This is a genomic window from Brevibacillus brevis, from assembly GCF_900637055.1.
In the GTDB taxonomy this organism is placed as follows: domain Bacteria; phylum Bacillota; class Bacilli; order Brevibacillales; family Brevibacillaceae; genus Brevibacillus; species Brevibacillus brevis.
In genome coordinates this window covers 4858757-4915100 of record NZ_LR134338.1, presented here as the reverse complement: position 1 = coordinate 4915100, position 56344 = coordinate 4858757, and the positions used below count along the sequence as shown (strand labels likewise).

The 56344-nt window shown below is 48.8% G+C and carries 60 protein-coding genes and 1 pseudogene (2 of these 61 cut by a window edge); 48 read left to right on the top strand and 13 right to left on the bottom strand.

The window, feature by feature from the left end; all coding sequences use genetic code 11:
* The 17 genes from cobS to EL268_RS23515 form a co-directional block, all read left to right on the top strand.
* Positions 1-699, top strand: the 3' portion of a protein-coding gene (gene cobS / locus EL268_RS23595) for an adenosylcobinamide-GDP ribazoletransferase (RefSeq protein WP_106655684.1). Its footprint begins 42 nt before the window's first position; 699 of the gene's 741 nt are visible here — the last part of the coding sequence; its start codon lies off the left edge, out of view; its stop codon occupies positions 697-699.
* Positions 696-1328, top strand: a complete 633-nt coding sequence (locus tag EL268_RS23590; protein ID WP_106655683.1) for a histidine phosphatase family protein — start codon at positions 696-698, stop codon at positions 1326-1328. The genes cobS and EL268_RS23590 overlap by 4 nt, the downstream gene beginning before the upstream one ends.
* Positions 1325-2275, top strand: a complete 951-nt coding sequence (gene cbiB, locus EL268_RS23585; RefSeq protein ID WP_106655682.1) for an adenosylcobinamide-phosphate synthase CbiB — start codon at positions 1325-1327, stop codon at positions 2273-2275. Before EL268_RS23590 ends, cbiB begins: the two co-directional genes overlap by 4 nt.
* Positions 2276-2303: 28 nt before the next feature.
* The gene (gene cobJ / locus EL268_RS23580; RefSeq protein WP_106655681.1) at positions 2304-4064 is read left to right on the top strand and encodes a precorrin-3B C(17)-methyltransferase; all 1761 of its coding nucleotides are present in this window, start codon (positions 2304-2306) and stop codon (positions 4062-4064) included.
* Positions 4065-4100: 36 nt separating this feature from the next.
* A complete protein-coding gene (locus EL268_RS23575; protein ID WP_106655680.1) occupies positions 4101-5060 on the top strand; it encodes a sirohydrochlorin chelatase in 960 nt (319 codons plus the stop codon).
* Positions 5061-5072: 12 nt separating this feature from the next.
* Positions 5073-5840: a precorrin-6A reductase gene (gene cobK, locus EL268_RS23570; RefSeq protein ID WP_106655679.1), complete on the top strand. Its 768-nt coding sequence runs from the start codon at positions 5073-5075 to the stop codon at positions 5838-5840.
* A gap of 148 nt (positions 5841-5988) precedes the next feature.
* A complete protein-coding gene (locus EL268_RS23565; RefSeq protein WP_106655678.1) occupies positions 5989-6639 on the top strand; it encodes a precorrin-8X methylmutase in 651 nt (216 codons plus the stop codon).
* Positions 6640-6643: 4 nt separating this feature from the next.
* On the top strand, positions 6644-7780 hold the full coding sequence (locus EL268_RS23560) for a cobalt-precorrin-5B (C(1))-methyltransferase (RefSeq protein ID WP_106655677.1): 1137 nt from the start codon (positions 6644-6646) through the stop codon (positions 7778-7780).
* A complete protein-coding gene (gene cbiE / locus EL268_RS23555) occupies positions 7743-8948 on the top strand; it encodes a precorrin-6y C5,15-methyltransferase (decarboxylating) subunit CbiE (RefSeq protein ID WP_106655676.1) in 1206 nt (401 codons plus the stop codon). Before EL268_RS23560 ends, cbiE begins: the two co-directional genes overlap by 38 nt.
* A 21-nt stretch (positions 8949-8969) precedes the next feature.
* Entirely contained in the window at positions 8970-9680 is a 711-nt protein-coding gene (cobI, locus tag EL268_RS23550) for a precorrin-2 C(20)-methyltransferase (RefSeq protein WP_007715903.1), read from the top strand.
* Positions 9680-10459, top strand: coding sequence for a precorrin-4 C(11)-methyltransferase (gene cobM / locus EL268_RS23545; protein WP_106655675.1), 780 nt, complete (start codon positions 9680-9682; stop codon positions 10457-10459). Before cobI ends, cobM begins: the two co-directional genes overlap by 1 nt.
* On the top strand, positions 10459-11604 hold the full coding sequence (locus EL268_RS23540; RefSeq protein WP_088906246.1) for a cobalt-precorrin 5A hydrolase: 1146 nt from the start codon (positions 10459-10461) through the stop codon (positions 11602-11604). Before cobM ends, EL268_RS23540 begins: the two co-directional genes overlap by 1 nt.
* On the top strand, positions 11601-12977 hold the full coding sequence (locus EL268_RS23535; RefSeq protein WP_106655674.1) for a cobyrinic acid a,c-diamide synthase CobB: 1377 nt from the start codon (positions 11601-11603) through the stop codon (positions 12975-12977). Before EL268_RS23540 ends, EL268_RS23535 begins: the two co-directional genes overlap by 4 nt.
* Positions 12970-14511, top strand: a complete 1542-nt coding sequence (locus EL268_RS23530) for a cobyric acid synthase (RefSeq protein ID WP_106655673.1) — start codon at positions 12970-12972, stop codon at positions 14509-14511. The genes EL268_RS23535 and EL268_RS23530 overlap by 8 nt, the downstream gene beginning before the upstream one ends.
* Positions 14486-15526 carry a nicotinate-nucleotide--dimethylbenzimidazole phosphoribosyltransferase gene (cobT, locus tag EL268_RS23525; protein WP_106655672.1) on the top strand — a complete coding sequence of 347 codons (1041 nt, stop codon included), beginning with the start codon at positions 14486-14488 and terminating at the stop codon, positions 15524-15526. Before EL268_RS23530 ends, cobT begins: the two co-directional genes overlap by 26 nt.
* On the top strand, positions 15523-16308 hold the full coding sequence (cobA, locus tag EL268_RS23520; protein ID WP_106655671.1) for a uroporphyrinogen-III C-methyltransferase: 786 nt from the start codon (positions 15523-15525) through the stop codon (positions 16306-16308). The genes cobT and cobA overlap by 4 nt, the downstream gene beginning before the upstream one ends.
* A 23-nt stretch (positions 16309-16331) precedes the next feature.
* Entirely contained in the window at positions 16332-16967 is a 636-nt protein-coding gene (locus EL268_RS23515) for a precorrin-2 dehydrogenase/sirohydrochlorin ferrochelatase family protein (RefSeq protein WP_106655670.1), read from the top strand.
* Between the two features lie 56 nt (positions 16968-17023).
* Here EL268_RS23515 and EL268_RS23510 read toward each other — a convergent pair whose 3' ends face one another.
* Positions 17024-17803 (bottom strand): GNAT family N-acetyltransferase, encoded by a 780-nt coding sequence (locus EL268_RS23510; protein WP_106655669.1) that lies wholly within the window; start codon positions 17801-17803, stop codon positions 17024-17026.
* An 89-nt stretch (positions 17804-17892) separates the two neighbouring features.
* Here EL268_RS23510 and EL268_RS23505 point away from each other — a divergent pair, with 89 nt between their 5' ends.
* Together EL268_RS23505 and EL268_RS23500 are read left to right on the top strand one after the other, a co-directional pair.
* On the top strand, positions 17893-18588 hold the full coding sequence (locus EL268_RS23505; RefSeq protein WP_106655668.1) for a hypothetical protein: 696 nt from the start codon (positions 17893-17895) through the stop codon (positions 18586-18588).
* Entirely contained in the window at positions 18572-19132 is a 561-nt protein-coding gene (locus tag EL268_RS23500) for a peroxiredoxin family protein (RefSeq protein WP_106655667.1), read from the top strand. Before EL268_RS23505 ends, EL268_RS23500 begins: the two co-directional genes overlap by 17 nt.
* 48 nt (positions 19133-19180) lie before the next feature.
* Here the strand turns inward: EL268_RS23500 and EL268_RS23495 are convergent, their stop codons facing one another.
* Entirely contained in the window at positions 19181-20413 is a 1233-nt protein-coding gene (locus EL268_RS23495) for a cation:proton antiporter (protein ID WP_106655666.1), read from the bottom strand.
* Between the two features lie 2 nt (positions 20414-20415).
* Positions 20416-20913: a cation:proton antiporter regulatory subunit gene (locus tag EL268_RS23490; RefSeq protein ID WP_069846275.1), complete on the bottom strand. Its 498-nt coding sequence runs from the start codon at positions 20911-20913 to the stop codon at positions 20416-20418.
* A gap of 326 nt (positions 20914-21239) precedes the next feature.
* Here EL268_RS23490 and EL268_RS23485 point away from each other — a divergent pair, with 326 nt between their 5' ends.
* A complete protein-coding gene (locus EL268_RS23485) occupies positions 21240-21494 on the top strand; it encodes a hypothetical protein (protein ID WP_088906257.1) in 255 nt (84 codons plus the stop codon).
* 48 nt (positions 21495-21542) lie between these two features.
* Here the strand turns inward: EL268_RS23485 and EL268_RS23480 are convergent, their stop codons facing one another.
* The gene (locus EL268_RS23480) at positions 21543-22835 is read right to left on the bottom strand and encodes a dicarboxylate/amino acid:cation symporter (protein ID WP_106655665.1); all 1293 of its coding nucleotides are present in this window, start codon (positions 22833-22835) and stop codon (positions 21543-21545) included.
* 248 nt (positions 22836-23083) lie between these two features.
* Here EL268_RS23480 and EL268_RS23475 point away from each other — a divergent pair, with 248 nt between their 5' ends.
* From EL268_RS23475 to EL268_RS23465, 3 genes are all read left to right on the top strand, one after another.
* Positions 23084-23830, top strand: a complete 747-nt coding sequence (locus EL268_RS23475) for a stalk domain-containing protein (protein WP_106655664.1) — start codon at positions 23084-23086, stop codon at positions 23828-23830.
* A 212-nt stretch (positions 23831-24042) separates the two neighbouring features.
* Positions 24043-24729, top strand: coding sequence for a response regulator transcription factor (locus EL268_RS23470; RefSeq protein WP_106655663.1), 687 nt, complete (start codon positions 24043-24045; stop codon positions 24727-24729).
* A complete protein-coding gene (locus EL268_RS23465) occupies positions 24698-26152 on the top strand; it encodes a HAMP domain-containing sensor histidine kinase (RefSeq protein ID WP_106655662.1) in 1455 nt (484 codons plus the stop codon). Before EL268_RS23470 ends, EL268_RS23465 begins: the two co-directional genes overlap by 32 nt.
* Before the next feature lie 5 nt (positions 26153-26157).
* Here the strand turns inward: EL268_RS23465 and EL268_RS23460 are convergent, their stop codons facing one another.
* The gene (locus tag EL268_RS23460; RefSeq protein WP_106655661.1) at positions 26158-27207 is read right to left on the bottom strand and encodes a DctP family TRAP transporter solute-binding subunit; all 1050 of its coding nucleotides are present in this window, start codon (positions 27205-27207) and stop codon (positions 26158-26160) included.
* An 88-nt stretch (positions 27208-27295) separates the two neighbouring features.
* Here EL268_RS23460 and EL268_RS23455 point away from each other — a divergent pair, with 88 nt between their 5' ends.
* The 4 genes from EL268_RS23455 to EL268_RS23440 are packed head-to-tail and all read left to right on the top strand — an operon-like array spanning position 27296 to position 31690.
* Positions 27296-28609: a sensor histidine kinase gene (locus EL268_RS23455; protein ID WP_232030027.1), complete on the top strand. Its 1314-nt coding sequence runs from the start codon at positions 27296-27298 to the stop codon at positions 28607-28609.
* Complete coding sequence (locus EL268_RS23450) at positions 28596-29357, top strand: response regulator (RefSeq protein WP_106655660.1); 762 nt, start codon at positions 28596-28598, stop codon at positions 29355-29357. Before EL268_RS23455 ends, EL268_RS23450 begins: the two co-directional genes overlap by 14 nt.
* Positions 29344-30711: a sigma-54 interaction domain-containing protein gene (locus EL268_RS23445; RefSeq protein ID WP_106655659.1), complete on the top strand. Its 1368-nt coding sequence runs from the start codon at positions 29344-29346 to the stop codon at positions 30709-30711. Before EL268_RS23450 ends, EL268_RS23445 begins: the two co-directional genes overlap by 14 nt.
* A 49-nt stretch (positions 30712-30760) precedes the next feature.
* Positions 30761-31690: a S66 peptidase family protein gene (locus EL268_RS23440; protein WP_106655658.1), complete on the top strand. Its 930-nt coding sequence runs from the start codon at positions 30761-30763 to the stop codon at positions 31688-31690.
* Positions 31691-31940: 250 nt separating this feature from the next.
* Here EL268_RS23440 and EL268_RS32925 read toward each other — a convergent pair whose 3' ends face one another.
* Together EL268_RS32925 and EL268_RS23435 are read right to left on the bottom strand one after the other, a co-directional pair.
* Positions 31941-32093, bottom strand: a complete 153-nt coding sequence (locus EL268_RS32925) for a hypothetical protein (RefSeq protein WP_164724509.1) — start codon at positions 32091-32093, stop codon at positions 31941-31943.
* Between the two features lie 74 nt (positions 32094-32167).
* Positions 32168-34156, bottom strand: a complete 1989-nt coding sequence (locus EL268_RS23435) for a serine hydrolase domain-containing protein (RefSeq protein ID WP_106655657.1) — start codon at positions 34154-34156, stop codon at positions 32168-32170.
* Between the two features lie 278 nt (positions 34157-34434).
* On the opposite strand from EL268_RS23435, the gene EL268_RS23430 reads away from it, so the two are divergent.
* The 6 genes from EL268_RS23430 (at position 34435) to EL268_RS33510 (ending at position 39588) form a co-directional block, all read left to right on the top strand.
* Positions 34435-35022 carry a sensor domain-containing protein gene (locus EL268_RS23430; protein ID WP_106655656.1) on the top strand — a complete coding sequence of 196 codons (588 nt, stop codon included), beginning with the start codon at positions 34435-34437 and terminating at the stop codon, positions 35020-35022.
* A 4-nt stretch (positions 35023-35026) separates the two neighbouring features.
* Complete coding sequence (locus tag EL268_RS23425) at positions 35027-36835, top strand: helix-turn-helix transcriptional regulator (protein WP_106655655.1); 1809 nt, start codon at positions 35027-35029, stop codon at positions 36833-36835.
* Positions 36836-37034: 199 nt separating this feature from the next.
* A complete protein-coding gene (locus EL268_RS23420; protein ID WP_106655653.1) occupies positions 37035-37658 on the top strand; it encodes a hypothetical protein in 624 nt (207 codons plus the stop codon).
* 430 nt (positions 37659-38088) lie between these two features.
* Complete coding sequence (locus EL268_RS23415) at positions 38089-38673, top strand: hypothetical protein (RefSeq protein ID WP_106655652.1); 585 nt, start codon at positions 38089-38091, stop codon at positions 38671-38673.
* 18 nt (positions 38674-38691) lie between these two features.
* The gene (locus tag EL268_RS33515) at positions 38692-39078 is read left to right on the top strand and encodes a hypothetical protein (protein ID WP_232030025.1); all 387 of its coding nucleotides are present in this window, start codon (positions 38692-38694) and stop codon (positions 39076-39078) included.
* Between the two features lie 30 nt (positions 39079-39108).
* Positions 39109-39588 carry a nucleotidyl transferase AbiEii/AbiGii toxin family protein gene (locus EL268_RS33510; protein ID WP_331251426.1) on the top strand — a complete coding sequence of 160 codons (480 nt, stop codon included), beginning with the start codon at positions 39109-39111 and terminating at the stop codon, positions 39586-39588.
* Positions 39589-39846: 258 nt separating this feature from the next.
* Here EL268_RS33510 and EL268_RS34005 read toward each other — a convergent pair.
* Positions 39847-40071: pseudogene (locus EL268_RS34005) on the bottom strand (DUF1259 domain-containing protein); the annotation flags it as partial.
* Positions 40072-40220: 149 nt separating this feature from the next.
* Here EL268_RS34005 and EL268_RS23400 point away from each other — a divergent pair.
* The 9 genes from EL268_RS23400 to EL268_RS23360 all read left to right on the top strand — a co-directional run bounded on the left by EL268_RS23400 (position 40221) and on the right by EL268_RS23360 (position 45190).
* Positions 40221-40499, top strand: a complete 279-nt coding sequence (locus EL268_RS23400) for a hypothetical protein (RefSeq protein WP_106655651.1) — start codon at positions 40221-40223, stop codon at positions 40497-40499.
* A 5-nt stretch (positions 40500-40504) separates the two neighbouring features.
* Entirely contained in the window at positions 40505-40921 is a 417-nt protein-coding gene (locus EL268_RS23395) for a hypothetical protein (protein ID WP_106655650.1), read from the top strand.
* A 478-nt stretch (positions 40922-41399) separates the two neighbouring features.
* Positions 41400-41684, top strand: coding sequence for a hypothetical protein (locus EL268_RS23390; RefSeq protein ID WP_126435467.1), 285 nt, complete (start codon positions 41400-41402; stop codon positions 41682-41684).
* Between the two features lie 6 nt (positions 41685-41690).
* Positions 41691-42146 (top strand): pentapeptide repeat-containing protein, encoded by a 456-nt coding sequence (locus tag EL268_RS23385; RefSeq protein WP_115984463.1) that lies wholly within the window; start codon positions 41691-41693, stop codon positions 42144-42146.
* Positions 42064-42291 carry a pentapeptide repeat-containing protein gene (locus EL268_RS34000; protein ID WP_115984460.1) on the top strand — a complete coding sequence of 76 codons (228 nt, stop codon included), beginning with the start codon at positions 42064-42066 and terminating at the stop codon, positions 42289-42291. The genes EL268_RS23385 and EL268_RS34000 overlap by 83 nt, the downstream gene beginning before the upstream one ends.
* Positions 42292-42306: 15 nt before the next feature.
* Positions 42307-42690 carry a hypothetical protein gene (locus EL268_RS23375; protein WP_232030022.1) on the top strand — a complete coding sequence of 128 codons (384 nt, stop codon included), beginning with the start codon at positions 42307-42309 and terminating at the stop codon, positions 42688-42690.
* Positions 42691-43133: 443 nt separating this feature from the next.
* Positions 43134-43586 carry a Dps family protein gene (locus tag EL268_RS23370; RefSeq protein ID WP_007726053.1) on the top strand — a complete coding sequence of 151 codons (453 nt, stop codon included), beginning with the start codon at positions 43134-43136 and terminating at the stop codon, positions 43584-43586.
* A 191-nt stretch (positions 43587-43777) separates the two neighbouring features.
* Positions 43778-44716, top strand: coding sequence for a type I pantothenate kinase (gene coaA, locus EL268_RS23365; RefSeq protein WP_232030020.1), 939 nt, complete (start codon positions 43778-43780; stop codon positions 44714-44716).
* 21 nt (positions 44717-44737) lie between these two features.
* Positions 44738-45190, top strand: a complete 453-nt coding sequence (locus EL268_RS23360; protein ID WP_106655644.1) for a 2-thiouracil desulfurase family protein — start codon at positions 44738-44740, stop codon at positions 45188-45190.
* Positions 45191-45221: 31 nt separating this feature from the next.
* Here the strand turns inward: EL268_RS23360 and EL268_RS23355 are convergent, their stop codons facing one another.
* The 3 genes from EL268_RS23355 to EL268_RS23345 form a co-directional block, all read right to left on the bottom strand.
* Complete coding sequence (locus EL268_RS23355; protein WP_126435465.1) at positions 45222-45752, bottom strand: hypothetical protein; 531 nt, start codon at positions 45750-45752, stop codon at positions 45222-45224.
* A gap of 92 nt (positions 45753-45844) precedes the next feature.
* Positions 45845-47368, bottom strand: coding sequence for a glycine betaine uptake BCCT transporter (locus EL268_RS23350; RefSeq protein ID WP_106655642.1), 1524 nt, complete (start codon positions 47366-47368; stop codon positions 45845-45847).
* Positions 47369-47461: 93 nt separating this feature from the next.
* The gene (locus EL268_RS23345; RefSeq protein WP_106655641.1) at positions 47462-48334 is read right to left on the bottom strand and encodes a LysR family transcriptional regulator; all 873 of its coding nucleotides are present in this window, start codon (positions 48332-48334) and stop codon (positions 47462-47464) included.
* Positions 48335-48502: 168 nt separating this feature from the next.
* Here EL268_RS23345 and EL268_RS23340 point away from each other — a divergent pair, with 168 nt between their 5' ends.
* On the top strand, positions 48503-49783 hold the full coding sequence (locus EL268_RS23340) for an NCS2 family permease (protein WP_373863420.1): 1281 nt from the start codon (positions 48503-48505) through the stop codon (positions 49781-49783).
* A gap of 110 nt (positions 49784-49893) precedes the next feature.
* Complete coding sequence (locus tag EL268_RS23335; RefSeq protein ID WP_106655639.1) at positions 49894-50301, top strand: VOC family protein; 408 nt, start codon at positions 49894-49896, stop codon at positions 50299-50301.
* Between the two features lie 39 nt (positions 50302-50340).
* On the opposite strand, the gene EL268_RS23330 is transcribed toward EL268_RS23335, so the two are convergent.
* Both EL268_RS23330 and EL268_RS23325 read right to left on the bottom strand, forming a co-directional pair.
* Positions 50341-51420 carry a hypothetical protein gene (locus EL268_RS23330; protein ID WP_232030018.1) on the bottom strand — a complete coding sequence of 360 codons (1080 nt, stop codon included), beginning with the start codon at positions 51418-51420 and terminating at the stop codon, positions 50341-50343.
* Between the two features lie 162 nt (positions 51421-51582).
* Positions 51583-52539: a GntR family transcriptional regulator gene (locus EL268_RS23325; protein ID WP_106655638.1), complete on the bottom strand. Its 957-nt coding sequence runs from the start codon at positions 52537-52539 to the stop codon at positions 51583-51585.
* Positions 52540-52677: 138 nt separating this feature from the next.
* Here EL268_RS23325 and EL268_RS23320 point away from each other — a divergent pair, with 138 nt between their 5' ends.
* From EL268_RS23320 to EL268_RS23305, 4 genes are all read left to right on the top strand, one after another.
* Positions 52678-53205 carry an HPP family protein gene (locus EL268_RS23320; protein ID WP_106655637.1) on the top strand — a complete coding sequence of 176 codons (528 nt, stop codon included), beginning with the start codon at positions 52678-52680 and terminating at the stop codon, positions 53203-53205.
* Between the two features lie 140 nt (positions 53206-53345).
* Positions 53346-53948, top strand: coding sequence for a Crp/Fnr family transcriptional regulator (locus EL268_RS23315; RefSeq protein ID WP_106655636.1), 603 nt, complete (start codon positions 53346-53348; stop codon positions 53946-53948).
* Between the two features lie 75 nt (positions 53949-54023).
* Entirely contained in the window at positions 54024-54704 is a 681-nt protein-coding gene (locus tag EL268_RS23310) for a queuosine precursor transporter (RefSeq protein ID WP_106655635.1), read from the top strand.
* A 172-nt stretch (positions 54705-54876) separates the two neighbouring features.
* Positions 54877-56344, top strand: partial view of a chitobiase/beta-hexosaminidase C-terminal domain-containing protein gene (locus tag EL268_RS23305; protein WP_106655634.1) — the start only. 4022 nt of this gene lie beyond the right edge of the window; 1468 of the gene's 5490 nt are visible here — the first part of the coding sequence; the start codon lies at positions 54877-54879; its stop codon lies beyond the right edge, outside the window.

The window sequence follows — 56344 nt, the reverse complement described above, 5'->3', positions numbered from 1 at the left end:
CCGGTTCCATGGCTTCGTCCTTCAGAGGAGGCGTGGAGAAAAAGCGTCAACTGGTATCCCGCAGTTGGTTTGGTCATCGGTTTATTGCTATGGGGTGTGCATCAGGCAGGACTGGTGCTGTTTAGTCCATGGATCGCCGCTATTTTGACGCTGGTCGCATGGGTCTACGTGACCGGTGGTCTTCATATGGATGGGTGGATGGACCTCGCGGACGGTCTTGGCAGCAGCAGACCGAGAGAGCAAATCCTTGCGATTATGAAGGACAGCCGTGTAGGTGCGATGGGCGTTCTTGCTGCGATTATGCTGTTGCTGATCAAGGCGGGTGCAGTCGCAGAGCTCGCACAACCGGGATGGAGCAGCTTTTTGATCGTAGCACCAGTGGCAGCACGGACACATGTGCTTTTGTCGATCAAGCTCTGGCCGTATCTTTCGGCGGACAAAGGGATCGGAAAAGGCATCAGTGCTGGACTTTCCGTTTCCTCTATCATCGTGAGCTACATCATCGTGTTTGCCGCAGGATGGTATTTTGGGGGCTTGCAGGTCATGACAGCTATTTTCCTGTCGATGTTGTTTGCTCTGTTGTTTTCACGCTCGGTTGCAAAAAAACTGGGCGGCTTAAATGGAGACTGCTACGGGGCTGTTATCGAAAGCAGTGAAGCGGTCGTTCTGCTGGTGTTGGTCGGGAGCTGGTGGTTATGAAGCTAGTTTGGATACGTCACGGGGAGACAGACAGCAATCGTGAGCATAGATATTTGGGGCATAGCGACGTTCCATTAAATGAACATGGGTATCTGCATGCGAGTGAGTTGGCAAAGGAATTACCTGTACTCATCGGGCAACCTGCTGCAATCTACGCAAGCGATCTGCTCAGATGCATCCAGACGGCCGAACCGCTCGCAGCTGCTTGGGGGCGATCGGTTATTCCGGAGCCAGCCTTGCGAGAGCTGTCTTTTGGTGAGTGGGAGCTGATGACCTACGACGAGCTGATGCAGACGGACCCTGTGCGAGCAACGAGGTGGTACGATGATCCTTTTCGAAATCGACCGCCACAAGGGGAGAGTCTGGAAGAGCTGGGAATGCGCGTGGATCGTTGGCTACATTCCTTGTTGGAAAGAGCAGGCGAGGAGGAGGCATCCGATACAATCGTCATCGTCACACATGGCGGCGTGATCCGCTGGTTCCAGGCTGCGTGGCTCGAAAACAATCCTGACCGATATTGGCAGGTCGATGGCATTAAGCATGGGGAGGCTCTAGTAGCGGAATGCTTGGATGCGGAAGGGCAGAGTTGGATGCGACAACCCCTGAAGAGTAAGAGAGGGACAACATGACAGAAGTATGGATATTATGCGCGGCCTACTTGATTGATCGGGTGGTGGGAGACCCCCGGAGCCTGCCGCATCCAGTGATCATCATGGGCTGGTGGATTACACGATTGGAGCGGGTCATACGTTCTCTCGTCAAAGAGGAGTCTCATTTGAAGCTGGCAGGAGTCCTGTTCCCGCTCGTGATCGTTTGCGGTAGCTACGCTGTTGTTTGGCTGCTTTTGTGGGGAGTGACGTTCATCCATCCGGTGCTTGCCTGGATATTGGGTGCCTGGTTGATTTCCACGACGATTGCGACAAAAGGCTTGGCTGATGCCGGGATGGAGATTGCCCGTCATCTCGTTGCTGGAGATATGGAAGCGGCAAGACGCTCCTTGTCCATGGTAGTCGGACGCGATACAGAGCGGTTAGATGAACCGGAAGTATGTCGGGGAGCAGTAGAAACCGTGGCGGAAAACATCGTAGATGCGATCGTCTCTCCACTGATTTACGCAGCGATTGGGGGAGCGCCATTGGCAATGGCGTACAGAGCCGCCAACACCCTCGATTCCATGGTTGGCTATAAAAACGAGCAGTATAGGAATCTCGGCTGGGCATCTGCCCGCTTTGACGATGTACTGAATTACATACCGGCCCGTTTGACAGCTTTGTTGCTCGTTGCCGCAAGCTGGCTGCAGCGATTGGATTGGAAGCAGTGCTGGGCAATGATCAGAAGAGATGCGCATTTGCATCCGAGTCCAAACAGCGGTTTGCCGGAAGCCGGAGTCGCTGGCGCATTAGGCGTGCAGCTCGGGGGACTGAATTATTACCAAGGTGTTGCGTCGAATCGGGCGAAAATGGGAGATGCGAAGCGACCATTGCAGGCAAGTGATATTGTCGCGACGATTCGTTTGATGTATCTCGTTTCGCTCTTATGTTTGCTCGTTAGCGTGATGATATCGATTTTATTATAAACAGGTAAGCGAAAAGGGGAGGGGCCTTATGAGCGGCAAGTTGTTTGTGATCGGGTTTGGTCCAGGAAGTTTTGAGCATATCACCAAGCGGGCGCGGGAAGCCCTGCAGGAGTCCGATGTCATTATCGGCTATTCCACCTACGTAGATTTGATCCGCGGACTTTTGACGAATCAGCAAATCGTCAGCACAGGGATGACGGAAGAAGTGACGCGTGCACGGGAAGCCGTTCGTCAAGCGGAAGAGGAAGGCAAAAAGGTAGCGGTCATTTCCAGTGGAGACTCAGGTGTTTACGGGATGGCAGGTCTCGTATATGAGGTGTTGGTGGAAAAAGGCTGGACAGAAGCCACCGGCGTGCCCATCGAAATCGTACCGGGCATCTCGGCGATCAATTCCTGTGGGGCAATCCTCGGTGCGCCTATCATGCACGACGCATGCACGATCAGTCTGAGCGACCACTTGACGCCGTGGGAACTGATTGTCAAACGGATTGACGCAGCAGGGATGGCTGACTTTGTTATCGCGTTGTACAACCCGCGCAGCGGAAGACGTACTCGCCAGATCGTCGAAGCGCAACGCATCCTGTTGCAGTACCGCTCACCAGATACGCCGGTCGGTATCGTGAAAAGTGCTTATCGCGAACGCGAAACGGTTGTCGTGACGACCTTGGCGCAAATGCTGGAGCATGATATCGGCATGTTGACCACCGTGATTATCGGAAATACATCGACGTTTGTATACGACGGCAAAATGATTACACCGCGCGGCTACCAGCGCAAATACACGCTGTCTGCCGATGAGCAGCCACTGAAGCCGCATCAGCGTCTGCGTGTAGAAAACGAGCCTTGGTCGCTGGAGGCATCCGAGGAAAGCAGCCTTGCGTCAGCTCCGGAAGCACCAGCAACACCGAAAGCAGAAAGACCAATCGCCGTTACCGAGGACAAAGTAACTGCTGCAGAACCAGTAAATCGTGCAGCAACAACCACGGCAGTATTGGAAGCGCCGCCTGTAACAGAAGAAGCGGCACCAAAAGCTCCTTTCGCATGGGCCATGGAGGCGTTGACGGCTATCAATGCGGCGAAAGGCATTGAGACCAAGCCAGCTGCAGGGCAGGTCCATCGTCCAGTATCTACCTTTACACCAGAGATGATTTTCGAATGCGCGGTAAGTCCGGGTGTTGCCAACAAAAAAATCACCCCGCAGCAAATGATGGCGATTGCCGAAGTGGCTGGCGAAAAAGGCGAGATCGAATACACCCCACACCACCAAATGATTTTGCGCGTGCCAACTGCCAACCCTGAGAGCATTACTAGCCGCTTGCGAGAACTTGGATTGATTCTCAGCCCGATCGGAGACGTTTTGCAGGTAAAAGCGTGTGATTTCTGCGACGGCGAGAAAAAAGACAGCATTCCTTATGCTGACGAGCTGCACCAAAAGCTGGGTGGAAAAGAAATGCCGAAGGAGCTGAAGATCGGCTTCAACGGCTGCGGGATGGCTTGCTATGGCGCGGTTCAAGAGGATATCGGGATCGTATTCCGCAAAGGAAAATTCGATTTATTCCTGGGAGCAAAAACGGTGGGACGCAATGCACACTCCGGCATTCCGGTAGCAGAAGGCATCGAAAAAGAAGAGATTGTTCCACTCGTGGAGCGAATCGTGAACCGATTCAAAAAAGACGCGTTTCCAAACGAGCGGTTCCACAAGTTTTTCCAACGAGTAGGTGAGCTGGAGGGCTTCGCATGGTACGAGCCAGCAAAAGCTGAAATTGAGAACGCTGCATGCGGAGATTAATGCAAGAACACCAAATATAAACGAGGGGGACATAAAATGGACGCAGTATTATTTGTAGGTCATGGAAGCAAGGACCCGGAAGGCAATGAAGAGATTCGCCAGTTTGTAGCGACGCTTACACCGGACTTGGATGTACCGATTATCGAGACGTGCTTTCTGGAGTTCGCTCGTCCTGACATGCTGCAAGGCTTGAATACGTGCGTGGCACGGGGTGCAACCCGCGTGGCGGTGATTCCAATCATCCTGTTCTCTGCCGGACATGCCAAAATTCATATTCCAGCTGCTATCGACGAGGCGAAGGAGCTGCACCCACACGTTCAGTTCATCTACGGACGCCCGATCGGCATTCACGACGAAGTCATCAATATCCTGACCGCACGCATGGAAGAGGCAGGCTTTGCCTCCGGGGAAGACCATGATGACCTGGCTGTACTCGTAATCGGACGCGGCAGCAGCGATGCAGATGCCAATAGCGATATTTACAAAATGTCCCGACTGTTCTGGGAGCGCTACAAAGCCAAGTGGGTAGAGACTGCCTTTATGGGTGTGACGTATCCATTGTACGACGAGGGCGTTGAGCGTTGCCTGAAGCTGGGTGCGAAGCGCATCGTTCTCTTGCCGTACTTCTTGTTCACGGGTGTGTTGATTAAACGGATGAGCGACCAGCTGGAGAAGTTCCGTGAGCAATATCCGGAAGCCCAGTTCGAAATGGCCGAGTATTTTGGCTTCCATCCGTTGTTGAAGGAAGTGCTCAAGGATCGTGTGGAGGAAGCGTTGCACGGTGAAGTGAAGCTGAACTGTGATACCTGTCAGTACAGACTGGCAGCGATGGAGCACATCGACCATCATCATCACCACCACGATGACGAGCATGGACATCATCACCACCATGGTCACCACCACCACCATCATCATCACGACCATGACCATGACCACGACCATGATCACGATCATGACCACAAGCATGATCACAAGCACGACCACGTTACCAAGTAGGAGGAAGACAGCATGATTCTGGTACTGGCTGGAACGAGCGACGCGCGCGAGTTGGCTTTGCAAATCAAGGACAAGGGCTACGAACTGTTGACGACGGTCGTCACTGACAATGCTGCGAAAAGTATGGAGGAGGCGGGCGTGCCTGTCCAGGTCGGTCGCCTGACTGCCGAAGATATTCAGCAGCTGATCCAAGAGAGAGCCGTACAATGCGTGGTCGACGCGAGTCATCCCTTCGCAGAGGAAGCCTCCAAAAACGCCATGGCAGGAGCACAGGGCGCAGGAGTCCCCTACATTCGCTACGAGCGGGAGAGCCTCTCCTCACCGGGCAGCGAGAAGCTGATTGTGGTAGAAGACTACGTCCAGGCGGCTGAGCTGGCGGCAGAAAAGCGTGGTGTCATCATGCTGACAACAGGAAGCAAGACGCTGAAAACGTTCACGGATCGGCTGTTGGGCTTGCCAGACACGACGGTAGTAGCACGCATGCTGCCGCGTCTTGACAATATGCAGAAATGCGAAGAGCTCGGTGTCGAGCAAAAAAACATCGTCGCGATGCAAGGTCCTTTTTCCAAGGAGCTGAACAAAGCACTCTACGATCATTATGGTGTCACGCTGATGATTACCAAGGAGAGCGGCAAGGTAGGTGCTTTTGACGAAAAGGTGGAAGCGGCACTGGAAATGGGCATCGAAACAATCGTCATTGGTCGTCCGAAGATCGATTATGGAACGAAGTTTTCCGACTTTACCAGTGTTTTAGAACAACTCAAAGAGGTTGTTCAATAAGTCGTCTTTTGATAACGAAGTGGTTCGTGAAGCATATTTGACATCGAATATGGCGTTCACCGTCAAAGTCCGGTTCTCGCCATCTTCTCGGTGCTGAAAAGCCGACTTTTTGAACGCGCATTTAAATTGTGACTGGAGGAAACTAACCATGGATTTCAAAACAGAATTTAAACCGATGACCGTACAACCGCAAGAGATTGAGGATTTGAGCTTTCAAATCATTACAGATGAGCTGGGCGAGCATTCTTTTACAGAAGAACAATATCCGGTAGTACAACGCGTCATTCACGCATCCGCAGACTTTGATCTTGGACGCAGCCTTGTTTTCCACCCGGACGCAGTAAAATCGGGAATCGAAGCAATCCGCAGCGGCAAAATCGTCGTAGCAGATGTACAGATGGTGCAAGTCGGTATCAGCAAAAACCGCATTGAAAAATTCGGCGGACAAGTGAAGGTGTATATCTCTGACCGTGATGTGATGGAAGAGGCGAAGCGTCTGAATACGACCCGTGCGATCATTTCCATGCGCAAAGCGATCAAGGAAGCGGATGGCGGAATCTTTTGCATCGGAAACGCACCTACGGCACTCCTGGAGCTGATCCGCATGGTGAAGGAAGGCGAAGCAAAGCCAGGTCTGGTGATCGGGATGCCAGTTGGCTTCGTATCTGCGGCTGAATCCAAGGAAGAGCTGGCGAAGCTCGATATCCCATTCATCACGAACATGGGACGCAAAGGCGGAAGCCCAGTAACGGTAGCAGCATTGAATGCCATTTCGATCATGGCGGAACGGTTGGGCTAAGCAGATGGCAGCCAAAGCAGCAACGGACGAAAAAGAGGCAAAGCCCCTCCGCCACGGATATACGACTGGATCATGCGCAACGGCGACGACCAAGGCTGCTTTGATCGCGCTGATTACTCAGGAAGAGCAAAGCCAAGCGACCATTCGCCTGCCAATCGGCGAGGACGTCACCTTTCAGATGGAGAGCTGTGAATTTTCATCGGTGAGGGCGACAGCAGGCACGATCAAGGATGGAGGAGACGATCCTGACGCGACACACGGTGCCCTTATTCTCTCTACCGTGGAATGGTCGGATGAGCCCGGCATTATTTTGGATGGCGGCCTCGGTGTGGGACGGGTGACCAAGCCAGGGTTGCCCGTTCCGATTGGCGAGGCAGCGATCAATCCGGTCCCGCGCAAAATGATCAGGGAAACCGCGCAGGCTGTTCTGGATGAGTACGGGACCCAGCGTGGGATCAAAATCGTCATCTCCGTGCCTGCGGGCGAGGAAATCGCCAAAAAAACATTGAATGGACGACTCGGCATACTCGGCGGCATCTCCATATTGGGGACGCGCGGAATCGTGGTGCCGTTTTCCACTTCTGCCTACAAGGCGAGTGTGGCGCAAGCAGTCAATGTCGCCAAGGAAGCCGGCTGCGATCATATCGTGCTTTCGACGGGCGGAAAGAGTGAATCCTACGGGGTCGCTACTTATCCAGAGCTGTCGGAAGAAGCATTCGTGGAAATGGGCGATTTCGTCGGCTTTTCCCTCAAGCAGTGCAAGAACAAAGGGATGCGCAAAGTGACCTTGGTCGGGATGATGGGCAAGTTTTCCAAAGTGGCGCAGGGCGTCATGATGGTTCATTCCAAAAGCGCACCCGTCGATTTCGGCTTCCTCGCTCAAATGGCGGCAGATGCAGGAGCTTCGCAGGAGCGTATTGACGAAATTTTGGGAGCCAACACCGCTTCGCAGGTAGGCGATATGATGGTGGACACGCCCGCCTTTTTCGAGATCATGTGCGAAAACTGCTGTCGCGCTGCACTGAAGGAAGTGGGTGGCGGCATTGAGGTCGAAACCATCATCATCACAATGAAAGGGTCCCTGTTGGGAAGGGTGACGATCAATGACACAGGCGATGAAAGTAATTGGAATCGGGGATGATGGACAGCAGAGTCTGCTGCCGTTGTACCGGACTTGGATAGAGGAAAGTGAATTGTTGGTTGGAGGAGAGCGACACCTCAGTTTTTTCCCAGAGTATACAGGAGAAAAGCGTGTACTGAAGGGCGGACTGACCGCGATGGTGGAGGAGCTGCGCACAGAGACGCGAAAGACGGTCATTCTGGCGTCAGGCGACCCGCTCTTTTACGGGATCGGCAGCTTGCTTGCCAAAAAGCTGAAAGTAGAGCTTTACCCGCACCTGAGCTCCATCCAGCTCGCTTTTGCCAAAATGGGAGAAGCATGGCAGGATGCGACACTTGCTAGTGTGCACGGACGCAGTATCAAAGGTCTGGCACAGCGGATCGACGGGAAGGAAAAGGTTGCACTGCTGACGGATCGGGAAAACTCTCCAGCAGCGATCGCCCGCTATCTCCTCTCGTTCCAGATGACCGAGTACGATGCGTTCGTGGCGGAGAATCTCGGTAGTGAAGAAGAGCGGACAGGCTGGTATTCCCTTGAGGAAATGGCAGATGGTGTATTCTCTGATCTGAATGTCGTGATTTTGAAAAAACGCCGTCCAAGCCCGGTATGGCCGTTCGGAATCGCAGATGAGGAGTTCTCCCAGCGCAAGCCGGACAAGGGACTCATTACGAAAAAAGAAGTGCGCATTTTAAGCATTGCGCAGCTGCAATTGCATGCCAAAAGCATCGTCTGGGACATCGGCACCTGCACAGGCTCTGTCGCAATCGAAGCGGCACGGATCGCACGTGAGGGTGAAGTGTACGGCGTAGAGAAGAATGCGGACGATCTGGAAAACTGCCGCCAGAACATGGCGAAGTTTCGCACGGATTTGACGGTTGTAGGCGCCCGTGCCCCGCATGGTTTGGAGGAGTTCCCAGACCCGGATGCCGTGTTTATCGGCGGCAGTGGCGGAGAATTGCGCGAGCTGTTGAACATCTGCTGCACACGACTGCGCCCGAATGGCCGGATTGTGGTGAACGCAGCGACCATTGAGACATTGTACGAAGCGACACAAGCATTCGCGCAGGAAGGATTCGAGACATCGGTGACACTGGCGCAGCTATCGCGCAGCAAGCCGATTTTGTCCCTGACGCGCTTTGAAGCATTGAATCCGATCTACATCATTACCGCATGGGCCAAGCAGGCTTAAAGAACAAAGGAGGAGATTCTAGTGACTAAGATCGGAACATTGTACGGACTGGGCGTAGGGCCCGGCGACCCTGAATTGATTACCGTCAAGGCATTTCGTCTATTGCAGCAATCGCCAGTGATTGCGTACCCGAAAAAACGCATGGGCAGCAAAAGCTACGCACATCAAATCGCGGAGCTGTACGTGCAGTCACCAGACAAGGAAATGCTCGGACTCGTATTCCCGATGACGCGGGACAAAGAAATTTTGGAGCGCGAGTGGAACAACACGGTGGAGATCGTCTGGGAACGACTGTCTGAAGGCAAGGATGTCGCTTTTGTAACGGAAGGCGATCCGATGTTTTACAGCACGTTTATCCACATGATGCGTGTCATGCATGAGGAGCACCCGGAAGTGCCAATCGTGACCGTACCAGGCGTCTCTTCGTTTCTGGGAGCAGCGTCCCGCTTCAATCTGCCGCTGGCGGATGGCGACGAGCAGATCGGCATCATCCCGGCGACAGAAGACAAGGAAGCTATGCGCAAAGCGCTTGAGAACCACGATACCGTCGTGTTCCTGAAGGTAGCGAAAGTACTGCCAATGATCATTGGCTTGCTGAAGGAAATGGGGCTGGCTGAAAAGGCAGCAGTAGCGACCAAGGTCACTTCCTCCGAGGAAATGGTTTGGACCGATATGCGTGAACTGGAGCGGGCAGAGCTTAGCTATCTTACACTGATGGTGGTGAAAAAGTAATGAAACTGTACATAGTGGGAGCGGGTCCCGGCGACCCTGATTTGATTACGGTAAAAGGCTTGAAGCTGCTGCAAAAGGCAGACGTCATTATGTATACCGATTCTCTCGTGAACGAGGAGTTGGTTGCGCTCGGCAATCCGAAGGCGGAAGTACTGCAAAGCTCGGGGATGGCATTGGAAGAAATGGTAGAACAATTGGTAGAACGGATTAGCAGTGGAAAAACAGTGGTACGCCTGCATACGGGCGATCCATCGATTTATGGCGCGATTATGGAGCAGATTGCACTGTTAAAGGAAAAAGGCATTGAAGTCGAAATCGTTCCTGGTGTGAGCTCCGTATTTGCGGCAGCGGCAGCAGTAGGAGCCGAGCTGACGATTCCTGATCTGACACAGACGATTATCCTCACCCGCGCAGAAGGTCGCACACCAGTACCAGAAAGAGAAAAGCTGCGTGCACTTGCTGAGCATCATTGCACACTGGCACTTTATTTGAGTGCGACTTTGACGAAAAAAGTAGTCCGTGAGCTGATCGAAGCTGGTTGGAGCGAGGATACGCCAGTAGCCGTCGTACAACGTGCAAGCTGGCCGGATCAATTGATCATTCGCACCACGCTGAAAAATTTGGACGAAGACATGGGCAAAAACGGCATTCGCAAGCACGCAATGATTTTGGCTGGCTGGGCATTGGACCCGAACATCCACGACAAGAGCGAGCAGTACCGTTCCAAGCTGTATGATAAAACCTTTACACACGGGTTCAGAAAAGGTGTGAAGGAATAATGAAGATCATCGAACTGATCGAGGGAGAAATCCCTGTTATCGAGCAGCGCGGAGACTATGCGATCGTCGCCATCACGAAGCACGGAGTAGAGATGGCGCGCGATCTGGCACAGAAATTCCCTGGGACAGACCTGTACTACATGAGCAAGTTCGAGCGTGGAGATGAGGAAGCTCGCGGCATCCAGCTGTTTTCGAACAGTGTACGGATGCTGTTTCCCGCTCTCTGGCCTGCTTATAAAGGTTTAATCATCATTATTTCACTGGGTGCGGTTATTCGGATGATCGCACCTTTGCTTGAAGACAAAAAGAAAGACCCGGGTGTCGTCGTCGTCGATGACCGTGGGGAGAATGTCATCAGTGTGCTGTCCGGCCATTTGGGCGGTGCCAATGAGCTGGCTCGCGAGGTAGCAGCAGTCATGGGTGCTCGTCCGATTATCACGACAGCATCTGACGTACAAAAGACGATTCCGGTCGATCTATTTGGCAGACGTTTTGGCTGGGAGTGGGATTCCGCTGAAAAGCTGACGCCAGTCAGTGCTTCTGTCGTTAACGAGGAGCGTGTAGCTGTCATCAATGAATCCGGCGAACGCGACTGGTGGATGCATGACACGCCGATGCCGCCGTCCATCAAGGAATACGCGACAATCGCGGAGGCCAAAGCCGATCAGCCGCAAGCTGCTCTGGTTGTCTCACACCGCTTGCTCACACCGGAGGAACAATCGATTTTGGACAACGGCGTCCTTTATCGTCCGAAGGTCATCGTGCTCGGGATGGGCTGCAATCGTGGAACCTCCGCAGAGGAGATTGAGGCAGTCATTAAGGAAACGCTGGATGAACTGCAATTTTCGATCAAAAGTGTAAAAGCACTGGCGACCATCGAACTGAAAAAAGATGAAGCGGGTCTGATCGCCGTTTGCGAAAAATACGGCTGGCCATTCGTCTGGTATTCGCCTGAAGAGTTGAATCAGGTAGAGATCAGCGATCCGTCTGATACCGTCTTCAAATTCACTGGAGCGTACGGAGTGAGCGAGCCTGCCGCGAAGTTATACGCAGGCGTGGGGGAACTCGTTTTGACCAAGAAGAAGTCGGGCAATGCCACCATTTCGGTCGGATTGATGCCCTATCACGAGGAGGAGCGCGCATGACGGACAGCCGCCGTATTGTGATTGCCGGAACAGGCAGTGGAGCGGGTAAGACAACCGTTACCATCGGACTGATGGCTGCTCTGAAAAGAAAAGGGCATACCGTTCAGGGCTTCAAGTGCGGACCTGACTACATCGATCCTACGTATCATACGGCTGTGACAGGCAGAGCCTCGCGCAATCTGGACAGCTTTATGCTGGAGCACGAGATCGTGAAGGAGATATTTGTCCGCGGCAGCGAGGGTGCAGACATCTCGATTATCGAGGGTGTCATGGGTATGTACGATGGCAAGGAAGCGACCAGCGATAAAGGCAGTACTGCCGAAATCAGCATCTTGACTGGCTCTCCGGTTCTGTTGGTGGTCAATTGTCAGAGCATGGCGCGCAGTGCGGCTGCGATTGTCAAAGGCTTTCAACTGCTCAATCCGCAGGCGAGAATCGTCGGTGTCATCGCGAACAAGGTCGGCAGTGAAGGGCATCACAAAATCGTGAAGGCAGCGATCGAGCAGGAGTGCGGGATTCCGGTCGTGGGCTACCTGAAACGGGAGAACGAGTTGGAAATACCGGAACGTCATCTCGGATTGGTGCCATCTGTCGAGCGTGGAGAGTTGACTCCCTTGTTTGAAAAGCTGGCTGACTTGATCGCGGAGACAGTCGATTTGGAACAAATCTGGGAGCTGGCAAAGGCAGAACCGCTGCAAGCGGAACCTACGCTGTTTGCTCCGCGAAAAGCATCTGCCAACGTCACCATTGCTGTAGCGAAGGACCCTGCTTTTCATTTTTACTATCCGGAAAATTTGGAGCTGCTCGAAGCATATGGCGCGAAGCTCGCGTTCTTTTCTCCGCTTGCCGGAGAGGGAGTGCCTGAGGACGCGGATGGCTTGTACATCGGGGGAGGCTTCCCGGAGGAATTTGCAGCAGAGCTATCGCAAAATGAAGCGGTGAAACAATCGATCCGATCTGCGATCACAAAAGGCTTGCCTACCTTGGCTGAGTGCGGCGGCTACATGTTTTTGACAGAGGCCATCGTGACGACAGAGGGCGACAGCTATCCGATGGTGGGGCTCATCCCAGGCAAGGTGACCATGCAGAAAAAGCTCGCAGCGCTTGGCTATAGGGAAGTGCGCGGCAAGGAAGGCAATTTCTTGCTCGGTACTGAAGAACAGGCAAAAGGGCATGAATTCCACTACTCTACGTATGCTTCGGATCAAGAGCTGCCAACAGCATATGAGACGAAAGGACTTCGCGGCACAAAGCCGGAGGGCTATGCCCAGGATAATCTGGTCGCTGGCTATACCCACTTGCATTTCGGCTCCAATCCCGACCTGGTTGAGCGTTGGTTGAACCGTTGCGCGGAGGTGGCCGCTCGTGCCTAAAACCCTCCCGTTAATGGTGCAAGGTACCAGCTCGGATGCAGGAAAAAGTGCGATTGCAACAGCGCTGTGCCGGATTTTTGCCCAAGATGGCTACAAGACAGCTCCGTTCAAATCGCAAAATATGGCCTTGAATTCCTACGTGACGCTGGATGGAAAAGAAATCGGGCGGGCACAGGGTGTTCAGGCAGAGGCAGCGGGAATTCTGGCGACGACTGACATGAACCCCATTTTGATCAAGCCGACGCGGGATTCCGAATCGCAAATTGTCGTAAACGGCGAGCCATACGGTAACATGAAAGCTTTTGCCTATCGGACGGAATTTTATGACGAGGGCTTGCGGATCATTGAGGAAGCGTATCAACGACTCGCCAGCACCTATGAGCGGGTCGTCATCGAAGGGGCTGGCAGTCCGGCAGAGGTCAATCTGAATGACCGCGAGCTCGTCAATATGCGGGTCGCCCGTCTCACGAACGCGCCCGTCATTTTGGTGGCAGACATCGAGCGTGGGGGTGTGTTTGCCAGCTTGGTCGGTACCCTCCAGCTGCTCGAACCCGAAGATCGGGACCGCGTGATCGGTGTCATCATCAACCGTTTCCGTGGAGACCTGACGCTATTGCAGCCGGGGCTCGACTGGTTCGAAGAATATACGGGCAAGCCTGTCCTTGGTGTCGTGCCATTTATTCCAGACTTGTGGATTGATGCGGAGGATTCGCTGATTTTGCACCGTTATCAAGGTCAGCGTGAGACGCCGCGGGAGATTGACATTGCGGTATTGCGCTACCCGCGAATTTCCAATTTTACAGACGTGGACCCGTTTTTTGTAGAGCCGGATTGCCGGATGCGCTTTGTAACACGGGTGGAAGAGCTGGGTGAACCTGACCTGATTGTCTTGCCGGGCAGCAAGAATACACTCGAGGATTTGCAATTTCTGCGAGAGACAGGTCTTGCTGCGGCGGTCAAAGACCTTCATCATAAGGGCAAGACATATATCGTCGGTTTGTGCGGCGGCTATCAAATGCTGGGAGATTCTATTCACGATCCGGCTGGGGTCGAGTCTCCGTTGCAGCAGCTTGATGGGCTAGGTCTCATCCCGATGATCACGACGATGGAGCAGAAGAAAACGACAGTGTTGTCCCGCGGTGAAGCAGTATTTGCGAAGGAAAAGCTGACGGTGGAAGGCTACGAGATTCACATGGGGCAATCCGCTTATTCGAGCAATGATTTTCCGTTTATCCAAATGGAGGAGCGTACAGAGGGCTATTGCCAGGAGGAGCGGCAGTTGATCGGCACGTATTTTCATGGCCTGTTCCACAATGACCACTTCCGCACGCTGTTGCTGAATAGCATCCGTGAGAAAAAAGGACTCCCACCCGTCACGGATCGCCCATCCTTTGTCGCTCTGCGAGAGCAGGGGTATGATCTGTTGGCAGATACCGTTCGTCGCCATGTGAAGTTGGATACGATCGAAGAGTATATGAAGGCTTTTCAAGAAAAAGAGGTGCAGTATAATGTCAGTCATTTATCCGGCGATTGAGCCACGAAATCAGGAAGCAAGTGAGCAAACGAGACAGCATGTGGATCAGTTGACGAAGCCGCTTGGCAGCCTTGGACGCCTGGAACAATTGGCTATTGAGCTGGCTGGGATGACAGGTGAGACAATGCCTGTTGTGACGCCGCCGGGCGTGCTTGTTTTTGCGGCCGATCACGGTGTGGCACGGGAAGGTGTCTCTGCCTATCCGCAGGAAGTGACAGCGCAAATGGTGTTGAATATGGTTCATGGCGGAGCTGGAGTCAACGTCTTCGCCAGACAAATCGGAGCCATCCAAAAAATCGTAGATGTCGGTGTAGCGGTCGAGGTCGAAGCACCGGGTGTTTACAACAAGCGAATCAGAGCAGGCTCGGGCAATATGCTGAAAGAAGCAGCGATGACCGCAGATGAAGCGACGTGCTCCATCGCAGTTGGCCTTGACATGGCAGAAGCGATTATCGGGGAAGGCGCCCAAGTCCTGATCGTCGGTGAAGTAGGCATTGGCAACACGACAGCCAGCAGTGCGATCCTGTCAGCCTTAACCGGAGCTGATCCTGAGCAAATCGTCGGACGAGGAACAGGGCTGGATGACGCAGGCTGGCAACGTAAAAAGGCAGTTGTTCGCGAAGCGCTTGCCTTGCATCGTCCGGATGCAACCAATCCGTTGGACGTTTTGGCAAAAGTCGGCGGACTGGAAATCGGAGCAATGGCTGGGGCGATCATGGGAGCAGCCGCTCGTCGCGTCCCTGTGCTGCTGGACGGCTTTATCGCTACGGTAGCGGCTTTGCTTGCTGTTCGAATGGAGCCACTCGTTGCTGATTACTTGATCGCCGGACACCGTTCTGAGGAGCCGGGGCATGATTTTGTCCTGCAAGCATTAGGCAAGGAGCCATTGCTCAGCCTGAAATTGCGACTGGGCGAAGGAAGCGGAGCAACATTGGCGTTTCCAATCGTGGAAGCAGCGACACGGATGGTTCGTGAGATGGCGACATTTGCATCAGCAGGAGTAAGTGACCGATGAGCGGCGCGGGCAAAGTCTATCTCGTAGGAGCTGGCCCTGGCGATCCGAAGCTGATTACCGTAAAAGGAATGGAATGCCTGCAAAAGGCAGAGGTGGTTGTGTATGATCGTCTGGCAAATCCAGCCCTGCTGGAGTACGCGCCACAGACGGCAGAACGCATCTACTGCGGCAAGCTGCCGGATCATCACACGATGAGACAGGAATCCATTAACGAGCTATTGGCGGAAAAAGCGCAGGAAGGAAAAGTCGTCGTACGGCTAAAAGGTGGCGATCCTTGTGTGTTTGGACGAGCGGGAGAAGAAGCGCAGCATTTGGCTGAGCGAGGAATTGCCTTTGAAATCGTCCCGGGAGTAACAGCTGGGATTGCAGCCTCGGCGTACGCGGGTATTCCGGTGACACACCGCGATCACGGCTCGTCATTTGCTGTCGTGACGGGACATTTGCGCGAAGACAAGCCGGAGCTGGCGGTAGAAAAATGGCGTGCTCTCGCGAATGGGATCGACACCGTTGCCTTTTACATGGGAGTAGCCAATCTGCCGTTGATCCGCACCCAATTAATCAAGCACGGACGCGATCCACATACGCCAGTAGCCGTCATCTCTTGGGGAACACTCCCGCAGCAAGCGGTGGTAACGGGTACATTGGCTGACATTGAGGAACGTTTGGCGCAAAACAGTCACATCACGAATCCAGCTATCATTTTGGTCGGTGATGTCGTGAAGATGCGCGAGAAAATCAACTGGTTTGAAGCTACGCTTGCAATGGAGCAAGTGCAACAATAGGAAGCAGAGGGGAGGGATCGCTGGTGACGCACTATGCCATGATGGTCAATCTACAAAACAAGCGTTGCTTGGTGGTCGGTGGCGGGCAGGTAGCCGAGCGGAAAATCGGGAGTCTGCTTGCTGCTGGTGCGGATGTCGCCGTTGTGAGTCCCTCCTGTACGTCAACCATCCTTGAATGGGCACACGCTAAGAGGCTGATGGTAGCACCACGCCCCTTTACCCCACAGGACGTAGAGGAAGCAGTGCTCATCATCGCGGCGACGAGTGATCCCGCCGTCAATCTGGCTGTATACGAAGCGTGCCGTCCGAATCAGTGGATCAACATCGTCGATCGCCCAGACCTCTGTTCTTTTACCGTTCCATCCGTCATTTCGCGCGGAGACTTGCAGATTGCCATCTCTACGGGTGGGAACAACCCGGGTCTGGCGAAGAAAATGCGCCGCCAGCTCGAAGAGTCGGTGGGACCCGAATACGAGGACTACACGCTTTTTCTTGGCAGCATGAGAAGACAAGTACTCGCACTGGCGGTGAGCGAAGCGGACAAACGGGCAATCTTGTCAGAGCTTTTGGACGACCGATTTTTGCAATGGACCAAAAACGGTGAAACCGACCGAAGGGATCGGGAGGCAGAAGCGCTGCTTAACACCACAAAAGAGTAGATCAATACTGGAAATAGGATGGCTCTCACTAAGTTACTTGGTGGGAGCTTTTTTAATTAATTCTTTAGCCAGATCATTTCCAAATGCCTCCCGACCTCTTGAAAGCCGAGCTTGCTGTACATTTCCTGCGGCGTATCATCTGCATAAGTCGTCAAGTACATATGGGTGGCGCCGAGTTTTTTTGCGTCCTGCATCATGACCCGAATGATTTCCGTGCCGAATCCTCTACGCTGCCAGGAATCCAGTATAAAAAATTCCTCCATACGAACAAGTTCCTTGTAAAGATGCCATTCACATGCACCGACTGGCTCTTGATCGACAAAGCACACATACGGAATGATCTCACCTCTTTCATAAATTTGTCTTTTCCGGTTCGCTTTACGGACAGCAAAATCAGGATTGATCATAACGGAATCATAAGCAGTAAGGCAGCGTATGCCTGCTTCCATGACGTCAGCTGAATCCCCTCGCAAAACGGAGCATTGAGGATTCGGCGCTAGTTTATCGGCAACATCCAGCGGAGCAAGCATGTACAGCATCGTATTTACCTCAAACCCAAGCTGGGTCGCAAAAGACACTAACTCTTCTGAAAAAGGTAACGACGGGTGCAGTTCCAGCTTCAAGTGGCCGAGCTGCTGCTCTTTGGCACGCCGAAGCTCTTGCTCGATATAAGCTTGCACCCAGTCTTGAGTGGGAACCGACATCATTTCTGTGAAATTATGGCTATACATGTCCGGGACCGATTCATCGCGATATACGCGCACTTGTGGATGCTCCGTTCGCGTAGAAAAAGCAAGGGCATAGCGCTCCTGCAAAGTAAAAATATTCGTGAGCATTCCTTTATTCCCCATTTCCTGATATGGTGATAATTGTTTGGATACTTGTCTCCCTAGAGTAAGACATTTTTCTAAAGGAGGAAACGAAAATGTCGGATGCTATTCAAATAGGCCCCTTTTTGTTGAAAATGAGCATGCTGGCGGTCATTGTTTCGCTTTCGCTCGGCTTTGTGGCTATATCCGCTCAGCTTACACATAACAGAGAAATGAAATCAGCCGTTATTGAGCTGTTGAGTAATGCACTGTTGCTGGCATTTCTTGTTTGGAAGTTCAGCTACGTCCTGTTTGATTTTTCGAAAGCGGTGGAGAATCCCTCATCCATTCTTTATTTTTCCGGGGGAGAAAACGGAGCCATGTTGGCAGTAGTGGCAGTTGTGGTGTACCTCACCAAGACGGTACGCAAAAAAGCGATACCTGTTCATTTCGTCGCCTTGGGAATGGCGACAGGCTTTCTTGCCGCAACTGGCGTTTACCAGCTGCTCACGGTCGTGTTAGAACAGAGCAGCATGTGGTATCACGTACAGCAGGTCGCCATATGTGCCTTCTTTCTTTGGTGGGTTCATCGGGAAAAGGAAGGACTCATTCATTTAGTGGCTTGGCTTGCACCCGTGATGTGGTTTGCCATTAGCCAAGTCTATGTGCATTTTTTTGTGCCGAATCGAGAAGCTGCGTTTGCAGGACTTTCCGGCGATCAACTCATGTACTATGCATTCGCTCTCTTGCTGCTCTTTTTGTCCAGACGAGTGAAGCCGATAGGGGGAACGACCGATGAAGAAATATCATAACGCTTGGGCGATCGTCGTACTCTTGGGGCTTTTGGGATGGGGCATTTTTGATGCGGAATACTTGAACAGGCAGGAGCCCACCGCTTCATCTGGCGAGCAAGGCAACGGGCAGATTGGAATTGAAAAAGGAAATACCGCTCCGGATTTTGAGCTGCAGCAGATAGGCGGCGGTACGGTCAAGCTGTCCGATTTACGGGGGAAAAAAGTCATTCTCAATCTGTGGGCGACGTGGTGTCCTCCTTGCCGGGCAGAAATGCCGGACATGCAGCGTTACTACGAAGAGAACAAAGAAAAAGGCGTAGTTATTATCGGTGTCAATCTGACCGATACGGAGTCGAGCCCGGAAGCGGTGGCGGATTTTGTGAAGTTGTATGGCATTACCTTCCCGATCTTGCTCGATCCCGATAAAGAAGTGGCGAATGTGTACAAAGCCATTTCGATTCCGACCAGCTACATCATTGATTCGAACGGTGTGGTCCAGAATAAATACATCGGCCCAATGGATGAAGAAACCATGGAGAACATGTTGTCTGCGATCAAATAGAAAAACCGACAGCTGGCATATCTGCTGTCGGTAGTCATGTCTCTCCTATTATCCAGCGTCTGCTTTGTTTTCTGATTCTTTGAGTGATGCCTTTCGATCCAGACGAAACACAGCATTGAGCAACTTGTAAATATGCTTGGATTCCTTGGTCAACAATGGACCTAATATGGCGAGAATCAGAACGTAAAGAGCCGCAAATGGTTGCAGAATTTCCATGAGTGCGCCCGCTTTTCCGAGATTAGCCATGATGATGGAGAACTCACCGCGAGATACAATGGTCAGTCCAATATTGGTAGAAGCCTTGGGAGATAATCCGGCACTTCGCCCAGCCAAAAGTCCGGCGACGACGTTACCGAAAAGGGTGAGGGCAACTGCACCAATGGACAACCATACGGCTCCACCTAATGACAATGGATCAATTGTCAAACCGAAGCTGAAGAAGAACATGGCTCCGAAGAAGTCACGAAACGGCAGGATGAGGTGCTCGATGCGTTTCATGTGTTGTGTTTCTGCCAGAACGAGACCTACGAGCAATGCTCCGATGGCTTCGGCAACATGGATCGTTTCGGAAAAACCCGCAATCAGAAACAAAGCGGCAAACACCGTAATCATAAACACTTCGTTTGATTTGATGTTCAATGCCCGATTTAGGAAAGGTACGAGCTTGCGGCCTACGATAATGAGGAGGAGCATGTAGCCGAGTGCAATCAATGCGGATGAGAGTACGCCGGCAAGAGAAGTTGCACCGCTTAACACCAAGCCGGACACGATCGAAATATAGACGGCCAAGAATATGTCTTCGAACATGATGATCCCCAAGATCATCTCTGTTTCGCGATTTGCTGTACGTTTGAGATCCACCAGGACTTTTGCCACGATGGCACTGGAGGAAATAGTGGTAATACCGGCGATAATCAAAACTTCTTTGAGTGGAAATCCTGCGGCCCAACCAAACAAGAGACCGAGGGTAAAGTTGATGACGATGTAGATGGTACCGCCTACGGCAATGGATCGACCAGCCTTGATCAGACGGCCCACTGAAAATTCCAGTCCGAGGTAAAACAACAGGAAGAGTACGCCAATTCTGCCCATAAATTCGATGAGCGGGGCGCTTTCAATAAAGCGGAGATCAAACAATCCGATGTCGGGAGCGTGTGGACCCACGATCATCCCGACGAGAATGTAGAAGGGTACGATGGAGAATTTTAACTTCATAGAGAGGAACCCCGCAATTGCTATGAGTGCGAGGGCAAGACCAACTTCAAAAACGATGTGCTCCAATATCACTCACCTCCGTTGCTGAGAATAGTCTTGAGAGCCTTCACCTGCTTCCGTTCACCTGCAACGACCAACGTAGATCCTGTACAAAGGACATACTCGGGGCCGGGATTAATCGTTTGTTTATGGTCTTTTTCAATAACAGCGATGATGGTAGCGCCTGTTTCTTGACGAATGTTGAGTTCCCCAATCGTCTTGCCGATGGCAGGAGCGTTCGATTCAATCTTGTACCATTCAATCATGAGTTTGTCTAACGCAACCTCGACTGTTTCCAGTGCAGATGGTTTGTACGTCAAGCCGCCTACGATGGCAGCAATTTGTCTCGCCTCATCGTCGTCAAGGGTAACCATGGAGATTGTTTCGTCCATATCATCACGGTCAAAGTGATACATTTCCCGGCGACCGTCATCGTGAATGACAATAACCAGCTTGTCGCCACTTCTGGTTTCGACCTGGTACTTCCTGCCGATTCCTGGCAAATCGGATTCTCTAATAGAGAACATGTAAGATCCTCCTTCGCGAAAAAACACTGTATTGGCATAGATAGCTCTCTTTTTTCCCAGTGAGCAACAAGTCGTCAATAATTATTTGGAATTATATCCATTCCGGTGATATTTTAGTAATAATCCCCCCTGTGTGCGGATTATTGTCGACATTCATACCTATATCCACTATTATACACGAAATGACGTCATTTTTCTTTAAAATGAAACATTTTTATTAAAAAATGACACACTTATAAACATATAGGCATATTAACTTTCCTCTAAAATGAGGTCGCTCCTCCATGAGTGGGCTTCGATAGAGGTTATTTTAAGGATGATGAAACATGGCGAACAAACAGTATCGATTAACAGAAGCGGAATGGATCTTTATTCAAGACATGCGGTCCATGGATATGGATGAGCTATTGGACATCGTGATCGCATTGCGCAATGAGGTAAGGGAGCTGGAGAAAAAGGCGGAGCTGATCAAAGAGCGCGAGAAAGAGGGCTGGCAGGAGGAGTATCAGGCAGCACAGAAGCGAATTAATCATCTGCGCCAATTTGAGGTTGAGCTACGCAAGACATGGCCAAATGACTAAAGAAAAAAGAGGTTCTCTCTCAATAGGAGAACCTCTTTTTTATAGGGACTAGGCCATGATCGGTTTTGCTTCTGACTCGTTGTCCGACTCGATGGCGGTTTCATCTGTTTGCTCGACACGTCCCGGATGGAACTCATTTTCATGCTTGGCTATAACCACGGCAGCTACGCCATTTCCAATCAGATTCGTGATGGCGCGCGCTTCAGACATGAAACGGTCAACGCCAAGGAGCAGTGCGATGCCTTCGACCGGGATGACAGGGAAGGCTGCCAAGGTAGCGGCGAGTGTAATGAAACCGGAACCTGTGACACCAGCAGCCCCTTTTGACGTAATCATCAGGATTCCTAAAAGGGTGACCTGTTCCCAGAAGCTGAGCTCGATGCCATATGCCTGGGCGATAAAAATGGCAGCCATAGATAAATAGATGGAGGTGCCATCCAGGTTAAACGAGTAGCCCGTCGGTACGACCAGACCGACAACGGATTTGGAGCAGCCGTACTTCTCCAGCCGATCCATCATTCTCGGAAGAGCAGACTCTGAGGAGGAGGTCCCGAGCACGAGCAGGATTTCCTCCCGAATGTATTTGATAAACGAGAAGATATTGAATTTGTAGTAGCGCGCGATCCCGCCCAGTATGAGAATAATGAACAAAAACATCGTGATGTAGACAGCTGTCATCAAAAGGCCCAGTCTGGTCAGCGAGCCAATGCCGAATTTGCCAATCGTGTACGCCATCGCGCCAAATGCAGCCAATGGAGAAACCTTCATGATCATGTTGACGACACCAAAAAATCCGTGTGCCAGCTTGTCAAACAGCTTGATGACAGGCTGAGACGCTTGCCCCATGGCAGCGAGTGAGAGACCAAACAGGACAGCGAAGAACAGAATAGGCAACAGCTCGCCTTTTGCCATCGCCCCGACGACATTTTCCGGAATGATCCCCGTAATAAAATCAATAAAACCGTTGTTACTCGAAGCAGCAGCCTCCGTGTACTTGGAGACGTCCCCACTGGTCAGTCCCGTTTTGTCAAAGCCTACCCCAGGCTTGATCAGGTTGACCACGAGCAGTCCGATTGCCAATGCGATTGTGGTAACGATTTCAAAATAGAGCAGCGCTTTGCCGCCGATCTTACCGACCTTTTTCATGTCTCCCATACTGGCGATTCCATTCACTACGGTGAAGAAGACAATCGGTGGAATGACCATTTTGATCAGTTTGACAAAAATATCGGCCAACACCTTCAGCTCTGCGCCAAATTTGGGTGCAAAATGACCAACTAGGATACCGAGAATAATGGCAATAACGACCTGTACGGTCAGATTTTTAAAGTTGATCCGCATCGAATCCACTCCTCCTTCATGTTTTGAAAGCGCTTTATCCTTCTCTTTCGCATTGTATAAATTGTGTAAAAAATTGAAAATGATACGGTCATATTGGTTGTTTTGGTCCTTTTGGTCATAGAAATCCCCTCAAATTGGAAAGGAAAAAATCAATTATTGACATACTCTCGACACGAACGATAGGTAAAGTAAGAAATGTACATAGTGACACGAAAGAAATAGACAACCGGGAGAATGGAGGATTTTCTATGTTCAAGAAGCAATATCTGGCGATTGCCTCAGCGTTGATTCTGACTACCACACTTATTCCGACGAGCTCTCAAGCAGCGACTGGAACGAAGAATCTGCAAGCTAAGTACAACAACATTAAAGTAATTTATAACGGCGCAGCTGTTCCAACTACAATCGAACCATTTATCGTAAACGGAACCACGTACATCCCGCTGCGTATGATGGCGGACGTGTTCAGCAAGGATGTAGCATGGGATGGCACGAAGTACACCATTACGGTAAAAGACAAGCCGAACTCCCAGCACGCATCAGAGTTGGCTGCACGTGATGCTCAAATCAGAACCTTGCAAGGAACAATTGACAGCCTGAACAAACAGATTACTGATTTGAAAAACAGCAAGAGCAGCAGAGATGATGACGATGATGTCCAAGATGATCTGGACGACCTGGAAGATCAACTGGACAGCGATTACGATGACTACGAAGATATCGAGTGGAAGTTCACGCTGAGTGGCGACGAAGATGATATCGATGTAGAAATCGCGGTCGACAAGGATGAATTTGAAGACGAGTACGACGCTATGGATGATTCCGATTTCGAGGATCTCGTTGAAAAAGTAGTAGAAGATATTTGGGATGAGTTCGAAGACGCTGACATTGAAGGTGAAATCGTAGACAGCAGCGATGACGACGATGAGCTGTGGGATTTCTCCGCGGATGCTAGCGATGAAGAAATCACTTTCGACGGTAGCGTTATCAACTAAATACCACTCAAAGTGGGGACGTTTCTCACAAAAAAAGCCTTGCTCCTTTACATGGGATGCAAGGCTTTTTTCCTATTTTCCAAAAACATCAAAGGCAAATTTTAATACAAGGCTGTAAACTGATAGAATAGAAGTACGTAGAGTATAGAGGGAACCATGCGAGAATTCGCGAATAGGAATGATTATATGTCTGTAAATCAGGTAGGGAAGATATGAAAAGCATTTTGTTGGTAGAAGATGAACTGGTGATATCGCGCGTGCTGAAGGCTTACTTGCAAAAGGCAGGGTATGAGGTCTGGCAAGCGAATGACGGGATCGAGGCCATGCAGCTTTTTGATGAGAAAAAGCCGGATTTGGTTCTATTGGATGTCATGCTCCCTGAACGCAATGGCTGGGAGATTCTCCAGTACATTCGTGAAAAGAGCTCCTGTCCTGTCATTATCATGACAGCGCTCGGGCAGACAGACCAAAAGCTCAAGGGACTCAATCAAGGAGCAGATGACTACATAACGAAGCCTTTTGTCGCGGACGAAGTAGTTGCGAGGGTCAATGCGGTACTGCGACGTTCTGTTATTTTGGTGAAAGATCAGGAAACCCGACTATTCGGAAGCTTGAAAATAAACTTTCAGTCCCACCACGTGACGCTGCACGGTCTCGAACTGACGTTTCACCCGCGCGATCTGTCCTTGCTGCTTTTTCTGGCACAAAATCCGAATCAGACTTTTACCCGTGAGCAGTTGATTGAACAAGTATGGGGAATGGACTACGGGGGGAGTGACCGTGCCGTAGACTTGGCGATCAAGCGGGTCAGAAAGACTTTGGAGAATTGGCCGGTTCATGAGGGCGAGATCAAGACGCAAAGAGGGGTTGGGTATCAATTCTGTGTTTATAAAAAATAATGAGCCCGTATCGCTGCTGCGTTATTGGACCACACGTTATCTGCTCACCCTCGTGATCGGGTTGCTCATCATTGGAGCAGTCTCTGCTTATTGGATCAAGTACGCTGCGATTGAAAAGCAGGTTGAGGTCACGCGACTGTTTGCAGAGGAAGTGGCTGATCGAGTCGTCGATGATGTTGGAAATATTTTGGTGGGGGAAAAACTTCATCAGGTATTGGATAATCGGCGCAAGTTTATGGGTGTTGATCGCAACCTGATCTTGTTCATTGAAGATGTAAAAGGAGAGGTCGTTTACAGTCGGCCAACCAAGCTTCCAACTCCCTTGCAGCAGGCAGCGCCTGAGTTGTTGGAGCAGGCGAATATGTGGGATAAAGTGAGGCACCCGTCAGGTGAGACACTGTATGTGGTGAGGAAAAATTTGGAATACAATGATCAAGTCATTGGCAAGGTGATCTTGCTTTTCCCAGAAACGGATATCAAGGTAGGCAAAGAGGAAATCCAATATTTGGTCATTATGCTGGGCAGCTTGGGTGTGCTTGGCTGGGCGGTTATTTATTTTCATGCGCGGAAGCTGTCTGAGCCGATTCAAAATGTGGTGATGTCCGCACGACAGATCGTAGAAGGAAACTACGACGTCTTGATCAATAAAACGATCAAGGAAAAGGAAATTCACGAGCTGGTGCATACGTTTGCGGAAATGGCCGACCGTCTTCGGCAGTTGGAAAGCATGCGAACAGAGCTTTTGGCTGGGGTGACACACGAGCTGAAAACCCCCGTTACGTCTATTAGCGGATTGATCCAGGCAATTAACGACGAGGTGGTTTCCGGTGAGGAGCAGAAGGAGTTTTTGGAAATCTGCCTGAAGGAAACGAAGCGTCTGCAAAAAATGGTAGAGGATTTGCTAGACTTCAATTCATTTGCCGTAGGAGCGATCACGGTTTGTCAGGAAGAGCAAAACGTGAACAAGCTGATCCGCGAGATCGCCTCACAATGGCAGATTGTCCACGACCTCGGTCACGTCACATTTACCGTGGGGGTTCTGGAACAGCAGACGATGATCTATGTCGATCCGGGCCGTGTCCAGCAAATCTTGATTAATCTTTTGAACAACGCGAAACAGGCTGTCGGTGAGGCTGGGAACATAGCGCTCACTCTCTACAAAACGGATACCGATTTACGAATCGATGTCAAAGACGATGGGCCAGGAATACCTGCAAAGGAACAGCCACTTGTGTTCGAGCGTTTCTTTCGGGGAAGCAATAAAAAAGACAAAGTTCGTGGACTCGGTTTGGGGCTGTCCTATTCCCGCATGATGGCGAAGGCACTCGGCGGAGATCTCCTCCTCGCAAAAAGCACGTCAGAGGGATCGGTTTTTACGCTGATTTTGCCCATGCGCAAGGAGCAGAGCGAGGAGATTGCGTGAGAGCTTCACCGGCGTTGGTGGAGCTCTCTGATTTTTACCATCAATGGTTCACCGATACTCGGAGCGAATTGATCGTAGACTGGCTGCAACGCTTCGATCCAGGCGGCACGTTCTTCTGCTGTCTGCATGTGGATGTGCATCCCCCCATTTTCTTGGAGCAAGCGCAGCTGTTTGTCATTCATCGAAACAGCCAATTGATTATTGTAAGCTGTCGCTTCCTGCATGGCTTCTGATATGGCCTGCTGAATATCGGCGGGGAGACTGTTCCAAAACGTTTTATTAATCACGACGGCGTAGCCCAGATAGCTGTGATTGCTGATCGTCATGTGCTTTTGTACTTGGTAGAGCCGTTTGGTGTACACATTGGAGATGGTATTTTCTTCGCCGTCTACTTTTCCGGCAGCCAGCATGCTGTATAATTCATTGAAGGAAGAGCCTACAGGAATTGCCTGGAGTGTGCGAAACTGAGCTTCGATCACGTTGCCTGGTATGATGCGCAAACGTTGGCCGACAAAATCGGAAGGCATGATCAACGGGCGATTGGCTGTCACTTGCTTAAAGCCGCTTGCCCAGAAGGCCAGTCCTTTCATGTCGGAATCTTCTAGCTTATCAAATAGTATTTGGCCGATTTCCCCATTGAATACGGTTTCGACGTCCTCTTGCGATCGAAACAGATAAGGCAGATCAAGGACAGCCCACTCGGGAATCGTGTTTGACAGATAGGAGAATGCAGGGGCGATCATCTGGATCTCGCCGTTTTGCAAGGCAGTCATCTCGGTTTTCTCGGTGTGAAGGATACTGTTGGGAAAGACCTGTACCTCTACACGTCCGTTTGTCTTTTCCTTCACTAGCTGGGAAAAGCGTTCGATAGTCAGACCCTTTGGCGTGTTTTCCGCGATCACGTGGCTGAACTTGATGATAATTTGATTGGACAGCCCTACCTGTTCTTCGTCGTATCCTTTGTTTTCCATCAGGAGATCCGATCCGAAGCCTATAATGACAGCGCTCACAAGTCCGAGCAGGACAATGAATGTACTGGTTACCAACGATTTCATTTTCAAACACCTGCTTACGTTGAATGAATTTGAGTTGCAAACCCAATAGAAAGGAAAGAACGAGCCTGTTCGAACGATTAACAATCAAATGGAAGATTATGCTGCTCTCCGTCGGAATCGTTCTTTTTTCCTTGATTATCGGAAACTTGATCATGGCCGGAGGGATTATTCGGATTACGGAAACCCAACTGGGACAACGGCTCTGCGGGCCTACGTGCCGATCATGGATGACCAGCATCAGCAGGTGGGTGTTGTCTTGGTCGGACGTGTCATGCCTGATGTATGGGGGATCTTGTACACCGAGCGAAACAATATCGCGCTGACCTTTTTCTTCTCCTTATTGTTCGGGGTGTGGGGCTCCTATCAGTTGGCCCGTCACATGAAAAAGCAGATGCTCGACCTGGAGCCGGACGAAATCGCGCGAATCCTGGTAGAGAGAACCGCAACCTTCCATGCCATGCATGAGGGGGTCATCGCCATCGACAATCGGGAACGAATCACAATCTTTAACGACAGGGCGAAGCAAATTTTTGGCATAGAAGGAGAGGTGCTGGGCAAGTACATACGGTCTGTCCTGCACGACACCAGATTACCAGAAGTGCTGGAGCTTCGCCAGAATTTTACCAACACGGAAATTCACGTCGGCAATACGCTGCTCTGGTCTAACCGTTTTCTGATCAAGGTCGAGGAAAAGATCGTCGGCGCAATTGCCATTTTTCAGGACAGAACAGAAGTGGCGAGAATGGCGGAGGAGCTGACGGGCGTAAAAGAATTCGTCGGTGCACTGCGGGTACAAAATCACGAGCACATGAATCATTTGCATACCATCGCAGGCTTGCTCCAGCTCCATCAACATGAAAAGGCACTCGCGTATTTGTTCGAGGTCAACGAGCAGCAGGAGGAACTCACCTCCTTTTTAACAACGCGGATCATGGATGAGAATTTATCTGGGCTCTTGATTGGCAAAGTAAGTCGAGGAAGAGAGCTAGGCATCCGTGTTGTCATTGATCGCAGGAGTCATCTGGAACGTTTTCCGCCGTACATGGATCATCATAATTTCGTGCTCATTTTGGGAAATCTGATCGAGAATGCCTTTGATTCACTGGAGCGAATCGAACGCGAAGATAAGGAGATCATGATCAGTATCGAACAAGACGAAGAGATTTGCTCCATTCTGGTGGAGGACAACGGAATCGGCATGGACGAAGAGACGCGTCTACACATGCTGGAACGGGGATTTTCTACGAAAGAACGTGTGCACCGTGGACTTGGTCTGCACCTGGTGCATCAGTTGGTTAATAAAGGGGGAGGCGAGCTGGTTTGCCATTCGGCACGCGGAGAAGGGGCCAGCTTTCTCATTACGTTTCCGATGGGGGAGATGGAGAGTCATGGAGAAGGATAACGATAGCATTCGCGTACTGATTATGGAAGACGATCCGATGGTACAGGAAATCAACAAGCAGTTCATTGAGCGTGTCCCAGGCTTTGACGTGGTCGGAATTGCAGCCAACGGGGCAGATGGACTCAAGCTAGTGAATGAGCTCGCGCCTGACTTGGTGATCATTGATATTTTCATGCCGATCCAGGACGGGGTGAAGGCGCTGATGGAGCTGCGCGCCGCCAAACATGCAGTGGATGTCATCGTCGTGACAGCTGCAAAGGACAAGACCACGATCCAATCGATGCTGCGCAATGGGGCGATGGACTATATTATCAAGCCGTTTCAATTCGAACGGATCAAGCAGTCATTGGAAAACTATCGAGAGTTCCGCCGACGGATTGATTGGGAGGGTACCGCATCCCAGGATGAGGTCGACCAGCTGTTATTCCGCAAAAGCCCGGAAAAAGAACAAGCCGATGCCACTTCAGGCAGGATAGTGCTGCCGAAGGGACTGCACGCTGTCACCATGGAGCAAATCATGCGCCAGATCGAGAAAGAGAGTCAGCCGCTCTCGGCAGATGACGTGGCCGAACGTGTAGGGATCGCGAGAGTGACGGCCAGACGCTATTTGGACTATCTGGAGAAGAGCGGGAGTGTCAGAATGGATGTCAGCTATGGTGGGGTAGGCAGACCGACGAATCGCTATGTACGTGTCACTCCACAAGATGCGGGGGGCACGGGAGGTAGAGAGCGCCATGATCGATTATGAAGCGTTATTAGGCTCGCTGTTTGATATCGTGCACGTCACAGACGCAGAAGGCAGAACCTTGTATGGCTCGGAAAGATTTGAAGAATTTTTCGGAATTGATCCTGCGGAGATGATGGGCAAGCCGATTGAGGAGTTTTATCATCTCGGCTATTTTGCGCCAACGATCACGATGCGGGTCATTCGCGACAAGAAAAAGATACATACGATTCAAACCACCCGGAAAAATCGCAAGCTTTTTGTGGAAGGCACACCGATTTGGGATCAGGACGGGAATTTTAACGGAGTGATCCATACTTTCATTGATATAACTAGCCAGGAGCAACTGCAGCAGGAATTACATGAAGTCAAGTACGTCGGGACGGTCTTGCAGAGTGAAATGACCAAGGAGAATAACAGACAAAAAGGAGAGACTAGCTTGATCTACCGCAGTCAGTCCATGGAGCAGGTCGCCATGATGGCCAAAAAACTGTCGCAGGTAGAATCATCCATGATCCTGTTGGGAGAATCAGGTGTCGGAAAAGGCGTGCTGGCAAAATACATCCACGAGTGCAGTCCGCGGGTGGACAAGCCATTCGTGCACATCAACTGCGGAGCCATTCCTGAGACATTGCTGGAGTCAGAGCTGTTTGGCTATGAAAAGGGTGCTTTTACGGGAGCGGACAAAGATGGCAAGGCAGGTTTGATTGAAAAGGCAAACGGAGGCACGCTGTTCTTGGACGAGATCGGGGAGATGTCACTCTCCTTGCAAGTGAAGCTGTTGAATGTGTTGCAAGAAAAAACGATTACGCCCGTAGGCAGCTCTGTCTCGCGAAAAGTAGATGTAAAGCTGATCACGGCCACAAATAAAAACCTGCGGCAAATGGTCAAGGAAGGCAAGTTTCGCGAGGATTTGTACTATCGCATTCATGTCGTCCCATTGGAAATTCCGCCGCTGCGCGAACGGCAGGAAGAGATACCCGTGCTCGTCCACTACTTTCTCAATGTCTTTTCGCAAAAGTACTGTTTGGAAAGACAGCTCGCAGATACCTGCTATCGCATCCTCAGCGAATACGATTGGCCTGGCAATGTGCGGGAGTTGGAAAATGTAGTGGAACGGCTCGTCGTCACGTCACATGATGTGCTCATTACGCCCGCGCAAATTCCGCGTTATATTCATAACCAAGAGTCCAGTGTGAACAAAGGGATCAAGGTAGATCGTGTGATGGCGATGCAGGATGCCATGGACGAGGTGGAGCGCCAGCTCGTGCACCGGGCCTATGAGCAGCATAAGACGACAACAAAGGTAGCGGAAGCGCTCGGAATCAGCCAGCCGTCTGCAAGTCGCAAGCTGCGAAAATGGCTATGCACCATTTGACACAGATGTACGATAATGGGGAGAGAAACCGTGGGAGGAGACTGGACAGATGAACAAAGGGAAAGCATTGCGAGCGGGCGATACAATCGGAGTAGTGGCAACCTCAAGTCCTGCTACAGAAGAAGTGCTGAACAAAGCAATGGCAGAGCTGCAAGGTTTGGGATACAAAGTGAAAATATCGGATACGTGCCGAGAATCGTACGGTGGGTATTTGGCGGGAACTCCTGAGCAACGGGCGGCTGAGCTGAATGCCATGTTCGTCGACGAGGAAGTGGACGGAATCATGTGCATGCGGGGCGGTTACGGTTCCCCGCAAATTCTGCCCTTGCTCGATTATGACCTCATCGCCGAAAACCCGAAGCTGTTTATCGGCTACAGCGACATTACGGCGCTGCATACCGTTTTCGGACAGCGCGCGAATCTGGCTACCCTTCACGGACCGATGGCTACCTCAGACATCGCGCATGGACTGGATGACTGGTCCAAGCAATATTTGCTGCGCGCTATGACTCGCCCCGAGCCATTGGGAGCGATCATTAATCCTCCTGGAGAAGAAATCGTCTGTCTCGTCGAAGGTCAGGCAGCTGGACCCGTAGTCGGCGGGAATCTCGCCCTCGTCTCCGCGTTGATGGGGACGCCTTACCAGCTCGATACGAGAGGCAAGCTGTTGTTCCTGGAGGATATCGACGAAGAGCCGTACCGGATTGACCGCATGCTGACACAGCTTGCCCAGGGCGGCTTGTTTGATGATTGTGCGGGCGTCGTCATCGGGACATGGACCGATTGTGAGCCGAAAAAGCGCGAAGGCTTCTCTGTCTGGGATGTGTTTCAAAATATCGTCGTACCGTACGGAAAGCCGACCATCTGGAACATACAGATCGGACATGGCGCGTGCAACATCGCTCTCCCTCTGGGCGTAGAGGCTAGTCTCGATGCGACAAACGGTGAACTGGTGATCGAAGAGAGTGTAACGATATAGCGAAGATTTGTTTGAGTTCAAGAAGGCTTCCCTAACTCTTGTAGCGTTGGTGGGAGCCTTTTTGGGTTAACGAAATTCCAAGTTGTTGTTTTTTGATCTTTTCGTCCGGCCGCTTCTCTTTGGGAAGCGCAGCGGATACTAGAAAACGATGAAGGTACTTGCGAGAATCCGTCTTCATAAGCGGGATTTTTCCTGGACAAAGAAAGGCTGCCGAGTTTCTCGACAGCCTTAAAGTGGGGGAAAGTAGTTATTAATCTTTCAGCTCAGTAATCACTTTTGAAGCGCGTTTTTCATCAGGGGTAGGGAACATTTGAAATTGATGCTGAAGCTCGATTTCCTTCTCATTCAAGTCACTTGAATCTTTTTGCTCAGCTTGTCCCTTGTGTTTATCGCTATTATCCACGACCAGTCACCTCCCTCAAAGGAGTAGGGTATACAACAAGTCCCTACATTATCCCAAAAAGAGGAAAAGGATGCTTATCGTTTAATCGGCAATGAATAGTAACCAAATGCTAAGTCAAGTAAGGCACTGGCTTCTTGACGCTTCAGTAAATCTTTTGCGCGGAATGTGAAAGAGCCATCTGCGTTTACCTTCGTGTCAGGATCGACGATGCCTTGTGAAACAAGAGCAGTGATCGCATCTTTTGCCCATGCGTCGGCTGTGTCTTGCAGCGTCACTTTGCTGGTTGCCACAGGTTCAAGCTGCTTTAAATTTTGGATCATGGCAGCAGCGACTTGTCTTGTGATTGGTGACGATGGATTCAAATTAGGGATGCCCGCGGCCAATTGCTGTCTAAGCCCGTCTTCACTCCCGGCCATTACGTAATGGCCTTCTGCTTTGATCAGGGCGTCAGCAAATTCGCCTTGTGTCATGGTCCCTGTAGGATCAAATTTACTTCCCGATTTTGCTCCCATAATGGAAAGGGCGCTGATGTTGTTGATATGGGTCTTATAGCTGCTGGTGTTAGGGACGTCTGAGTAGGTCTTTTCCATTTCCATTTTTTGTGTTTCGCCAGCAAGGTTAACTCCTTTTGGCGTTGTATAATAGAAGTATTTGATGTTACCGTTTTTGTCTTCCTTGAACGCGACTTTTTCGCCTACCTCATCTACAAATAGCAATGGGCGAATCATTCGCAGCTTTTGTTTTCCGGTTGCCTCACTCTCAAGCACGAGTGATCCATTCTCATAGGTAATAGAAGTGCGTGTCCAATAGGCACGCGTATGTTGATACAGCCCGAAATATTTTTGCGCATCCGCTTCACTCAAGGGCAAGTAATCAGGCTCAGCTTTTTTTTCTGTTTCTGGGAAATAATGATCCATGAATTCTTTGTAAATATCAGCGCTAATCATTGAATCATTGTTGTAGGACATGAAAAAGCCGGTTTTATGTTCCGGGATCAATACCATCAGGGAAGAATGGCCTGGCATGTTTCCGCCCTTCAAAACAACGTGCTGACCATTTGTATACTCTGGAAAATAGTTTTCAAAGCCTACGGTTGTGATCGGGATGTCATCCGCGAAAATCTGGTGCGTATGCATCAATTCCATGCTTTTCTGGCTGACGATTTCCTTGCCGTCAAATTTTCCGTTTTGCAGGTGCATGATCATGTACTTTGCCATGTCTTCTGCTGTTGATATAATGCTTCCCTGCGGACCATCAGTTGGAGCGGTTCCTTCTAGCGGACGTGGCTCGCCATTAAGATCGTAATTGGCAGCCATTCTCTTCATGAGCTCAGGCTTCAAACGTTCACTGGTCGAGGTCATTCCGAGAGGCTTGAACACTTTTTCATCCATATACTGGGCAAAGGGGATTCCACTTGCTTTTTCCACGGCATAGCCAGCGAGCAAGAATCCTGTATTATCATACGTATAGGTTTCGCCAGGTGGTCGGATGACGGTCGGCATGTGCTTTGGAAAGAATTCATCCATAGAGATGTCCTGCCCGATGTATTGTGGACCGGTAAAGGTAGTTTCGTCAGGAAATGCGAAGCCGGTTGTGTAGGTGAGCAAGTCGTACATGGTGACGGGTTTTCCTGTATTATTAGGAATTTTTAGCCCACCGAGATATTCCTCTATATTGCCATGCAGGTCAATTTTACCCGCATCGACTTGCTGCATGGCAGCCAAGGCGGTAAAGGTTTTCGATACGGAGCCAATTTGGAACACCGTGTCTTTATCAACAGGGATTTTCTTTTCCTTGTTAGCAAAGCCGTAACCTTTGTTCACGAGGACTTTGCCATCACGGACGACAACAAAGCTGGAACCAGCCACATTATGTTCTTTCATTTTTTCTGCAAACAGTGGATCGGCAAACGCTTCTATTTCTTTGGCATCCACCGGTCCTTGGGCAGCAATGGAAGCAGTCTGAGTGGATTCTACAGCACCGAGCGACTGCGTGCATGCGGAAATCAAGGTTGTGGAGAGAAGAAAAACGACGAGACTCATTTTTTGTATCACTTTTTTCATGTGCGATTCTCCTTTTTGTGTTGGCAACCCGGTTTGACGCACCGACTCTGAGAGTGAGCGCTTGAGCACAGTATGGCAAAGCTCGTGTCATACTCGGTAGTTACTTCTTGTCATCACTTTTCCGACTGACAAAATGATTTTGATTTTGATGAAATGACATGACTTAGCCTGTCATATGACATTTTGATACTGGCTCATGTGACGCGCAGTGGTTTACGGTAATGGCAGACCGTCATCATCATGTCGGAAAAGGTATAGATAGGAGCGAGTTAGCTTATATGAAAAGAGCGATCATGCGAAACGTTCAAAATGTTATCTTTTTGCTGTATACATTTGTCTCGGGAGTATTTTATTTATGTTTTTACTTGGTCAGTATCGTGCTTGGCTTGGCCTTGTCATTTACCGTAGTGGGAATTCCGTTGCTCACCAATGTGTTGCGTACAACTCAAACCTTTGTCCAGCATGAACGTATTCAGACGAAGATTTATACCGATATTTCCATAGAACCGTTGGCAATGAGACAAAGAGCAAAGGGAAATCAATGGATGCAGGCAAAGGCGGAATTAATGAATGTAAGAAACTGGCTATCCGTTTATTGGCTGATGCAAAAATTTGTCATAGGCTGTATCTGCCTGGTGATCGGAGTACTCATCTACATTGCACCCGTATGTTTTGCGTTCATACCGTTGCTCTATCCTTTCGTGGAGCTACATTTTTTCGGGAGCGTAGTGGATTCTGAGCTGAAGGCATTGCAAATTATGAGTTTAGGATTCATACTCATGATCGGATGCTCCAAGCTAGGGAACGGTCTGGTACAATTAGTTGGTGGGTACACCCGCTTGATGTTCAAAGCAATTAGGAGATGATGGTTTGTTAGATATCGTGAAACAATGGGCCTGGTATGACTGGGTGATGTTTTTTTTACGTCTGATCGTTTGCTTTTCACTCACCGTTACGACTGTAACATTTGGAGATTATCTCACGCTGCCCTTATGGATGGTTATACTTTGGGAAATGATGGTTTTTTCCGTCCCGTGGATTTGTTTGCAGCTGAGCTATCGTTACTATCTGATAGCAGAAATGCTCTTGTTTGGTGGATTATCGCTTTATCTCACGTCTATTTTTCCGGAGGCGTACCTTACTTTATTGATGCCAGCTTTTTTGATTGCCGCCAATAGTGCGAAGAAATCGTATCGCTGGTCGGCTCCCATTACGATTGTGATCCTTCCTCTGCTGATTGTGCTTTTTTCGCGGGGAATTGATGTCTTCGTGATTTTTTCGCAAGTCGGGCTTGCTTATGCGATTGGGTTTGCTTTTCATTTGCTCATCGTCAACCATCGTCAAAATGAAATTATTCGCAAGCAAAACAGTGTGCTGGAGCAATACCTCACCCAAATCGAGAGAGTGACTTTGCTGGAGGAGCGGGACCGACTCTCCAAGGACCTGCATGATACGATGGGGCATTCCTATGTCTCGATCATCATGGGGCTGGAAACCTTGCGTCAGGATGTAGCGTCGCAGGAAGGGACGCAAAAGCTCGACTCCCTCTTGAAGCTTGCGCGAAACGGCATGAAGGAAGTGAGAGGGTACTTGCATCAGATGGGGTCACCGCAAGAAACGCTTCCCTTGGTTCATTCGCTGAAGCAGCTTGCGGAGGAGTTTCAGACACATGCAAAGGTGAATGTGCGGTTTCGTGCGATCGGAGAAGAGTATCCTGTTGGTAAGCAGGTGAAAATGACCTTGTTTCGCTGTTTGCAGGAATCTTTGACGAATGCCGTACGTCACGGGCAGGCTACGGACATCGTCGTTTCCTTGCATTTTGAGCAGCAACAGACAAGGCTGGAAATACAGGATAACGGTCACGGGGTGGAAAATTGGGAGGATGGCTTCGGGATCACGACGATGAAAGAGCGGGCCGCTCTTTTGCAAGGAAGAGTAGCCGTATACTCAGAGCGGGGAGAAGGAACGCTCATTACTTGTTTGGTGCCGAGACTGATAGAGAGCGCCGATGAAATCATTCGTTTGTTTATCGTAGATGATCACGCGTTTATTCGGGAAAGCTTGCGCACCATACTCGAGGGACAGCGGGACCTGCGGGTAGTCGGAACGACCGAGGATGGGGCGCAGGCTGTGGAGCTGTGTGAGGAGCTAGAACCAGACCTGGTGCTGATGGATTTGGAGATGCCGAATATGGACGGGATTACTGCCACAAAACGAATAAAGGAAAAATGGCCCGGTATTCGTGTCCTTGTCCTGTCTACGTTTCAGGATACTGAAAAAGCCAAGGAGATCATGCGCAGTGGTGCAGACGGATATCTTTTGAAATCGATCGATTCACGAGAGCTTGCGGAAACGATTCGCCTCGTCCATCGCGGTGGTACGATGATTGCACAGGACCTGTTTCATAAAATGCTGGATGCACAGCCAGCAAACGAACAGGAAGATTTGCTCGTTGCTCCGAAACTAAGCGAAAAAGACGAGAATGCTTATGGTTTAACGAAGCGGGAGCAAGAGATTTTGCAGATGCTCTCCCAAGGCATGCGCTATAAAACGATTGCTTCCAAGCTGTATTTGTCAGACGGAACCGTGCGTAACTATGCATCCGCTCTATATGACAAGCTTGGAGTGCGGAATCGGGATGACGCGGTACAAAAAGGGATAAAGGAAGGACTTCTGTAACGTATGACAGCCAGGGAGAGTTGGCCCTGGCTTTTTGCATGGGGAGATGGGGGATTACTCAGAGGTATTTCACAAATCCACGCCAATCCTCCGTTCAATTTGACAACTATTTACATAAAGTTGTATATTAAACTACCAAATGTAATCCCTATATACATAAACAATTTTTCTATCAAACTCCACGAGGAGGAATGACACGATGGAAATGTCTATCACAAGAGGACTCTCAGAATTAAAGTTACTCGATAAAAGAATCCAAAAAGGAATCAATGAAACAACTTTCATGTCTTCCGCCATTGGGCATAAGCCAGTATCTGGTTACACGTCAACAGAACTTTATGAGGAAACAACAGAGCGCAACTACCAATCCATCGTTGATCTAATAAAAAGAAGACAAAAAATTAAGTCACTGATCGTCGAGTCCAATGCAAAGACGATGGTAATGATTAGCGGCAAGAGAATGACAGTGGCAGAAGCAATCGAGCGAAAAACCTCCATTCAATATGAAAAATCACTGCTGGAGAAAATGAGAAGAGATTACAACCACGCTGTCACGCAGGTTGAAGAGAAAAATGAAGAAGTACAGCTACGATTGGAAAGGCTACTTGAAGCGAACTTTGGCAAAGACTCCAAGGTGAAGGATACGGAAATGGAAGCCATCTCCAAACCGTTTAAAGAGCAAAATGAAGCGAAGCTCGTAGACCCCTTGAAGTTGAAAGAGAAAATGGATACGCTTAGTAAAGAAATCGATGAATTTGAGTGTGAAGTCGATTTTATCTTAAGTGAATCCAATACGATTACCAAAATCAATCTTGTGGATTAACAGTGTGCCTTGCTAGCCATTTGAATAGCTGATAAACGAGAGTCCCTTGCCTAGTGGGTTAACTAGGCCATCCTAAAATTATTTGGTGAATATGAGGATGAAAGCTCAAAGATGAGAGCTCAGCTTTCAAAACTTACGTATCAAAGCTCTTTAGGCTCAAAGATCAGGACTTAGGCTTTAAGACTCGATGAAATCTTGGGGCATTGGTCCATAAAAGTACACTCTCTGGACTTTTCAGCAACCACCAAGCTAAATGGTTAGCAACTAGCACGCTTACAAAGTAGAGATATGTTGAGAAAGGTTTTTCAACATACCTCTACTTTTTTATTTAAACGAAACGGTTAAGAAATAGAAAAGATATGTCGATACAAATAGGAAGAAAAGGAAATAAATTGGTTGTGCAATACAAGGAAAGTCAGGGAGTGAAGCAATGGAATTCGAGTTTCATGTTACCTTCAACGATCTCCAATTTGATGAAAAGGCAGCTTTTATCGATCTGTGCCAAGCGGAACAAGTGAAACCGGTCATGATCGTCTTGGATCAGGGAAATTACATCAATCAACCGATGATAACAGGAGTAATCAAACGACCAGATTTTCCTGAAGCCAATAAAGAGATGGAAAAGATTGCAGCTACGTTTCAAAACAACGGTTTTACCATCGTCCGAAAAAAAGTAGAGATTTCTCCAAAAGAAGAAACGTATTTTCACCAGCCCATCCTAAAAAACTCGAAGCCTTACTTTGAATGGCATGGAAAAGTACAGGTCAATGATGTCGCGGCGTTACGAAATCTATGTGAGGGTCATGGCGGACATATTTCGAGAAACTCTTTGAATGCGAATGGAAAAGTGAGATTTATCACCGTCCGAGAATATGAGAGCCCGAAACAGTTTTACGATCGGGTAGAAAAGATACATACCATTTTGCAAGCAAATCAGATCGAGCTAATCAAAGAACAATATGAACTATGTATTTATGACAGCCGCGAAGAACTGGACAGCGGTTGGATTTCCTAATTTTTAAGATGGAGGATCATGATGATTACATACGATGATGTAGCAGAGTTGGAATATGAGGCGAGAGAGCTCATTGTTTTGGAAGCACTGTTGAGAAGAATTGCTCTTGTGAATTTGCCCTTTGTATTAAAAGGCAGCCTTCTAACCAGACAATATTTGGACAACCGAGAGATTCGGGACGCGGATGATATCGATTTATTGTATGCGGGGAAGATCAGGGACGTCGAACATGCCCATGAAGTATTTACACAATGGATGATTCAAGTAACCGAAATGGATCTGAACGACGGCGTCGTGTTTAGAAGTTTTCGAGAGAATGCCTTTTGGAGATATATCGATTACGCAATGGCAGATGATTTTCCGACGATCAATACGGATATTGCCTATTATTTCAAGGGTCAATAAAGGGAAGCAGATAACTATAACGAGCTTAATCTGGATATTTCGTTTAACTTGGAAATGGAAGCAGACCCGGTTCCGCTACAGTACCAACCTGTCTTTGGGGAAAGCTTTCTTGTTCCGTACACAGTACCCCTGTCCATCCAGGTTGCTTGGAAGCTTCATCAAACGATTGTCAGGCCGAGGTTTAAAGACTTGTACGATTTGAAATTTTTACTCTCTCACCCGTCCTATGACAACGATGCGCTCAAGGAAACATTACAGGCGCTCGTGAACGAATGCAGTATTGATCCAGCTATTAAAAAAGCGGATATGAAAAAAGTGCTCGTCGATGATTTACATCACATATACGATTCATTATCCTACGATTACGACTTGAGAAAGTATGCGGGCAGCATGGATCGTGGCTTTTATTTTACGCAGTTTGTCAGTGATTTGCGTAAAAAGATGGATTTTGCCGGGATTAATGGGTATGCGTTTGAAAGTTTGCCGAGTCCAACACAGAAAAAATTGTAACAGGATGGTTTGTAAAGTAGGCTTATTCCGTCTTTCAAGTTAGAAGGAATGAGCTTTTTTAAATATCCTGGAGGTGTGCGGATGAATTTTTTCTTGAAACCAAGCACGATCATATTCTGCCTAGTTTTGTTAATAGGAATTCTGAACATAATGCCTTCTCAGAATACTAGTCTATGGTTACAAATTTTGATTCTGATAGTTTCTGCTTTCTTCATTGCATTAATCGTCGAATGGATTTTAAGTTTGATAAAATTTCCCGAACACTAGACGCGGGTTGTCAAAGAGCCAGTGATTATGGACTGCTGTTACCTTTATCCCGTTTTTGCGAAGGTTTGACAGCAAACGGTTTACTTGGTTTTGGAAGAGAGCCGTTTCCCCTAAACATAGTGCACGTCCCGAACTGTTCAAGGATTCGAATGAGAACAATTGATAGCGGACCAATGGGGATCTGGTTCTTCTGCCTAATATGGGGTCAAAAGTATTTTTACGGTCATACACTGTAATTTTGATGGTTGGCCTTGGAGAGGGAAATGGAAATGTTATTACATTCAGATGACTTATTTCAAACAGAACACGTACCCGTACAGGATTTAGTGAACGTTTGTTATTTAATAGGCTCATTATAAGATGCAGTGAAGTATATAAGCACAGGGATTGGCTTTGTCACAGATATGGGAGGCTTTACATTTTGGAGTGACCTAGATGGATTTGATCAGTCTTTTTATGAAGAGGAATTTATCGGTATTGAGGTAGAATTTGGGAGCGAGACAATCATCGTTGCTTACGAAATTGTTTATGATTATTTCAGGATAGCAGCGAAGAGATATGTAGAAAAAAGACCGCGTGACAGGAAAGAGCTAGAACTGTATTTGGAAGAGATGAGAAAAAACCTGAATATTGAATTGAGGTGACCAGCATGTACAAAGAATTAGATGTTTTCATAACAGGCTGCCAAAATACCGTTGATTATTGGTATGACGTTGGTTGCATAATAGCGTCTGACATGCTAACGAAGTTCAGCAAAAAGGATTGGGAAGACCTGTCCAGTCATGTGCTGATGAAACCGTTAGAATGGCAGCGAAAAATCGCATACTGTATGGACAGTTCCTGTAACGAGCATGAACTGAACATTCTACTATCGTTGCTGGATACGGATGATGAGGAACTTTTCGTGATCTGTGTAGATACGTTGAGAAGCTATACGACTCTAGAAGGGAAACAAATGATACGTGACAATCCTGCCATGCTCGTTCGCGTAAATGAATTGCTTCCCAGAGCTGGTGTTGCGACTAGGGGAGTATTAGAGGATTTTCTTGTGAAAATACATGGCTGAGTTAGCTTCATTACTTGATCTGCTAAATTACGGAGAGCTGTATTACATCACTACAGTAAATACGTAAGTGAGCCCATTGATCGAGAAATATATAAAAGCAGCGAAGACAGTCCCAAGCTACAATTGCTGAATTATGAAAATGTATTTCAAGATTACCTCGTCTTCAACACACTTGGCTTGAGTCATTATGAAGACAGGCTAAAGGATCTTGTAGAAGTCTCAATGGTTGTGGATGCAGTCTTTGGCAGTATCGGGAATATTCTTGCCAATGCTTTATTTCTACGTTGAAAAATATCAAAAACATGCTATTTACTTTTCGGAGTTTCCCTGTTGAATACAGCCATGTCTGTATGGAAAGTGAAAAGAAGGGAGGAAAGATTCTGCTAGCATTCTTTATCTTGCAAGCGGAATACGAATGGATATGAATTTTTTCGAGCTTCAATTTTTGATAGTAGACAGCTTCTATAACGAGGTATGCGTGAATGGACGTACTTACGGACAAGCTGCGGGTATTTGTCATCTCGCTTTCGATGAATACATCTATTCCGATACGATTCTGAGTATCGTAGCTGTATCATTACTAACTAAATTGATGGTAAGGCATGACGTACCACTATCCGAAAGTGATCGAGAGGATATGCTAAGGGTCTTACGTTTGGCGAAAGAGATTGATTATCGGTTAATGTTGTCAGAGGATGAAACGGAATATGTAGAAGAGTACCTTTCGCTCGTTCGTCAGAAATACGAGGAAAAAAAGGACTGACGAAAGATGATAACCCAAAAAGAAATCAATCAGATGCTTGATAAGCATGAATTATGGCTTAGTGGGGAGAAAACGAAGGGTGTACAACTATTTGTTGAGGATGGCGTTTTCTCAGAATTAAACGTAGCTGATAGGCACGTAATCGATGTCATGTTGGCAGGTTCAAAAATAAAGAAATGTACATTAGCTAATACTGACTTTTATTATTCCAACCTTGCGTCAGTCATTTTTTTAGAAGTGAAAATGAGTGGAGTTATTCTGACAAAATCAAATCTGGATTACTCCATAGTAAAAAATTGTGATGTGACTTCTTCGAAAATAATAAGAGCGACCTTTTGTGAAGCAGAAGTGGAAGGAGTTGATTTTTTCCAATTCAGGTATGATAAAGGTAAGCTTTATGGATGCAACTCTGAAAAATGTAAAGTTTATCAATTGCGATTTAACGTGGGCTTCTTTTCGTAATGCTAGCCTGCAAAATGTTGATTTTACCAGTGCAGACCTTTCTAATGCAGATTTTACAAACGCTAAGATTAAAAATGTAGATTACACCAGGGTGATTTACAATGATAAAACTAAATGGCCTGAGGGCAGCCAAAGGAGTACTTAGAAGGTGGTACAACGCTTGAAAAAGATAAATAATGACTGGAAGCATCATTTCATCAGAGGCGTTTTCATCAATCAATCAAGAATATTGAAAAGCATAACTATCATTCTTACAAGAAAAGGCGTTGTATTTGATGAGGTTTGCATGATTGCGACATACGGTAATTTCGACAGCGACGATCCTGAGCGATGTGCGATTGACGAAGTTGTCCTGAGTATGGGATTTCACGGGTTTCCAGAGGAAGTAGCCTATGTAACGTATGGCGAGTACTTGAACTTAATCGAATGTGGCTTGGAAGAAGCCATGGACAGGTACGAGGAAGCTGCGAAGGAAGAAATTTTACAGGCACTAGCAAAAGCAAGAAATGAGTTGAGGAGTAATGGGAGTGTGGGTCAGTTATGAAACTGATCCTCAGGAATGGAGAGTAAGCTATGCTTTTTTTACTTCGGGTACAACTGTGATTTTACTCAAATTAAGTGGGACGGAGAAATTTCCAGTTTCACCGGTTAGGTTTACCTTAGCAGTATAGGAATTTAACGATTTCATAGAAAGGCTAACCGTCATGAAAGTCGATCAAATAAACGATTTTTACTACGTCATATTTGATAGAGAACCTGAAATTCATTTACTTTTTGAAGATACCGACGGATGCCGAATAATGAAAATAATGATTTTTTGCAATGCAATGTTGAAGAAAAAATCGCTTCTGACAAACGTGCATTGTACCAAGCAGGATAGAAGGTTCGTCAAAACGATGATGAACTAGACGGCGTCTGGAATAGAAAAAACCCATTCACCACATACTACAAACGCTATATCTATACCATGAGAGGTGGAGCGTCCGGATGAGTATGACAATGAGTCGGCCCGTGACCGACGTACTTAATAAACAGGTTGCCAACTGGTCTGTACTGTATATGAAGCTGCATCATTATCACTGGTTTGTCAAAGGCCCGAACTTCTTTACTCTGCATGAAAAATTCGAGGAGCTATACAACGAGGCAGCCAAAAATGTGGATGAGCTGGCAGAACGGCTGTTAACGGTTGGGGGCAAGCCTGTTTCGACATTGAAGGCTTGTATGGAGCAGGCTTCCATTAAGGAAGCGACAGGTGGAGAGTCTGCGGATCAGATGGTAGAGGCAGTCGTGAGCGATTTTACACTCCTGATCAAGGAGCTCAAAGAAGGTATTACAGCCGCGGAAGCAGGGGACGATGAAGCGACTGGCGATATGTTCTTAGGGATCATGGACAGCTTGCAAAAGCATGTGTGGATGCTGCAAGCTCACCTGGGAAAATAAAAAGAAATTCTTTTGCAAGCATAGCTGATGCCATGGGGTATCGGCTTTTTTCCTATGTGCTTATGAAGGCAAAGTGCAGGGCTGGCTGATTTGGGACAACGCCCATGTTCCCAAGAAAGACATGCTGGTGTAAACTAACTTTGTGTTGAATTAAAGAAAGCACTTTCATGATGGAAAGGATGTACATTCCCATGGCATCACCCTATGTTACATTTAATCGCGAGCAGTGGAGTGCTCTGAGGGCTTCCACGCCGTTGACCATATCTGATAACGAGCTTTCCCTTTTGCAGGGCTTGAACGAGAAAATGTCCATGACGGAAGTCTCCGACATTTACCTACCGTTGTCCCGTCTGCTGAATTTGTATGTCGGGGGCACGCAGGAGCTATACCAGGCGACTCACACTTTTTTAGGGAACCAGGATGGCAAGGTCCCATTCATTATCGGTATCGCAGGCAGTGTGGCTGTAGGCAAAAGCACAACGGCTCGCATTTTGCAGACGCTGTTGTCCCGCTGGCCGAATCATCCGAAGGTCGATTTGGTAACGACCGATGGATTCCTGTATCCGAACAAGGTTCTAGAAGACAGAGGAATCATGAAGCGCAAGGGATTCCCGGAGAGCTATGATTTGCGCCGTTTTATCCATTTTTTATCCGATGTAAAATCGGGTTTGCCTGAAGTCAAAGCGCCAGTCTATTCTCACCTTGTGTATGACATTGTGCCAGATGAATGGCAGACCGTCAGACAGCCTGACATTTTGATTGTCGAAGGCTTGAATGTGCTGCAACCGCCTAGAGGGGACGAAAACGATGCTCGTATCTCCGAGGTCATTGTTTCCGATTTCTTTGATTTCACAATCTACGTGCACGCGGAAGAGAAGCACATCCTGCAATGGTATGTAGAGCGGTTCAAGCTGCTGCGCCAGACCGCGTTTTCCGATCCATCCTCGTATTTCAAGCGTTACGCGAGTCTGTCTGACGAGGAGGCGACTGAGGTAGCTACCGGCATTTGGACGGAAATCAACGGAGCCAACCTTCGCCAAAATATTTTGCCGACGCGTGTTCGCGCTCAATTGATTTTGGACAAAGGTCAGGATCATATGGTGCAAAGCGTGAAGCTGCGTAAACTATAAAAAAGGTGGGAGACGGTTGTCATGAAAGTGATCAGTGCCTGTTTGATCGGCTGTGAATGCCGTTACGATCAGAAGTCATGCTTGGACCAAGAACTAGAGCAATTGCTCCGGGAAGGAAAGGCTATCCCCGTCTGTCCTGAGCAGCTGGGAGGCTTGCCAACACCACGACCGCCAGCAGAAATCATCGGGGGGACGGGAGAAGATGTTCTGGATGGCAAAGCACGCATCATAGACAACACAGGCCGAGACGTCACCGAAGAATTTTTGATGGGGGCGAACCAAGCGCTGAAGCTGGCGAAAACGGTTGGAGCCACATCCGCCATCTTAAAAGAGAACAGCCCGTCCTGTGGAAGCTCCTTTGTATACGATGGCAGCTTTTCCGGGAAAAAGGTGCCGGGTGTCGGTCTGACGGCGGCGCTGTTTCGCCGAAACGGGATTGAGGTAACATCTGAGGCGAAAGCATCCAAAGAATAACAAAGGGGGACGCGATGAATAGCGTCCCTTTTTACAATCTGCTCATATAATAAGCGGTCTCTTCAAGCAACTCCTGTATTTTGAACCAAGAACGCCAGAGAGAAAAACTGAAGAAAACACATGCAACAAAGGCGAAAATAGGAAGGCCACTATCACGAATAAGATTTCGCAGTATGAACCAAACGGCCAGTGTGTACGACAAGAGTAGGGAATAAAAGATGACATTGCGCTCTTCCCGAATGAGCAGATCGATTTTATTCTCCAGTAATGAAAACTCCAGTTGGTTGTCTTTGTGCATTTGGTGGCCATCTACTCGAGCGTCTGGGGTTACAAAGCTGTACAGCTCTATTTCTTCCCCGTCTGGCTCCTTGAGAAATTCCACTTGAAACATCACACCTGTAAAAATCGATTGTTTCATGTACAGATTGTCAGTATAGAGGCGATTTTGATTTTCCCATACTTGCCAGATCATAAACGAGGCAATGAACAGGATGAAGACAGTCGTCAATTTCCCGTACGGTATCGGTACAGTCTTTTTTCGAAAAGAACGATCTAACTCCATTTCATCAGATCCTTTGAAATTTTTACCATATGATACCATATAATAAGACCCTTCACGAAGCAGAATGCCTCATGGAAGGGTCTTCCTGCTTTTTACAGCTCCTTCAACAACCTCTCCAGCTTCTTTTGCTGATCCTTTCGTTTCTTTTTCGCGATCCGGTCTTCTTCCTGCAGTGCCATGACGAGGGAGAAGCACATCAGAACCATGATGACGGTAAAAGGCAGCGCAGCCACAATGGAGGCTGTCTGCAGGCCTTCCAAGCCGCCGCTTAACAAAAGAACGATCGCGATAGCGGATTGAAGGACGCCCCAGGTGATTTTTACCCGATTCGACGGGTCCAGGTTGCCATCAGAAGACAGCATGCCGAGCACGAAAATAGCTGAATCCGCCGACGTGATAAAAAACGTGATGATCAACAGAATCGCAACGACAGCCAGAATGTATCCCATGGGCAACTGCTCCAGTGCGAGGAACAACGCAGTCGAGATGTCACGTTGCACGGCTGCCCCTATAGGCGCTTGATCAAAAATCTCGAGGTGAAGTGCAGTCCCGCCAAACACCGAAAACCAAATGAAGCTCAACAAACTCGGAACGAGCATCACACAAATGACGAATTCCTTGATCGTGCGACCTTTGGAGACGCGTGCGATAAACATGCCGACGAACGGCGCCCAGGCAATCCACCACGACCAGTAAAATAACGTCCAGTTGGCTACCCATGTCCCTTGTGTAAACGGGGTCAGCCGCAAGCTCATCGAGATGAGATTGTTCAAATAGCTGCCTAGCGTGCTGGTAAAGGCGTCAAAAATAAACGAGGTTGGTCCCAATACGAGCGTCAGCAGGAGGAGCAGCAATGCCAAGACCAGATTCGTATTGCTCAAATACTTGATTCCCCGATCCAGCCCTGTCGTAGCCGAGAGCAGAAATAGTACCGTAATAATGGAAATGATCACGATTTGCACGGTGGTGCTGGACGGCAGTCCAAAGAGGTGAGACAAGCCCCCGTTTATTTGCAGAGTTCCGAGACCAAGTGAGGTTGCGACACCGAATGCCGTAGCGATGACAGCCAGTACATCGATCCCTTTTCCAAGCGGTCCGTGTATGCGCTCACCGAGCAACGGGCCAAAAGTGGAGGAAATCAAGCCCTTTGCCCCTTTGCGAAACTGAAAATAGGCAAGAGCGAGAGCAATGAGAGCATAGATCCCCCAAGGATGCAGACCCCAGTGAAAAAATGCATAGCGCAGAGCAGTTTGTGCAGCTTCGGTCGTTTGTCCGGTCACACCTGCTGGCGGAGAGAAGTAATGGGAGACGGGCTCCGCTACTCCCCAAAAGACAAGCCCAATCCCCATCCCCGCAGAAAACAGCATGGCAAACCACGTAGGCAGCGAATATTCCGGCTCGTCATCGTCGCTCCCTAAAGGAATTTGTCCGTATCGGCTAAAGGCAAGGAAGATGCAAAAGATCAGAAAACCGAAAGTCACAATTAAATAAAACCAGCCAAAATTCGTTGTGGTCACTTTCAGTACATGGGAAGCCGCAGAGGCGAAAAGCTCGGGAGAAATCACCCCGAACAGCACAATGACAAAGACAATGGTCAAGGATATCAGGAACGTCATGGTTATCCTCCCGGGAATCTACAAGAAATGGTAATAGTTTATCATCCCGCGGGATTTCCAAGATTATTCCGGATGTAACCCCCCTGAATGGACTTACGATGAAAACGTCTCGATAAACCGATTTGCTGCTTTGGACAGATGGCGTCCAGACTGCCAAACGACAGCAGCGGAAGAATAAATGGAAGTTCCGGAGAGTCGAATCCCGCGAATTTGTTCGCTCTGATGGGTTTCCCATGCCGAGATGGGGACGATGGAGGAACCGACCGAGGAGGCGACCATGCTGACAATAAGAGAGATGTCTGGGCACTCGCAGATGACGTGCGGTTCCACTCCTAGACGGGAGAATTCCTTGATAATCAAATCGTAGATGCCCAATCCTGGCGTACTCGGCATGATGAGCGGTAACTCGGCGATCTCGCGCATTTCAATTTCTTTGCGATCGGCATAGGGGGAGGTGGCAGGAACGATGAGCACAAAATCCTCTTCCTCCAACGGAATCATAGTGCAGTTGTTCAACGAGTGGGGAAGGCGCACGATTGCGACTTCTATGGTTCTGCGCTCCAGCCACTGATTGAGGAGCTGTGTGTCGCCTTTCCAGATTTTATACGTAATGAGCGGATATTTTTGCTGAAACACACGAATTTGTTCTGGCAGACGATAGGCTGACAGTGCACTGACACCGATAGAAAGCGTTCCACGAATGCCTTCGCCTGTTTCTTTGACCTCGGAGAGAGCTTCCTCCATTTGATGAACGATATTGAGCGCCTGTTTATAGAGGGTCAGGCCTGCTTCCGTCAGGACCATTTGTTTTCCCGAGCGCTCTACGAGCATGACCCCAAGTTCCTCTTCCATTTGCTTCAGCTGCTGACTCAAAGGCGGCTGGGCCATGTTCAGTCTTTTAGCCGCTCCCGTTATCTGACCTTCTTCTGCTATGGCGATAAAGTAACGCAGTTGCCGAATATCCACACACAATGCCTTCTTTCCTTGCGAGAATGGTTCCATATGAAAACGATATGAAAATTAGATTTTATGGATATTTTTCATATTGATGAAGCTATGATAGCATGTTTCCTGTGAATCTTCACTTCATGGAAAAGACATAAAGGAAAGAAGGGGAAATCCGTGCGTACGTGGATGGAAAAGCTATTTCACTTGCGCGCTTACGACACGACGTTTCAAAGGGAACTCATCGCCGGATTCATTGGCTTTGTCACCATTGTCTACATTGTTGCCGTAAACGCTTCGATTTTAAATGATGCTGGAATACCGATGGAAGCAGGCATTCTGGCGACTGTATTGACGGCATTTATCGGGTCGCTTCTCATGGCCTTTTGGGCAAATGCTCCTATTATTCTGGTTCCCGGCATGGGGATCAATGCTCTATTTACGTACACGTTATGCCAATCGATGGGCCTCACTTGGCAGGAAGCATTGGCTGCTGTTTTTGTTTCGGGTCTGATCTTTACTGTAATTGCCTTTACCAGGGCTGCGACGATATTGTCCAATGCGATTCCCTCTTCGCTAAAAGAGGCGATTACCGTAGGGATTGGGTTGTTCTTGACCTTCATCGGTCTGCAAAAAGGCGGACTGATCGTCATGAATCCGTCTACATTTGTCGCGCTGGGTGACTTGTCCTGCCCGCATGTGATCGTCACGCTGATTACGTTGATTGTTACGTTGATTTTGTTTGTTCGCAATGTGCCGGGCAACTTCTTGATCGGAATTGCGGTTGGTACAGGACTTGGCTTTTTGTTCGGGATTGTCGAGACGGGTGGAGGAGGATCGTTTTCGTTTGCGGATTACGGAAGCGTATTTGCGGGTCTTTCCTTTTCTGCCATTTGGGCTTTGCCATTTTGGATCGCGACCTTCTCATTAGCGATGGTCATCGTCTTTGAAAATATTGGCTTGATTCATGGGCATACCTCGATGATTGGACAGCCGCAGAAGTTCGGCCGCTCGCTGCAAGCGAATGCGTTGTCGGCTGCCATCTCTGGCATTTTGGGAACCAGTCCGACCGTTTCGACGGTGGAGACCGCGGCAGGAATCGCAGCAGGGGGAAGGACAGGACTTACTTCGCTTGTAACAGGTACCTTGTTCCTGCTCTCGCTTGGTTTGCTTCCTGTCATCAAAATGATTCCGGATGGAGCCATTGCTCCAGTGCTCATCATCATTGGCGCACTGATGCTGCAAAACGTACAGAATATCAATTTGAAGGACTTCTCGGAAGGTTTTCCTGCCTTTTTGATCATCGTGATTATCCCGCTGTCTTACAGCATTGTAGATGGAATTGCGTTTGGCTTCGTGGCGTATCCGCTCATGAAGCTCGCATTGGGCAAGCGTCGCGAAGTGCCTGCGCTGATGTACGTCATTGCAGGATTGTTTTTGCTGAATCTGATGCTACCGATATTCGCATAGAGAGTGGCTACCCTCGACTTCGGTCGGGGGTTTTTTTGTTCCGTTCTCTAGAAAGTGGCGCAAGGATTGTGAAATAATGGATGAAAAGTCGAAGGACGGGAGGATTTTATATGATCCATGAGATGACGTTTCAATTGCGTACTTCTGATTTCTCCAAAGGACAAGCCTGGTACCAGAGCTTTTTGCAAAGAGAGCCGGATTTTGTTCCGCATGAAGGATTTGCTGAATGGGAAGTCCTGCCCGGATGCTGGCTCCAGCTGGCAGAAGGGACTCCTGCGGAAGGAAGCGGTCCCGTACGCTTTGCCGTTGTCGATATCGAGACGGAAAGAGAAAGACTGATCAACGAACTGCAAATTGAACCGTTTGAAATTTTCCAACGGGAAGAGGTACCGGTCAAATGGGGGACGTTTGCCGATCCATGGGGGAATCGTCTTGGATTGTTCGAGTACCTGGATGCGGCTGAAAAAGCGGAGAAGCAAAGAAGACTTGCGAAGCTGGAAAAAGCCCCTAGCCTATGAGAGAGGCAAAGGGACTTTTCGTGGAGAGATGCGGATTGATTATCGTTTTACCAGCGTAAACGCTTGTTTTACTTGGTCCAGCGACATCATCAGAGGGATGAATTTTTTCCCTTCTTTGCTTGCTGGGTCAAATACTGTGTCTTGTGGCAAGCTTGCTACATAAACCGTGTTGGTTGCTTGGTTACGTGCAATTTCGACGCCGACTGGCGGCTCGTCCGGGTTGTTCAGTTTTTTCCAGTCATTCAGGTCAAACGCGGTGATAACCACAACAGGTGTACGATCTTCTGCTTTGTCTGCATTGAAGATGAAGCTAGTTACACTCTTTGCTTCTGGCAAGTATTCGTCTGCATTTGGGCCAGTTTTTTCCTCAACAAGGATGTTGCCGTTCCAAGATTTTGGACCTTTAAAAGCAAAGGCAGAGTCTTGGCTTTTGAAAGTATCATGATAGACTTCGAGTGGTTTTACAGCTGGTTCGAAGTTGGCACTCATCAATTCCCATTTGGTTTGGTTCCACTTCCATTTGGATTTGAGGTAGCCGCGAACATCTGCATTGTAATCACCAGTCAGACGCTCTGTACCTTCCAGCACGTAGAGACCATTTTTGTTTAGATCGATTGGTTTCAGCTCCACGAAGTCCGCTCCGACTACACCTGCTTTGTTTTTATCCAGACCTGGCAGGCTGAGCTCTTTCGCTTTTCCATCTTTAATGATGTAGATGTGATTGGTTGTGTAGCCGCCGCTTCCGCCAGTGCTTGCAGTAACCATGATCTCGCCTTTTTTATCGTAAGTGAAATCTTGTACGGAGAGCTTCGGCTCGTAGCCGTTGTCCTTCACGTCGATGTTAAAAGATTTCTTCGTTTTGCCATCTGTTACTTTGATAGTGAGGTCCTTAACGTATGGGCTGTTTTTCTCTTTTTTTCCGTACAGAACGACTGTGTCTGCGGTTTTGTCACCCGTTACGTCTGCTGTTTTTTTCGTAATCTCTTGCAAGCCTTTTGTTGTAGGAGTTGTGTTGCTTGCATCTGCTGTAATGGCATAACCTCCAGTGAAAAGTACGGAAGTAAGCACAGTTCCTGTTACGAGTTTGTTCAAGTGTTTCAAGTGTTTCATGTGTTTCATGTGATGAATCTCCTCCCCAGTCTTGCTGACTGATCATGATGTAAATGTGTAGTGTGCTGTATCTTGTGCTTGTCCTTGCTACACGTTCATTATGTACGATAGTGTGGAGGCGTTGGTTACAGACTATCGACATAAATCCTACAAAATGGTAACAGGTAAATGTTAGGGTGCTTGGAGGTTGCTCGCTTCTTTTAGCAAGGCCTCGCTGCTTTGCTCCAACAGCATGGGATAGAGCCGTGTTTTGTCTGGAGCCAACGCGAGGAGCTGATCATATACCGCAGCGGAGGCATAGAGCAAGTCAGAATCGTGGATAATCTGATGCAAGGACCGTTCATCAGTGAATCCTGCGGTCATGTGTTGAATCTGTTCGATACCTGCCTCTTGGACACGGCCCGCCATCCATTCCCCGCCTTTCTTTCCGAGACAAACAAATCCAACTGCACGGCCTGCCTCCAGGCGAGCAATCTCCAGAAGCGTGCTTGTCTGGGCATTTGCTCCAATGATGAGGACTGGCTTGTGATAACGAGCAGCTAATTCTTTTACTTCATCTGCATGATTGACGGTGGTGACAATTTGGTCTGCATCTTGTAAGGCGGAGAGGACATCTGAATGGTTTTCAAGATAGGCAACCTGAATGGGCTGACCGATGATCTCTTCTATTTTCCTGCGATAAAAAGGATGATCATGCTCGTGACATTCCACCAAGAGCCATCGGGCTTCTTTTTTGGACCGGGAAAGAAACAAATGTCCGTAAGCAATGGAAGCGAGCATCAGCTCATCTAGCGAAAACGGAAGCTGCTGTGCTTCGGTCATGATTGTTTTGGCGTGATCATAAAGCGATTGCTGGCGCATGCGAAAGGCTGTAATCGCAGGTTTGTCAGCGATAGAAGTACCGCGACCCTTTTGCATATGGACGAGACCTTCATCGCGTAGCTGCGTGTATACAGCATTGATGGTGTTGCGGTTGACTTGCAGCTGATCGGCTAATTGGGCAGCAGGTGGAAGCATTTCGCCCGGTTGAAGGTGGCCGAGGCCAATGAGAAGCTTCAATTGTTCTTTGATTTGCACATGGATCGGGATTGGAAAGTCCGCGTTTAGCCGCACAAGTGATTGAGCCATGATTTATCGCCTCACAGTTTGGTGTTTGGTTTTATTTTACTAAATATCTAGATAACTAGCTATTATTTATGTTTTTGTAAGATAGCTAACAGAAAGCAGAGTGGTCACTTGCTACGATGGGAGCAGGAGGTGGCTATGATGAGCGAAGGATGGAGTGTTAAGGGATTTGTAGCCAAAATGAGGGGGAGAAGCAGAACGCCCTTGAAAATATCTGGCTCGGTTGCTTTGATTGGAGGTCTTGGCGGATTAGTGACGATAGGGGTACTGGGCATGCTGACGGAATTAACCACCGCTGTCTGGTTGATGGCTTCATTTGGAGCAAGCTGTGTGCTTGCTTTTGTGGCCTGGGATTCGCCATTATCTCAGCCGCGTAATATCATTGGGGGGCATTTTTTCACCAGCTTGGTCGGTGTGCTGCTCTATCAAATAGGCGGATCGCAGCTGTGGGTCGTAGCAGCTAGTGTCGGTCTTGCAATTGTCGTCATGCATGTGACGAAAACGACGCATCCTCCTGCAGGTGCCAATCCGATCGTCATTGTCATGGACGGCAGGGGGTGGGAGTTTTTATTGTCTCCGGTACTCATAGGTGCAGTAGTGGTTGTGCTGATTGCTTTGTTCGTCAATAACATGCATAAGAAACGTGCGTACCCTGTGTTTTGGGTATAGCAGTATCATGTAAGGAGTGGCCGCCTTTTATTAGGTGGTCATTTTTTCATTTAGATGGAAGTGTGTAGGGTGATTGACAAATGGATTGAAATGCATAAAAGTATAGGTAACTAGGTATTTGTTATAGTGAGGGATGTATCATGAGTGAGCAAATCGTTTTAGCCAAGAAAACGATGTTTCAGACACCGGCTGACATTCGAATGGGCATTTTCTTCATTCAAAAGGGACTCCTGCGTCTCTCTCGGCTGAACGAAGATGGAAAGGCCTTTACCGTGGGATTGCTGGGACCTGGAGCTGTTTTTGGCGAGATCGAGGAAATGGCGCTGGGGTCACGCGCTGTCTACATTGAAGCGATGCAAAAAACGACCCTTACTCATTGGAGTGCGACTCGGATGGAAGAAATGCTGCAAGCATGTCCACCAAGCTTGAAAGAAATGATGTTCCAGTTGTCAAAACGATTGGGCGAACAAGAGGAGAGGATGGAGAAGCTCGCTTTAGAATCGGTTAGGGATCGCGTACTCCATCTGTTGGTTCAGTTGTGTCAGCGATTTGGCAAAGCTGAAGAACCATTTTTGAAATTGACCGTCTCTCTCTCCCATCAGGAGATTGCCAACATGGTGGGGGCGACCAGAGAAACCGTTTCATTAGCATTAGCCAGTTTGGTTGATGAGGGAATTGTGTTGGTGTCCCGAATGTCGATTGCTGTACATGCATCGAGAATGGTTGATAAAATAAGAGAATGAAAGTAAAATGATTGAATGCTCAAAACGGGCCGCGGTTCGTAAACTCCCGCGTTATCAAAACTAGGAGGAAATCATATGTTTAATTTTTGGATCGGAGTGCTTTTTGCTCTGGTGAACTTCGGGCTGTTCCTGCTCTGCTACCGATTGTTCGGCAGAATGGGACTGTATGCGTGGATTGGGATGGCTACCGTGCTGGCCAACATTCAGGTGGTCAAAACAATTGAGATGTTCGGTTTGGTTATGACGCTCGGCAATACGATTTATGCTTCTATTTATTTGGTAAGCGATCTATTGAACGAGAAGTATGGGGAAAGAGAAGCGAAAAAAGCCGTATGGTTCGGCTTCTTTACCTTAATTGCCGCAACGATCATTATGCAGCTCGTATTGGTGTTTGAACCACAGGAAACAGATATCGCCCAAGGTTCCTTGCAGACGATTTTTGGCTTGATGCCAAGAGTGGCATTGGGCAGCTTGTGTGCGTATTTTGTCAGCCAATTTGTCGACGTGAAAATCTATTCGTGGTTGAAGAAAAAATGTCCAGGCCGCAATCAGCTCTGGATTCGCAATAATGGAAGCACGCTATTCAGTCAACTGCTCGATTCGGTTACCTTTTGTACGATTGCCTTTTTGGGAGAATTCCCAATGGACGTATGGTGGCAAATCCTGCTGACTACCTACCTGATCAAGTTTGTCGTATCGGCAGCTTCGACGCCGATTCTTTATATCGCACGCAGTATGAAAGTGGACGAAAGCTAATTGACAAAAACACTGAAAAACCGCCAAGGACGATGGAGCTTGGCGGTTTTTGTTATACATGGTTTGGAAGGATTATGCAAACTTTACATCAAATTTACACAATGTTCAGATTCTTAATGTACGATTTTTAGAGAGCTACTTCCGAATGATCGTGAGGAGGAATGATGCGAGGATGTTGAAAAAGAGAGTAGGTTCTTCCCGATGGCCGAAGCTGGCGCTAATCGCTGCGGTTATGATAGGAACGGTTTTACCGACCGGGTGGATGCCACAGGCAAAAGCTGCGCGGGCTGATCATGTGGTGATCAGCGAGGTGTATGGGGGTGGGGGGAACTCTGGTGCCTATTACAAGAACGATTTCATTGAGCTGTATAACCCGACAGACACGGCTGTTTCGGTTGGAGGCTGGTCTGTACAATATGCTTCTGCTACGGGAGGAACTTGGCAGACAACAGATTTGGCTGGAAGCATAGCTCCTTATGGGTTTTATTTGATCCAGCAAGCATCAGGAACGGGCGGTACAGCAGTCCTCCCTACTCCTGATGCTACGGGAACGCTTGCAATGGCTGGAGCACAAGGAAAGGTCGCATTGGTTAGCCATACTACGCCTTTAACAGGGGCGGATGTCTCCTCCCAAACAGGTGTTGTAGATATGGTCGGATACGGTGGAGCAAATGCATACGAGGGCAATTCACCTGCACCAGCTACTACAAACTCGAACAGCGCCCAGCGCATTAGCGACGCCAGTGGCATTGTACCAAACGGAGGAAATGGCTGGGATACGAACAACAACGGCAACGATTTTATCACAGGGGCACCTACCCCGAAAAACGCGCAAAGCCCAGCAGAACCACCGCTGCCAACAGACGTGACGGACAAGCCGAACGCTACGGAACTTATTTTTGATCATACCGATCCTACCCAAGCAACAATTCGCGGCTATGTCGGTCAAGGGCGGACGATTAAGGTTTATGCGAGTCAGCCTACAGGAACAGGTAGCGACACTCCTTTGGCAACGCAAGATTCGGATGCTTCCGGACTAATCGAGCTGACTTTTGCCAATCCCGATCCAAATGCACAGGGAGTCTATCTCACCGCAACCGAAGGGAGTAAGAAGGAGAGTGCGAGCATCGAGCTGAGGCCAGCGGTAGCCAGCCCAGTTTTGATCCAGGATAAAGTCAGCCTGCAAGCGGTGAACGGAGCGGGCGAACTGCGAGGAGAAGCAGGAGCGGCAGCAGGGAATGCTATCTTGCGCGCATACGATCCGCAAAAACAACCGCTGATGCTTAGCAACAAAGAAACAGGAACGGCACAGGCAAACGGGTCATTTTCCTTTACGATTCCAAACATCGATCAGCTGGATCATATCCTCGTAACGCAGCAAACAGCTGGGGAATATGGCAAGTCGTTTGAGAGCCCGGAAGTTAGCGTTACTAAGTCAGCAGTGGGTTCGACTACGATTGCTGAGGCAAGAAACACCCCGGTAGGAACGAACGTGATTGTCGTCGGAACGGTGACGGCGATGTTCGAAGCGGGCGGACAAAATAACGTGTATTTCCAAGATGAGACGGCAGGACTTGTACTTCGTGCGCCAGGGCTGACTGGCAAAATTGAGGTAGGAGACAAGATCCGAGCTACTGGAA

What these genes read in the sequence shown, in the direction of transcription:
- cobA (WP_106655671.1), top strand. Translation starts at nt 15,523, where the DNA reads ATGAGCGGCGCGGGCAAAGTCTATCTCGTAGGAGCTGGCCCTGGCGAT.
- EL268_RS23310 (WP_106655635.1), top strand. Translation starts at nt 54,024, where the DNA reads ATGTTTAATTTTTGGATCGGAGTGCTTTTTGCTCTGGTGAACTTCGGG.
- EL268_RS23500 (WP_106655667.1), top strand. Translation starts at nt 18,572, where the DNA reads ATGAAGAAATATCATAACGCTTGGGCGATCGTCGTACTCTTGGGGCTT.
- EL268_RS23470 (WP_106655663.1), top strand. Translation starts at nt 24,043, where the DNA reads ATGAAAAGCATTTTGTTGGTAGAAGATGAACTGGTGATATCGCGCGTG.
- EL268_RS23575 (WP_106655680.1), top strand. Translation starts at nt 4,101, where the DNA reads ATGGACGCAGTATTATTTGTAGGTCATGGAAGCAAGGACCCGGAAGGC.
- EL268_RS23485 (WP_088906257.1), top strand. Translation starts at nt 21,240, where the DNA reads ATGGCGAACAAACAGTATCGATTAACAGAAGCGGAATGGATCTTTATT.
- EL268_RS23435 (WP_106655657.1), bottom strand. Translation starts at nt 34,156, where the DNA reads ATGAAAAAAGTGATACAAAAAATGAGTCTCGTCGTTTTTCTTCTCTCC.
- EL268_RS23460 (WP_106655661.1), bottom strand. Translation starts at nt 27,207, where the DNA reads ATGAAATCGTTGGTAACCAGTACATTCATTGTCCTGCTCGGACTTGTG.
- EL268_RS23450 (WP_106655660.1), top strand. Translation starts at nt 28,596, where the DNA reads ATGGAGAAGGATAACGATAGCATTCGCGTACTGATTATGGAAGACGAT.
- EL268_RS23420 (WP_106655653.1), top strand. Translation starts at nt 37,035, where the DNA reads ATGGAAATGTCTATCACAAGAGGACTCTCAGAATTAAAGTTACTCGAT.
- EL268_RS23445 (WP_106655659.1), top strand. Translation starts at nt 29,344, where the DNA reads ATGATCGATTATGAAGCGTTATTAGGCTCGCTGTTTGATATCGTGCAC.
- EL268_RS23415 (WP_106655652.1), top strand. Translation starts at nt 38,089, where the DNA reads ATGGAATTCGAGTTTCATGTTACCTTCAACGATCTCCAATTTGATGAA.
- EL268_RS23320 (WP_106655637.1), top strand. Translation starts at nt 52,678, where the DNA reads ATGAGCGAAGGATGGAGTGTTAAGGGATTTGTAGCCAAAATGAGGGGG.
- EL268_RS23385 (WP_115984463.1), top strand. Translation starts at nt 41,691, where the DNA reads ATGATAACCCAAAAAGAAATCAATCAGATGCTTGATAAGCATGAATTA.
- EL268_RS23325 (WP_106655638.1), bottom strand. Translation starts at nt 52,539, where the DNA reads ATGGCTCAATCACTTGTGCGGCTAAACGCGGACTTTCCAATCCCGATC.
- cobK (WP_106655679.1), top strand. Translation starts at nt 5,073, where the DNA reads ATGATTCTGGTACTGGCTGGAACGAGCGACGCGCGCGAGTTGGCTTTG.
- EL268_RS23350 (WP_106655642.1), bottom strand. Translation starts at nt 47,368, where the DNA reads ATGACGTTCCTGATATCCTTGACCATTGTCTTTGTCATTGTGCTGTTC.
- EL268_RS23355 (WP_126435465.1), bottom strand. Translation starts at nt 45,752, where the DNA reads ATGGAGTTAGATCGTTCTTTTCGAAAAAAGACTGTACCGATACCGTAC.
- EL268_RS23360 (WP_106655644.1), top strand. Translation starts at nt 44,738, where the DNA reads ATGAAAGTGATCAGTGCCTGTTTGATCGGCTGTGAATGCCGTTACGAT.
- EL268_RS23590 (WP_106655683.1), top strand. Translation starts at nt 696, where the DNA reads ATGAAGCTAGTTTGGATACGTCACGGGGAGACAGACAGCAATCGTGAG.
- cbiE (WP_106655676.1), top strand. Translation starts at nt 7,743, where the DNA reads ATGACACAGGCGATGAAAGTAATTGGAATCGGGGATGATGGACAGCAG.
- EL268_RS23370 (WP_007726053.1), top strand. Translation starts at nt 43,134, where the DNA reads ATGAGTATGACAATGAGTCGGCCCGTGACCGACGTACTTAATAAACAG.
- EL268_RS23490 (WP_069846275.1), bottom strand. Translation starts at nt 20,913, where the DNA reads ATGTTCTCTATTAGAGAATCCGATTTGCCAGGAATCGGCAGGAAGTAC.
- EL268_RS23565 (WP_106655678.1), top strand. Translation starts at nt 5,989, where the DNA reads ATGGATTTCAAAACAGAATTTAAACCGATGACCGTACAACCGCAAGAG.
- coaA (WP_232030020.1), top strand. Translation starts at nt 43,778, where the DNA reads ATGGCATCACCCTATGTTACATTTAATCGCGAGCAGTGGAGTGCTCTG.
- EL268_RS23475 (WP_106655664.1), top strand. Translation starts at nt 23,084, where the DNA reads ATGTTCAAGAAGCAATATCTGGCGATTGCCTCAGCGTTGATTCTGACT.
- EL268_RS23340 (WP_373863420.1), top strand. Translation starts at nt 48,503, where the DNA reads ATGGAAAAGCTATTTCACTTGCGCGCTTACGACACGACGTTTCAAAGG.
- EL268_RS23430 (WP_106655656.1), top strand. Translation starts at nt 34,435, where the DNA reads ATGAAAAGAGCGATCATGCGAAACGTTCAAAATGTTATCTTTTTGCTG.
- cobT (WP_106655672.1), top strand. Translation starts at nt 14,486, where the DNA reads ATGTCAGTCATTTATCCGGCGATTGAGCCACGAAATCAGGAAGCAAGT.
- EL268_RS33515 (WP_232030025.1), top strand. Translation starts at nt 38,692, where the DNA reads ATGATGATTACATACGATGATGTAGCAGAGTTGGAATATGAGGCGAGA.
- EL268_RS23440 (WP_106655658.1), top strand. Translation starts at nt 30,761, where the DNA reads ATGAACAAAGGGAAAGCATTGCGAGCGGGCGATACAATCGGAGTAGTG.
- EL268_RS23335 (WP_106655639.1), top strand. Translation starts at nt 49,894, where the DNA reads ATGATCCATGAGATGACGTTTCAATTGCGTACTTCTGATTTCTCCAAA.
- EL268_RS23315 (WP_106655636.1), top strand. Translation starts at nt 53,346, where the DNA reads ATGAGTGAGCAAATCGTTTTAGCCAAGAAAACGATGTTTCAGACACCG.
- cbiB (WP_106655682.1), top strand. Translation starts at nt 1,325, where the DNA reads ATGACAGAAGTATGGATATTATGCGCGGCCTACTTGATTGATCGGGTG.
- cobM (WP_106655675.1), top strand. Translation starts at nt 9,680, where the DNA reads ATGAAACTGTACATAGTGGGAGCGGGTCCCGGCGACCCTGATTTGATT.
- EL268_RS34000 (WP_115984460.1), top strand. Translation starts at nt 42,064, where the DNA reads ATGATAAAGGTAAGCTTTATGGATGCAACTCTGAAAAATGTAAAGTTT.
- EL268_RS23395 (WP_106655650.1), top strand. Translation starts at nt 40,505, where the DNA reads ATGTACAAAGAATTAGATGTTTTCATAACAGGCTGCCAAAATACCGTT.
- EL268_RS23540 (WP_088906246.1), top strand. Translation starts at nt 10,459, where the DNA reads ATGAAGATCATCGAACTGATCGAGGGAGAAATCCCTGTTATCGAGCAG.
- EL268_RS23560 (WP_106655677.1), top strand. Translation starts at nt 6,644, where the DNA reads ATGGCAGCCAAAGCAGCAACGGACGAAAAAGAGGCAAAGCCCCTCCGC.
- cobJ (WP_106655681.1), top strand. Translation starts at nt 2,304, where the DNA reads ATGAGCGGCAAGTTGTTTGTGATCGGGTTTGGTCCAGGAAGTTTTGAG.
- EL268_RS23330 (WP_232030018.1), bottom strand. Translation starts at nt 51,420, where the DNA reads ATGAAACACATGAAACACTTGAAACACTTGAACAAACTCGTAACAGGA.
- EL268_RS23455 (WP_232030027.1), top strand. Translation starts at nt 27,296, where the DNA reads ATGGAAGATTATGCTGCTCTCCGTCGGAATCGTTCTTTTTTCCTTGAT.
- EL268_RS23480 (WP_106655665.1), bottom strand. Translation starts at nt 22,835, where the DNA reads ATGCGGATCAACTTTAAAAATCTGACCGTACAGGTCGTTATTGCCATT.
- EL268_RS23510 (WP_106655669.1), bottom strand. Translation starts at nt 17,803, where the DNA reads ATGCTCACGAATATTTTTACTTTGCAGGAGCGCTATGCCCTTGCTTTT.
- EL268_RS23535 (WP_106655674.1), top strand. Translation starts at nt 11,601, where the DNA reads ATGACGGACAGCCGCCGTATTGTGATTGCCGGAACAGGCAGTGGAGCG.
- EL268_RS23505 (WP_106655668.1), top strand. Translation starts at nt 17,893, where the DNA reads ATGTCGGATGCTATTCAAATAGGCCCCTTTTTGTTGAAAATGAGCATG.